This window comes from Enterobacter sp. AG326 (assembly GCF_004362415.1).
Taxonomy (GTDB): domain Bacteria; phylum Pseudomonadota; class Gammaproteobacteria; order Enterobacterales; family Enterobacteriaceae; genus Enterobacter; species Enterobacter asburiae.
In genome coordinates, this window is sequence record NZ_SNXG01000005.1 from 169,753 (window position 1) to 227,423 (window position 57,671).

Below are 57,671 nucleotides of genomic sequence, written 5' to 3' on the forward strand. Positions count from 1 at the left end.
CCTGGCCAATCGTCTCACCTTCAGCACGACTATAATCACTGTAAAAACAACAGGTAATATCGAATTTATCGCGATTGATTCGCTTCAGGAGCTCAAGCATACTGTTGGTGCCTCCCCCCCATTCTTTACCCGTATCCAGGAGGAGAATTTTACTTTTGTGCGGCATGTCTGAATCCGTGTGCTACCCTTCATCTGACTGCATTATAAAGAATCTGTTGAAATAAAATAGATTTTTCTATTTTATTGCGCTTCAGGATTAGACAACATTTCAAGCGTGCTTATTTGAAAAGTGTGATTCAGGACTTTAATCGTCTCTACTCATTTATATAGTATTAATAATATTAATTTAGGCTGCTATTGAGAGTGGGTAAATGTTTAAAATAACGGTCTGCTTATTAACGTTTAATTCTGAAAGATTATTGCACGATGTTATCCCGCCTCTTTTGAAAATAGCGGATGAAATTGTCGTGGTCGATTCTGGCAGTACGGACAAAACACGATATATTTGTGAAAGCTTTGGACTGCAACCCGTCTATAAAAAATTTGGCTGGCATGGCGAGCAGATGAACTATGCCATATCCTTAGCCAGCCATGACTGGGTCCTGTGCATCGACAGCGACGAAATTCTTGACCAGGAAACGGTTAATGCCGTTTTAACGTTAAAAGCAGGCGATGAGCCAGACCCGGGAATGGCATGGCAAATATGCCGCCACTGGTTTGTTCTGGGTGAGGAAGTCCGGACGATTTATCCTGTTTCATCCCCTGATTATCCTGTGCGTCTTTTTAACCGTAACCAGTCTCGGTTTAATAACCGACCGGTAGACGATCAGGTCGAAGGCTTTCTCCGTTGTGAACGTATTCCGGGTTATGTAAAACATGATACGTTTCCCACGCTGCATGAGCTTTTTAACAAATTAAATTGTTATACAACCCGCCTGGTTCAATACCAAAAAATACGGCCCTCAATTGGGCGCGGCGTAATCAGCGCCATTGGGGCTTTTTTCAAATGGTATCTGTTTAGCGGCGCCTGGCGTAAGGGCAAAGTGGGGGTGGCGACGGGACTGTACGCCACAGCCTATAGCTTTTTGAAGTATTTCAAATCCTGGTATCAGTATCAGGAAAAAAAAGAGCCCGTTGCTAACGAGCAGACGGACTCTCAGATTGCGAAATAAGCGTCAGGCTTTCTTACCCCATCCCTGCCACTGCTGCTGGACGTAATTCACCAGCGTACTGTTACTGATGCTGTCTCCGATGACGGAGAAGAAGCGGGTTGCATAGACCGGTTCAAGCGGTTGCTTAGGTACACAGCGTTTCACGCCGCGGAACGGATTACGCGGCGCTGTCGGGGCAGGCGCCGCAGAATTTGGTGTAGAGGTATCCACCTGCGGCTCGTTCAGCAGATCGCTCGGACGCACCAGCGTGATATCGGCAGGCAAGGTCGGCAGCATCTGCTGCAGAACGCGAACGGTAGACGGGTGCGGATGACCGATGGCAATGGCTGAGCCGTTGCGGCGGGCGAGCTGTACCGCGCGATTAAACTGCATGCGGATATCGGCGTCGTTCTGGGTATCATCCAGGAACACCTTACGCTTAATCACCTTTACGCCCGTTCCCTGAGCGGCACGCATTGCCTGGCTGTTGCCGATGGTCATGCTGTCGAGGAAGTAGAGGTTGTAGCGTTCCAGCGCCTGCATCACTTTGAGCATCCCGTACAGGCTTGATGTCATCGCGCTGCCCATATGGTTGTTCAGCCCTACGGCATGCGGCACTTTGTTGTAGGCGTCGCGGATGATGCGCTCGATCTCCTCGCTGCTCATGTCCGGGCGCAGAGTGTCTTTTTCCAGCGGCTGCTTGCTGAGCGGGGCCATGGGCAGATGGATCAGCACCTGATGACCGCTGTTATGGGCTTTGGTCGCCATCTCACGCGCGTGGGGCGCATTTGGAAGAACGGCGACAGAAATGGCCGACGGCATCGCCAGCACCTGATTTTCATAGTGTGGACGATAACCGAAGTCATCAATCACGATAGCGAGTTTACCTGCATATACCGGTGCAGCCAGCGCCAGCGCGCTGACGACGGAGAAAACCATTCGACGAAATTGAAGCAAAACTTATCTTCCCAACCACGGCTGTGGATTGACCGCCTGACCCTGGCGACGAATTTCGAAATAGAGTGACGGGCGGCCCTGACCGCCACTGCTGCCCACAAGGGCGATGGGTTGGCCTGCGCGCACCTGCGTGCCGACGCTGACCAGCGCGCTCTGGTTGTAGCCGTAAAGGCTCATGTCACCTTTACCGTGTTCGACCACCACCACCAGTCCGTAACCCTGCAGCCAGTCGGCCAGAATTACGCGGCCATCGGCGATGGCTTTCACTTCGCTACCTTCAGACGCACCGATAACGATCCCTTTCCAACGTAGCTCACCCTGCAGCTGTTCGCCATAGCGATGCAGAATTGAACCGCGAACGGGCCAGAAAGCCTGACCGCGAGGAGAGCCCAAACCGCCGGTACGCGACATCAGGGAACGTTCGCTCTCGCTTGGCTTGTAGGTAGTCCCTTTACGGGAGGCTTCCTGCTGTTTGTCGCGAACGGCCTGCGCCTCGCGAGCCTCTTTTTCGGCGCGCGCTTTCGCCGCCGCTTCCGCACGGGCGATGCTGTTACGCAGTTTTGATTCGTTGGCGCGCATTTCGCTGAGCTGGCTCTGACCTTCCTGAATGGAGGATTCAAGGCCGGAAAGGGTTTTCTTACGCTCGTTGCGAGCCTGCTCAAGCTTCGCCTGCTGGGCTTGCTGATCGTAGAGCAATGTCTGCTGTTGGCTCTGCTTCTCTTCCAGCTCGGCTTTTTGCGTGGAGACCTCTTCGCGCGTCTGCTTCAGCTGCGCGATCGTCTCCTGACGCGCCTGGTTGAGATAGCCAAAGTAGGCCTGCAGGCGCTGACCGCGCTGGCTTTCTTCGCCGCTGAGGATCAGCTGGAGTCCGGTATGTTCACCCTGACGGAATGCGGCATCAAGCTGTGCGGCAAGATTGCGCTCCTGCGCGTCACGCTGGCGCTCGAGTTTGGCAATCGACGCGTTCATCTCGTCGATCTGTTTATTCAACTGGGCGAGGGTGTTTTGAGTTTCACGGAGTTTACGCGTGGCGGCGGAGATCGCCTCTTCCTGCTGCTTAAGCTGGGCGAGCAGGGCGGAGCGCTGCTGCTGCTGCTGGCGTACCGTACGCTCTTTGGCGGCGATATCGGCCTGAATGGATTTCAGCTGGTCGCGGTCATCCGCGTGGGCGGATGCGGCGCACAGCAATACGCCAGCGCTGAGTGCGCTGGCGTAAAACAGAGGTCTGACTGATAACCTAAGCGGCTTCACGACCCATGTGATTGAAAAAATCGCCTTTCCCCTCATGGGGAGCGATTATTCCACGATGAACAGCGGCTTACCAGTCATCTCTTCAGGGATCGGCATACCCATCAGCGACAGCATGGTTGGCGCGATGTCAGAAAGCTTGCCGCCTTCCACTGCTTTCAGTGATTTATCACCCACATAAATCAGCGGAACAGGCAGGTTGGTATGGGCCGTGTGCGCCTGGCCGGTCGCCGGGTCGCGCATCTGTTCAGCGTTACCGTGGTCAGCGGTGATCAGCAGCTGGCCGCCAACGGATTCAACCGCTTTCGCTACCTGCTCAACGCAGTGGTCCAGCGCTTCAACCGCTTTCACTGCCGCTTCCATCACCCCGGTATGCCCAACCATGTCGCCGTTCGGGTAGTTACAGATGATGGTGTCGTACTTACCGCTCTCGATGGCCGCAACCAGTTTTTCCGTCAATTCTGCAGAGCTCATTTCTGGCTGCAGATCGTAGGTAGCGACTTTCGGGGAGTTGATCAGAATGCGGTCTTCGCCTTTGAATGGCTCTTCAACGCCGCCGTTAAAGAAGAAGGTGACGTGCGCGTATTTTTCAGTTTCGGAAATACGCAGCTGCGTTTTGTCGTTCTTCGCCATCCACTCGCCAAAGGTATTTGCCAGAGATGCTGGCGGATACGCGCAAGGCGCTTTGATGTCTGCGGCGTATTCGGTCAGCTGGATGAAATCGAGGTTTACCACTTTTTTGCGGGCAAAACCGTCGAAGTCGCTGTTAACGAACGCACGGGTGATTTCACGCGCGCGGTCAGCGCGGAAGTTCATGAAGATCAGCGCGTCACCATCTTCCATGGCGGCGTCGGCCTGGCCTTCTGCGCGGATCACGGACGCTTTCACGAATTCGTCGTTTTCATCACGTGCATAGGCCGCTTCCAGGGCTTCAACGGCGGTCGCGAACTGGAACTCACCTTTGGCCAGAGTCATCAGGTCATAGGCCTGTTCAACGCGATCCCAGCGGTTGTCGCGGTCCATAGCGTAGTAACGGCCAATGATGGACGCTACGCGGCCTTTGCCCAGCGCGGCGAATTTCTCTTCGAAGGCTTGCAGAGAGCCTTTTGCACTGCGTGGTGGCGTATCGCGACCGTCCAGGAAGGCGTGCAGATAGATTTTTTCCGCACCGCGCTCGGCGGCCAGTTCAACCATCGCCATGATGTGATCTTCGTGGCTGTGCACGCCGCCCGCAGAGAGCAGGCCCATGATGTGTACGGCCTTGCCAGCGGCAACGGCTTTATCGACCGCGCCAGACAGCGTTGGGTTGGAGAAGAAGGTGCGTTCTTTGATTTCAACGTCCAGACGCGTCAGATCCTGATACACAATACGCCCGGCGCCCAGGTTTACGTGACCGACTTCGGAGTTGCCCATCTGGCGGTCCGGCAGGCCCACTTCCAGGCCAGACGCGTCAATCAGCGTATGCGGACGTTTCGCCCACAGGGCATCCATGACCGGGGTTTTGGCGTTGAAAATAGCGTTATCCTGGCTATCTTCACGGTAGCCATAGCCATCCAGAATCACCAGTACCATAGGTTTTTTAGAAACCGACATTGCGACAACCTCATGCTCAAGAGTCAAAATTTGCGTAATTTTACTACAGCTGAATCGATCAAATAGCCGCAGAAGATCAAAGAAAGCGCAGGGGCAAGATGTTCACCAGACCATTTTGAGGCATTTTTTTAGGTGGCATGCCGCAGAAAATGGATTAGGTTATGGTCGCTGGCTGTATTTGCCAGAACGCACAGGTATACTCCTGTCCTGGTTTTTTTTATCACTTAGTCGGGAGTAGTTACCCTCCATGCAAGAAATTATGCAATTCGTTAGCCGCCATCCGGTTCTGAGCATCGCGTGGATTGGCCTGCTGGCTGCTGTGCTGTTCACCACATTTAAGAGCCTGACGTCTAAAATTAAGGTTATCACCCGTGGTGAAGCGACGCGTCTGATCAACAAAGAAGATGCCGTCGTGGTCGATCTGCGTCAGCGTGACGATTTCCGTAAAGGTCACATTGCGGGCGCAATCAACCTGCTGCCAGCTGAAATCAAAGCGAACAACGTCGGTGAGCTTGAGAAACACAAAGCCCAGCCGATTATCGTTGTCGATGCGACCGGCATGCAGGCACAGGAATCTGCCAGCGCGCTTCATAAAGCAGGCTTCGAAAACGTAACGGTACTGAAAGAAGGTATTTCCGGCTGGAGCGGGGAAAATCTTCCTTTGGTTCGCGGTAAATAAGGAGTTCAGTCATGGCCAATATTGAGATCTATACCAAAGCGACGTGCCCGTTCTGTCATCGTGCGAAAGCGCTGCTGAACAGCAAAGGCGTCACGTTCCAGGAACTGCCGATCGACGGTGACGCGATTAAACGCGAAGAGATGATCAAACGTAGTGGTCGCACGACGGTTCCGCAGATTTTTATTGATGCGCAGCACATTGGCGGCTGTGATGACTTGTATGCGCTCGACGCCCGTGGTGGACTCGATCCGCTGCTGAGCTAAGAGACTTTAGGACAATTAAAAAGGGTATTTCCATGTCAGAACAAAACAACACCGAAATGACTTTCCAGATCCAGCGTATCTACACCAAGGACGTCTCTTTCGAAGCGCCAAATGCGCCACATGTTTTCCAGAAAGATTGGCAGCCAGAGGTTAAACTTGATCTGGATACCGCATCTACCCAACTGGCAGATGACGTGTATGAAGTCGTGCTGCGTGTTACCGTTACCGCGTCTCTGGGCGAAGAAACTGCATTCCTGTGTGAAGTACAGCAGGGCGGCATCTTCTCTATCGGCGGTATCGAAGGCAACCAGATGGCGCATTGCCTGGGTGCGTACTGCCCGAACATTCTGTTCCCGTATGCGCGTGAATGCATCACCAGCCTGGTTTCTCGCGGTACATTCCCGCAACTGAACCTTGCGCCAGTTAACTTTGATGCGCTGTTCATGAACTATCTGCAGCAGCAAGCTGGCGAAGGTGCTGAACAACATCAGGATGCCTGATGAGCACTGTTAATGCGTCAATGACTGTGATCGGTGCCGGCTCATACGGCACCGCTCTTGCCATCACGCTGGCAAGAAATGGTCACGAAGTGGTTCTCTGGGGCCATGACCCAAAACATATCGCCACGCTGCAGCGCGACCGTTGCAACGTCGCGTTTCTCCCGGACGTTCCGTTCCCTGACTCCCTGCACCTTGAAAGCGACCTTGCGACCGCGCTGGCGGCCAGCCGCAACATTCTGATTGTGGTTCCGAGCCATGTATTTGGCGACGTGCTCCGTCAGATTAAGCCGCTGATGCGCCCGGATGCGCGCATTGTCTGGGCGACAAAAGGACTGGAAGCCGAAACCGGACGCCTGCTGCAGGACGTTGCCCGCGAAGCGCTGGGTGATGAGATCCCGCTGGCGGTCATCTCCGGCCCGACCTTTGCCAAAGAGCTGGCCGCTGGCCTGCCGACGGCGATTTCGCTGGCCTCCACCGATCAGGCCTTCTCCGACGATCTTCAACAGCTGCTGCACTGCGGCAAGAGCTTCCGCGTCTACAGCAACCCCGATTTTATCGGCGTGCAGCTGGGCGGTGCGGTGAAGAACGTGATTGCGATTGGCGCCGGGATGTCAGACGGCATTGGCTTTGGTGCCAATGCGCGTACGGCGCTGATCACCCGAGGGCTAACCGAAATGTCCCGCCTTGGCGAAGCGCTGGGTGCCGATCCGGCCACCTTTATGGGGATGGCTGGCCTGGGCGACCTGGTGCTGACCTGTACCGACAACCAGTCTCGTAACCGCCGCTTTGGCATGATGCTCGGACAGGGCAGCGATGTTAAAGGCGCGCAGGAGAAGATTGGTCAGGTGGTTGAAGGCTACCGCAATACCAAAGAAGTCCGCGAGTTGGCGCACCGTTTCGGTGTCGAAATGCCAATAACCGAGGAAATTTATCAGGTATTGTATTGCGGAAAAAATGCGCGCGAGGCAGCATTGACCTTATTAGGTCGTGCGCGCAAGGACGAGCGCAGCAGTAACTAGTCGGAACCGTTGTCACCTGAATGACCCAGCCAGCGCAGAACTGGCTGGTCATTAACTATCGTCTGGAGTAAGCAATGCCGTGTGAAGAACTGGATATCGTCTGGAACAATATTAAAGCCGAAGCCTGGGCGCTGGCCGACTGCGAGCCTATGCTGGCCAGTTTCTACCACGCGACGCTACTCAAGCACGAAAATCTTGGCAGCGCGCTGAGCTATATGCTCGCCAACAAGCTGGCTTCCTCGATCATGCCAGCTATCGCCATTCGTGAAGTGGTGGAAGAGGCTTACGCTGCAGACCCGGAAATGATCGCCTCTGCCGCCTGCGATATTCAGGCTGTGCGCACGCGTGACCCGGCGGTCGATAAATATTCTACGCCGCTGCTGTACCTGAAAGGCTTCCACGCCCTGCAGGCTTACCGCATCGGCCACTGGCTGTGGAATGAAGGCCGCCGCGCGCTGGCGATCTTCCTGCAAAACCAGGTTTCCGTGACGTTTCAGGTCGATATTCACCCGGCGGCAAAGATTGGCCGCGGGATCATGCTCGACCACGCCACCGGGATTGTCGTCGGGGAAACGGCGGTGATTGAAGATGACGTCTCGATCCTGCAGTCGGTTACCCTGGGCGGTACCGGTAAAACCAGCGGCGATCGCCATCCGAAAATCCGTGAAGGGGTGATGATTGGCGCGGGTGCTAAAATCCTCGGCAATATTGAAGTCGGGCGCGGCGCGAAGATCGGCGCAGGCTCCGTAGTGCTCCAGCCCGTGCCACCGCATACCACCGCCGCTGGCGTACCAGCGCGCATCGTCGGTAAACCAGACAGCGATAAGCCGTCTATGGACATGGATCAGCACTTCAACGGCATTCACCATACCTTCGAGTATGGTGACGGCATTTAACTTCTGAGAATGGCGCCCGGGTAACCCAGCTGGCGCCAGGCTTCATACACCACCACCGACACCGCGTTCGACAGGTTCATGCTGCGGCTGTCCGGCATCATTGGAATACGGATTTTCTGCTCGGCGGGCAGGGCATCCAGGATCGTGGCCGGCAGGCCGCGGGTTTCCGGGCCAAACATCAGATAGTCACCTGCCTGATAGCTCACGGCGCTATGCGCTGGCGTGCCTTTGGTAGTCAGGGCGAACATGCGCTGCGGTTTCTCTGCTTCCAGAAACGCTGCGTAATCGTGGTGACGAACGACGGCGGTAAATTCATGATAATCCAGCCCTGCGCGACGCAGACGTTTGTCGTCCCACGTAAAGCCCATCGGCTCAATGATATGCAGACGAAAACCGGTGTTTGCACACAGGCGGATGATATTGCCGGTATTCGGCGGAATTTCTGGTTCGAATAAAACGATGTTAAGCATGCTGCCCCCTTAATTGCGGGGGCAGAATAGCAGAAAAGAGAGGAACTACGCGACGCCGGGTTCCTGCGAGCGGCTGTACAGCATTTTGTAGACGGTTGCCGCAGCGGCCACCAGAGCGGGCACGCTGAGGATCATTAAAATACTGTCTGCCTGCCACTGCATAGAGAGAAGCTGGGCGCTGGTCATGGTTCCCGCCACGCCGCCAAAGCGTCCGATCCCCTGCATCCAGGCGATGCCCGTCGCGCGGCACTCGGTAGGGTAAAAGGTGGCGGCCAGGGTTTGCATGCCCGACTGCGCGCCGTTCATCGCGATCCCCATCAGGAAAATCAACCCGCCAAACAGGGCGATATGGTTATGCTCAATGCCAAGCAAAAGGATGAGGCCCATTGTCAGCACGAAACCACACGCGACCACCCTGTGCGCTTCCCAGCGGTCCATCATCCAGCCCGCGAGCAGAATGCCTGCGGTGCCGCCGAAGGTGAACAGCGAGGTGAGCCAGGCGGATTCCGCCAGAGCATAGCCCATCCCCTGCATCAGCGTTGGCATCCAGCTTAGCAGAACGTAGTAAATGACCAGCCCCATAAAGTAGGTCACCCACAGCATCAGGGTGCCGGGCAGCCAGGGCATGGAAAACAGCTGCGACACGCTCCCTTTTTTAGAGGCGACTTTCTCCTCCGCCAGGAAAAAGCCCGTGACGCTATCCAGCGTGCTGCGGGCAAACCGGCTGGCGATGCGGCGGACCTGCATGACGTCTTTCCCGCGCTGCACCAGAAACTTCACGGACTCCGGTAAAAACAGCGCCAGCAGCAGCGTTAAAATCAGCGGCGCAATCGCGCCGGTCAGCAGCACGCTTCGCCAGCCGTGGTGGGGGATAAGCCAGGAAGAGATCGCGCCGCCGCCCGCCGCACCCAAAGGGAAGCCGCAGTACATGGTATTAATCGCCATGGCGCGACAGCGCTGGGGGGCAAACTCGGAGATCAGCGTGATGGCGTTAGGCATTGCGGCGCCCAGCCCCAGGCCCGTCAGAAAGCGCCACAGCGTCAGGGTATTCAGGCTTTGCGCCCAGGCCGTCCCCAGGCTCGCAAGGCCGAAGAACAGGCACGAAAAGACCAGCACCCGCTTGCGCCCCATCCGGTCCGAGACCGGACCGGCAATCAGCGCGCCCAGCGACAGCCCCAGCAGCGCTGCGCTCAGCACCGGCCCCAGATCCTGTTTGTGTATCCCCCATTCTGCCGACAGCGTAGGCGCGATGTAACCCATCGCTGCCGTATCAAAACCATCGATCGCCAGAACCAGAAAGCCCAGCACAATGAGCAGCCAGTGAAACCCTGAAAAGGGACTCTCATCGATCACCTGCTGAATATCCACCTTACCTGAATACGCCATACGCTCCACTCCGATCTGATGTTGTTTTTGTGTTCTTGTATTTGCTTGTCTATACAATTGCGGACGGCGGGTGGATGTCAAATTTTCTTATCCAATATGTTATCTGGATGTTATTTTTGGCATAAAAAAGCGCCCGAGGGGGAAATCGGGCGCGTGAGAAAGGGGGATTAACTGGAGAAGGTCAGGCCGCGTTTCCCTGAGCCAGGGGAGCCAGCGCCGCCGGTAATTTGCTTAACTCCTGCACCAGAGAATCCTTACTGATTTCGCTAATCGTTCTTGCACCGGTCAGCGTCATCGCCACCTTCATCTCTTTTTCGATCAGGTTAAGCAGATTCGCCACGCCCGCCTGGCCCGCCGTCGCCAGCGCATACAGATACGCACGCCCCAGCAGTACGCTGTCGGCGCCCAGCGCAATCATGCGCACCACGTCAAGCCCGTTGCGGATGCCGCTGTCGGCCAGGATGGCAATATCGCCTTTCACCGCATCGGCGATGGCCGGCAGGGCGCGTGCGGAGGAGAGCACCCCGTCGAGCTGGCGTCCGCCGTGGTTAGAGACCACAATCCCGTCTGCGCCAAAGCGTACCGCGTCGCGGGCATCCTCCGGATCGAGGATCCCTTTGATCACCATCGGGCCGTCCCAGAACTCCCGGATCCACTCCAGGTCCTTCCACGAGATCGACGGATCGAAATTGTTCGCCAGCCAGCCGATGTAATCCTCCAGCCCGGTCGGTTTACCGAGGTAAGCCGAAATATTGCCCAGGTCGTGCGGACGACCGTTCAGGCCGACATCCCACGCCCACTGCGGGTGAGTAACCGCCTGCCAGTAGCGGCGTAACGCAGCATTCGGGCCGCTCATGCCGGAGTGGGCATCACGATAGCGCGCCCCGGGGGTCGGCATATCGACGGTAAAGACCAGCGTCGAGCAGCCCGCCGCTTTGGCGCGCTCCAGCGCGTTGCGCATAAAACCGCGATCGCGCAGGACGTACAGCTGGAACCACATCGGGCGCTTGATGGTCGGGGCGACCTCTTCGATCGGGCAGACGGACACGGTGGAAAGCGTAAACGGAATGCCTTTGGCATCCGCCGCCGCGGCGGCCTGCACTTCGCCACGGCGGGCATACATGCCGCATAAGCCTACAGGCGCGAGCGCCACGGGCATGGAGAGCGTTTCGTCGAACAGCTTTGTCTCAAGGCTCAGGTCAGACATATTCTTCAGCACGCGCTGGCGCAGAGCCACTTCCGACAGATCTTCCGCGTTGCGGCGCAGGGTGTATTCGGCATACGCCCCGCCGTCGATGTAGTGGAACAGGAACGGGGGCAAAATGCGCTGCGCCGCGGCGCGATAGTCACTGGCTGCTGAAATAATCATGCTTTGTTCTCCCTGGAAATATCACTGTCGCCAGGCAGACGGGTAATACGCGCCTGTCGGGCCTGGTCTTCATCGAATCGTTTAATGGTGGTGTGCACGAAGCCGAGATGCGCCATCATCGCTTTGCGCGCGGCCTCGGCATCACCGGCCAGAATGGCGTTGAGCACCGCCTCGTGCTGTTCGGTAAGCTGGGCAAACACCGGCGGAACCAGATACATGCGCTGGCGGCTCTGTTTAACGGAGGATTGCAGCAGGTCGAAGAACCCGCGCATGGTCTGGAGCAGCACCACGTTGTGCGACGCCTCGGCAATCGCCAGGTGAAAACGGACGTCCGCCTGGGAGGCGATATCCGGGTCGCTGCTTTGCGTGGCCTCAAAGCAGGCGATGAGTTTCTCTTTGTCAGCGTCGGTTGCCCGCATGGCCGCGTGCCAGGCGGTACTGGTTTCGATGGCGTGACGCGCTTCAAGGATGTCGAAGCTGTAGTCCGGGTCGTTCTCCATCAGCGTCTTCAGCGGCTGCACGATGTTTTGCTCGGACCAGTCGTCATGCTGCCAGCGCACAAAGGTGCCGCCGCCGCGACGGCTCAGCAGCACCCCTTCGCTGACCAGCGTCGCCAGCGCCTCGCGCAGTGAGTTGCGCGACACGCCAAGCTGGGCGGCAAGCTGGCGTTCGGCGGGCAGCTTCATGCCCGCTTCCAGCTGTTGTTCTTCAATCAGCGCCCGCACGCGAGAGGCAATCTCGTCGGACAGGCGTCTGGGCATCACTATCATGGGATCATCCAGGTTAAGACATAGGCCTGCAGGGTGGTGATCACCCCCACCATGCAGGTGAATATCAGGCTGTGTTTCACGGTAAAGCGGAACAGATCCGACTCTTTACCGACCAGTCCCACCGCCGCACAGGCAATGGCGATGGATTGTGGAGAGATCATTTTCCCGGTCACGCCGCCGGTGGTATTCGCGGCCACCAGCAGGACGTCAGATACGCCAATCTGCTGGGCCGCCGTTGCCTGCAGCGCGGCGAACAGGGCGTTAGACGAGGTATCGGAACCGGTCAGGAACACCCCCAGCCAGCCGAGGAACGGCGAGAAGAAGGTGAAGGCATGGCTGGTATGTGCCAGGGCCAGTGCCAGCGTTGATGACAGGCCGGAGTAGTTCGAGATAAACGCGAACGCCAGCACCATGCCGATGGAGTAAATCGGCAGCATCAGCTCTTTAATGGTCGCCGCAAAGGTCTGCACCGCGGCCGCAGGCTTCATGCGCAGCCACACCACGGAAAGGAGTGCGGCAAACAGGATGGCGGTACCGGTGGCGGAGAACCAGTCGAATTTATAGACCGCGGCATACGGCGTGGCGGCGTGCACCACCGGCGGCATACGGGCGACCATTTTGTCGAGGAACGGTACGGAAATATTAATCACCATGTCGTACAGCGCCCCGCCCGGCGCGAACAGGGCTTTAAACGGCGGAATGCTCCACAGGGTCACCGTTGCGGTCAGGAACAGGAACGGCGACCAGGCGCGGATCACCTGTCCTGCCGTATAGCCCGTGCGGGCCAGGGTTTGATCAACCTGCGAGGCGCCCATGTCGGCGAAGCGGAAAATACGTACCGGCTGCCAGCGTTTCAGGAACAGCGTCAGACAGACCAGCGATACCAGCGAAGAGATGATGTCCGGCAGCTCCGGGCCGAGGAAGTTCGAGCTGAGGTACTGGGCAATCGCGAACGAACCACCCGCCACCATCACCGCAGGCCAGGTCTCCTTCACGCCGCGCCAGCCGTCCATAATCGCCATGATCCAGAACAGGACGATAATGGTCAGGAAGGGCAGCTGGCGGCCAACCATCTGGCCGATCTCGAAGCTGTCCAGCCCGGTGACCTGTCCGGCCACCAGAATCGGAATACCCATCGCGCCAAACGCAACCGGCGCGGTGTTCACAATCAGGCACAGGCCCGCGGCATAGAGCGGGTTAAAGCCCAGACCGACCAGCAGCGCGGCGGTGATCGCCACCGGTGCGCCAAAGCCTGCCGCACCTTCCAGAAACGCCCCGAAGGAGAAGCCGACAATCAGCATCTGCAGGCGCTGGTCCGGCGTGATGGAGAGAATCGACGAGCGGATAATGTCGAACTGCCCGGTTTTCACCGAGATTTTATAGACAAACACCGCCGCGATGATGATCCACGCAATCGGCCACAGGCCGTAGAAGAAACCGTAGACGACGGAGGCCAGCGCGCGATCGACCGGCATTTTATAGAAGAACAGCGCCACCATCAGGGCGATAGCAACGGTATACGTCGCGGCGAGGTAGCCCTTCAGCTTGAGCTTAATCAGCGCAAAGAAGAAGAACAGGATCGGAAGCGATGCGATCAGGCTCGACAGCCAGATATTACCGGCCGGGTCGTAGTTTTGTTGCCAGAGGCTCATGCAGGTCTCCTGGGGACCAGACAGCCTGCGCTGCGGGTGAGTCTCCGCTCAACTCTGCGTCACAGGTTGTGTAAAAGTGGTCCTTCCAATGTTGTGTTGTAGGGTTAATGACAATGAATAGTTAACCAAATGTTATGGTCAGGCAATGAGTTTGTGAGCAGAATTAATGGAATTGTGAACCGGGGAAGAAAGAAAACGGGGATTGGTTGGGCCAATTTGAAGCGGGGGCTCCACAGTATGATGGTGGGCCCCGCAGAAGAGTTAATCGAATTTCATGAATTAGACAGCATTTTGAATAGAAGCGGTATCTCCGATGACTATCAAACCATCTTGTTGCTTAAGACGGTTATCTTTAATCTCCCGCTCAATAACATCGGAGATCACTTTTCGAAGAACACTACTGGTTGATTTAAAACCAAGCATCCTTGAGACAGATGTAATGATTTCATCTTCCGTTGCTCCCAGGCTTGCGTTAACGATGTCAAATATACCCGAAGCGATTTCTATAGGTGCGATCAGTTCTGGTTTACGCAAGCCTGCAGACAAGACGTTCTGTCTGTTGCGAAGTCGAATAGTTACTTCCTTGTGTATGAAAAATTCATGTTCCTTATAAATATTACCTTTCCTGCAGGCAATTTGAGCAGCATGACTAACAACGCTTTCTATCCGTGCACCAGCTCGTTGTAATCCCCATGCGGAGCGAAGACGAGTTATTACTTCGTTAATATGGATAGGAGATTCTGTGAAGACTATTTTTTCAACCATGTCAGCAAGTATGCCGGTTGGTGTTTCATGTAAAGCATATGAAAGATTGGCTTCGGGCTGTGCTTCTTCATAACTCACATTCTGGTCATTAGCGGAATCAGTTCTATCAAAACCAACCTCAATAACGTCTTCTCGTTCCACTGCCACGATATCAACAGGAACAGCTCGGGAACGCCCGTATGTATGTTCTGCTCTGCTATTCAGTTCTGCTTTTGCATTATCAATAGCATCAATAACTTTTTGCAATTGTTCCTCTGGTCTTTGGAACCAATCCGTACTCCAGATTCGGTGTATTATCCAACCATGATCTTCAAGAACGGCTTGACGTAAACGATCACGCTCTCGGGCAGACCGAGAGGAATGATAAGTACTGCCATCACATTCGATCCCGAGAAGATAACGTCCCGGTAATTCAGGATCGGCAATTGCTAGATCGATAAAGAAGCCAGCAATTCCTACTTGCGGGTGTACTTGATAGCCTCGGTTCTGAAGTGCTGAGGCGACTTGTTCTTCAAATACGCTATCCATCGGACGCCCGGAAACTTTGGACATTGATAAGCGTCCTGTACGGGCATATTGAAGGAATAGTTTGAACGCTATTACGCCAACACCTTTCGCTCGCTCAAGATCAATATCTTCATCGGTGATCGATGCAAAAACCTCACATCGACGTTTTGCACGGCTAATCAGCACATTCAGCCGTCGCTCACCACCTTGCGAACCCAAAGGGCCAAATCGCATTGCCAGATAGCCTTGTTTATTACGCGCATACCCTACAGAGATCATGATGACATCACGTTCATCACCTTGGATATTTTCCAGGTTTTTAATGAAGAATGGCTCTCCTGGATGGGAATTAAAGAAATCCTCATATTGAGGATTTAAACGGCGAAGAACCTCTAATTCATCCTGAATAGCCTTACGCTGTGAAACCGAGAATGTTGCGACTCCCAGTGACAATTCGGGATTCTGCTGTACATGCTCAAGAATTGCGGTAGCAATTCTTTTTGCCTCAATAGGGTTGGCATTACCTGCACCTGATTCGAAAACACCGTTTTCAACATAATGGAATCGCAAGCCCATACCCGCCTCTTCAGTGTATGGGCTTGGTACTATAAACAATTTGTTTTCGTAGAACTGACTATTAGAAACCGCAATAAGCGACTGGTGTCGACTACGGTAATGCCAGCGGAGCATTCGCTGTGGCAAGCCTCTGGCAACAAACAATCCAAGTATGCTTTCGATATCTGCTACTTGCGTCGAATCTTCATCCCCATCATCGTTACTGGCCTCAGTCATACGAGAGAAGAAACTGGTTGGCGGCAATTGCCTTTCGTCCCCGACAACAACAACTTGCTGACAGCGCGCAATTGCACCTATGGCATCGACAGGCTGAATCTGGCTGGCTTCGTCCATAACGAGCAAATCAAATTTTTGCTTACCTGGGATCAAGAATTGTGCGACAGAGAGTGGGCTCATCATCATGACCGGTTTGATTGCCTGAATTGCCGGGCCCGCTTTAAGCATCAATTGGCGAATAGGCATATGGCCTCTTTTCCTCGCCATTTCGGCACGCAGGACTCCAACCGGACCTGCAGCTCCGATTTTTGAAGGAATACGACGATGGTGTGCCCGAGCGACCTCAATACTTGAGCTCTTTATACGGCGTAAATCCATTTCGGCAAAGTACTGCACTTTTCGGTTATGAAGTTCACCGTCGAAGCGGGAAAGAGACGGTATCTCTTTAGCCATTAAACTGAACAGCGATTCATAATAGGTATATTCGACCGAGCTATAACAAGTCGATAATGGTAAGCGCCCATCCTCAAGCCGTTCTACAACTTCTGAGAGTCCCAAATTATTTGCTTGGTTGCGCCGGTGTTGCCAGGCAACCCATTTAGACAGTTGTTCGGCATTTTCAGTCCAGGAGGTTAGTTTTTGCAGGACACTATCGATACGTAAATGCTGATTATCCAAATGGAAGAATTCGTCGGTGGACGATTCGAGTTCGTTGGCCAGATTTTCAAGTTCGTTAATGATAGAGACACGTGTCGCTGAAAGTTGATTAGCGGAGTTCAGTAACTCACCATGATCGTTTACGGTCGCGCATATGAAGCGTAAGTCACCGTGTTTTTCAATCCATGTACAATCGCTAACGATATTTTGCCAGTTGGACAGTGTACCTCGCCATGCACTACCCAATGCTGCGCTTCCCAATTCGTATTGGGATTCGATGGCCTTCTTTTGATATTGCAATGCAATAATCTTCTTGACCAGCGCCAGACGTTCACCAGGGCGATCTGCCGGATCTTTAAACACCTGTTGTGATGTTGAATCTATACGACTAAGTTTTTGAGCCATAGCTTCAACATAGCTTAATGGAACACGCTTAATAGAATAATGATTATCAAACCAGGATTCTGCAGTTGCGCCAAAAGCCTTCCAAAGTTGTTTCAGTTCAATATCGGCTTGATTAAGAAGCTGCTCCAGTTTCTGGCTAAAGTGCCTCAACGTTTCACGATCAGACAGTTGGCTCGCCAGTAAACGTGCTTCTGAACCAACATCTTTAAGCGTTGCCATCCATTCTACTAATGCCTTCAGAGCACTGCTGTCACTGTTTTCACCACGCCAATGTGAGCCAAACGCACTGTTCCCAAACTCGCTAGCGTTGGCGATGTTTTTTCGTAGCGCTTGCGCCTGAATAACCTTATCCAAAAGCTCAATTTGCTGCTGAATAGGTTGATTTGTATTTCGAATGAGGGAGTGAGCAAGTGCACGTGAACGACGCCATTCGCTGTTCAGTATTTTGAACATCCCAGTATGTATCGCAAGGTTATGACGAATTTGTGTGAGTTCGGTATCCCATATGGTCTCCGAAACATGGGGATCGATTTTCTGACGCAAAGAATGTAAATCAGCGATTGAATTGACCAACTCTCTGGCTTGTTCGACACCATGCTCCCATACGGAAGCGACAAAAGCTTGCGGGCTCGCATCGGGGGCATCAGCTACGCGTATGCTGAGTTCAATCAGATTATTGATTTCCTGAGATGAACGATACAGAGATTCAGTACCTAGCTCTTTCGTCAGATGGGCCACTGTTAATTGAATTTGCGGTAATAGTGGTAGTAATGCTCTGGCAGCTGAAAAGGCATCTGGCAAAAGATCCTCTGGGACTGTTTGCAGTTCATCACGGAATTCAAGTAGAGGGGTATCAAACTGTTCATCATGAAGCAGATCTTTGATTTCCTCGAAATTATTTTGATACGTTATACCCTGCTCAATTAGACTTTTTATTTCGTAAAGAGAGTTAGACCAGACAGGATTAACAAGTGCAGCTTCCTCTAACTCAGGTGCCTGATTTATGAGGTTAGCAATCTGAAAAATTTTGTCCGCCTCGTTGAAAAGTACTGGTTCAGGTGTTATTCCAACTCGTACAGCTAAAGTCGCTATAGTGTTTTGAAAGTCATGTACTTTGTGTAACAACGTAGTAATTTTTGGCATCAGGCGATCGAGTTCACTCGGTAAAACGGATTCTCGTTTGACACCATTCCAGGGATGATTATGGGGTAGCCCAATATTCTCAATTCGTTCAATAAGCTCTTTAACGAGATCCAGTCGTTTTATCAGATCGTTATTACTCCATTCATCGAAGCCATGAAGAATGAAGTCCGTAGGTGTTTGTTCATTTTGACGCAATCTTACCAATTGCCCAATCACCTGATAAGGGCTCAAACCCGAAGGTGTATAGACTTTGTGGAGGCGCGCTGGGTGGGCATTCAGGGAGTCACGAGCTTCGGTTAAGTTCTCAATTAATTCATCAGGAAATTCACCGCGGGGCGAACCTAAATCCCATACTCGCTTCAACTCCTCGAGTAAAAGTCGTTTATTGGCCTTGTTGCTATGAAGTTCTAAACAGGCATCACCGACTCCTGTTTGGTCGAGACGGCGTTTGACGACTTCAAGAGCTGCCATTTTTTCTGCAACAAAAAGTACTGTTTTTCCATCCGCGATAGCCGACGCAATAATATTGGCTATTGTCTGTGACTTACCAGTGCCAGGAGGTCCTTGTATGACAAGGTTTTTACCTTTCCTTACTTCATGGATCGCCAGCGTTTGAGAGCTATCGCTATCCATAATATGAAGCATATCTTTAGGCGTGATAAGGTGGTCTATAGAGCTGTCTTCTGAAAGTAGTCCGTCGCTTTCATCAAACCCTTCTTCCATGAGGGCGCGAATAAGATATTTTGATGTAATAGCTTCATCATCGGGCCAGTTTGCAGGATCGAGATCTCGATACATCAAAAATTTAGAAAATGAGAACAAACCAAGGATGATATCATTTGTTATAACTTCCCAGTCTGTTTTCAATGCTATTGATTGCTGTACAGCTTCAAAGTAACTACTTATGTTAATTTCATCATCATCAGATTGCATCACAGGTAATGTGATCTGATGTACGCGTTCAAGGAATGCTTCCAAAGAGAGGTTAGGAATGATGTCTTCTGAACGTGCTTTTAGTTTAAATCTTTCTCCAGCACTACCGCGTTCCAGACTTACTGGCACTAGTATCAGAGGAGCATAACGGACACTCTCTTTATTGGCGGGATCTACCCACTTCAATGTGCCCAGTGCCAGGAAAAGAATGTTTGCGCCTTGCTCCTCTTCAAGCGTTTTGGAGTCGTGGTACAAATCAAGTAATCGAGTTTGCAACCCTTTAGGGGTTAAACGAGTTTGCAGTTTAGTATCAAGATGCTGCGATTTGATTTCGGTGTCTTTTTCATCAAATTGATAAATAAAAGCTTTTTCGTCTGAAAGACCATCTTCAGTCTCCTGGTCGTCTTCTTTACCTGATTTACCATGCAAAAATGTGAACGTTTTTTTTTCATTAAGCAGAAGGTTGTAGACCAGTTCAGAACGCTCATCAATCACTTCCAGGAAACGTGTATTCTTCGATCGCGGAATGTTTAGTAAGCGGTTTCTTGCCCCCAAATCCAGAAGTTCAGCCCTGGCTTTTTCAAGTTTTTGTTCTAAAGAAAGGGCGCTGTTTTGAAAGGTAGAGCTCTCAGTAGAATTCATAAAATTTATAACCTAATGCAATGACATACCATCATGCCAAAGAAATATATTATATTTCAATGACGTGCCGTGTGTATTAGTTAGATCGAAAGAAATGAATGTCCACTTTACTCTCAAGAATGAGAATTGTGAACCTGCAGATTTTACTATTGCTTGTTTACATTTACGGGAAGTAATCCTGTAATTTTGGACAATAAAAAACCCAATACATTCTTCTGATGAATATATTGGGCTGGCTTGTATTAAATTTTACTTAGATTAAGTATCAGAACGCGGTCTTACAAAAGCCCGTCATCTCTTTCAGGCCCATTTCGCGGCCAAGCTCGGTCATCGGGTGCACCACCACCAGACCACGGACGCTTTTCTTCAGCTTGCCCATGTCGGCCTGCTCTTTTTTGGTGATCGCGCGACGGTGCGGCATGTCCATCAGCTTCTGCGCTTCTTTGCTCAACTTCTGGCCTTTCACTTCGCGCAGGCGCTCGATTTCTGTTTCCAGCGTGGCGGCTTCTTTTTCCAGCTCGGCGTACTTCTCGGCGGACTCGACCAGTGACAGGCCAGCCATCTGGTGGCGGATCAGATCCAGGCGGTCGCTCAGGCGTTTAATTTCGTTCTTTTCGACTTCTTTCATGACAAATAACTCTGAAAACGGGGAATTTACAGGGAAGGATACACCAATGTGAGCAGGCTTACTTCTGAAACGCTTTTTTTAAGCTGATTCGGGAAATCAGCTCAGTCAGGGAGAGAACCATCGTGGAACGGACAACCTGTTGATAACGCAGCTTTTGCATCGCGTAGAGCTCAGGGTCGCTGTTATCAAAATGGGGAGCAGGGGGCAGCGCGGTGACGCAGTGCAGCTCGCCGAAGGGCCCCAGGATCTCATCATCGGTAAAGGTGTACTCATTACCGTCATGATTGAGTTCTTCGCGCAGCGCCATTAACAGCTCCGCATCTTCATACTCTTGCCGGTTCAGCACGCCAAGACCATAAATCAGCTTCAGACGCACGGATAAATCGCCCAGCGGTCCGTCTCCGTCCAGTAACGGTTCTACAGCATATTTTACCGCGTAGTCGTCTTTGCGAAACACCTGAAGCACCAGGATATTCACCGCCTCGGTTAACAGCTCGACGGCGGCAATCAGGAAGCTTCGTACGGTTTTGCCAGCATTCAGACGCTCAAGCACACGATTTTCAAAGGCCTGGGTTTGTTCCATTATTGCCTGCATATCTGACAATCTATTATCTGGGCGCAGGTTAACCTGCGCCGCACTGTGCATCATTTGGTTGCGTTGTATGCGTTAACCGCCTCCACAACCACGTCGCTGTTGGCGTCCAGACCGGAAATCTGCGCCAGCGCAGCCTGTGCGCCTTTGTCATCAATCAGCTGAGCCAGTTCCTGCGCCTGTGGGTCCTGCTCGCTGCGGTAGTGCATCGCGGCGGCAATCCCTTTCACCAGGTTGGCGTGCGGCAGGCCGTATTCCAGCGTGCCCAGCAGCGGCTTAATCAGGCGGTCGCCCGCGCTCAGTTTACGCAGAGGCTGACGGCCCACGCGCTCAACGTCATCTTTCAGATACGGGTTTTCAAAGCGACCGAGGATTTTCTGGATGTATGCTGCGTGTTTATCAGCATCAAAACCGTAGCGTTTGATCAGCACCGCGCCGCTCTCTTCCATTGCCCCTTTTACCACCGCGCGGATCTTCTCATCGAGGATCGCATCACGAATGGTCTGATGACCGGCCAATTTTCCGAGGTACGCGGTTATAGCATGCCCGGTGTTCAGCGTGAAGAGTTTGCGTTCGACAAATGCCATCAGGTTATCGGTTAATTCCATTCCCGGAATGGTCGGCAGGGCGCCTTTAAACTGGGTTTTATCAACGATCCACTCGCTGAAGGTTTCCACGGTCACTTCCAGCGGGTCGTTGGTGGCGGATTCAGACGGCGGAACGATGCGGTCCACGGCGGAATCCACAAACCCGACGTGCGCTTCAACCCAGGCTTTGTCTTCGTCCGCAACAGCGTTGAGCACGTGACCTTTCAGCTGCGTGGTGCCGCGCACCATGTTTTCACAGGCGATGATGTTCAGCGGGGCGTCGATGCCCTGCGCTTTACGTTTTGCCAGGCCTTTCGCGACCGCAGGAGCGATGCGCTCAAGGACAACCGGACCGACGGCCGTCGTGACCAGATCAACGCTGGCGATCAGGTCGATAACGTCTTCACCGATGCTGCTGACCGCGTTGACGCCGGATACCGTCTCAACCTGCTCGTTTTCACCGACCACATGGACCTGATAGCTATGACGCGCATTCAGGGCATCCAGGACCACCTGATTCACATCGGCGAATGTCAGCGTAATGCCCGCGTCTGCCAGCAGTTTACCGATAAAACCACGACCGATATTACCTGCGCCAAAATGTAATGCTTTCATAGTGTTAACCTTCATCAATGTTTTTACCCGAGAGGGCTGGGGTGAGGAACGTTTCCCCTCACCCTAGCCCTCTCCCCATGGGGGAGAGGGAGGAGTACCGTTATTTGTTGAGCAGTGCCAGGACTTCTTCCACGCTGGTGGTGCTCGCCAGACGCGCAATGACAGACTCATCGTCCAGCGCGTTGGTCAGGCTGGTAATTACCTGAATGTGCTCGTTGTTGCGAGCGGCGATACCAATCACCAGACGGGCGATGTCGTCTTCTTCTTCACCGAAGCGCACGCCCTGCGGATACTGACAGAATACGACGCCGGTTTTCAGGACGCGATCTTTCGCTTCAACCGTACCGTGCGGCACCGCGATGGATTCGCCCAGGTAGGTTGGCGTCAGTTTTTCGCGTTCCAGCATCGCGTCAACATATTCAGGCTGAACGTAGCCGCCTTTCACCAGCTGCTCGCCGGCAAAGCGAATCGCTTCTTCTTTAGTAGCCGCTGTGCGACCGAGGAAGATGTTTTCCGCACCCAGTTTGAACAGGTGGGCGTTGCTCTCGTCAAAGCTGTCCTGCAGGCTTGAGCGCACTTTCACTTCGTTGTCTTCGTGACGCTGCGCCGCAACCAGACGTTCGGTCAGGCTGGTGTACAGGCCGCTGTCGAGGAAGTTAGTCAGCGAGATGTGCTGTGCCTGCGGTACCTGGCGCATGGCGCGTTCGGTCAGGTCGCGGTGCGTGATGACCAGGTCAACGTCCGGCGGCAGGCTGTTAATAGCGCTGTTGGTGACGGAGATGTTGGTCAGGCCCGCATCCTGCACTTTCTTACGTAGCACGCCTGCACCCATTGCGCTGGAACCCATACCGGCATCACAGGCAACGATGATTTTACGCACGTGGCTCAGGTCGTTAGACACATCGCCAGCCGCCAGCGGGGTTGCGCCTTTGGATTCGGCTTTCATGTCGTGCATACGACGGGTCGCCGCTTCAATATCGTCGTCTTCTTTCACTTTGCTGGTTTTCAGCAGGATAGAAGAGACCACGAAGGAGACCGCCATGGCCGCACAGATGGCTGCGATGTTCGCGAAGTACGCCCCTTTTGGCGTCATCGCCAGTACCGCCAGGATAGAGCCCGGAGAAGCCGGAGACACCAGACCGCCGCCCAGCACGCTCAGGGTGAACACGCCGGTCATACCGCCAAGGATAACGGCCAGGATCAGACGTGGGTTCATCAGCACGTACGGGAAGTAAATTTCGTGAATACCGCCCAGGAAGTGAATGATTGCTGCACCGCCAGCAGACTGCTTCGCGCTGCCGCGACCAAAGAACATGTACGCCAGCAGAACGCCCATACCCGGACCCGGGTTGGCTTCAATCAGGAAGAAGATAGACTTGCCGAGATCGTGAGACTGCTGAATACCCAGCGGCGAGAAGATGCCGTGGTTGATGGCGTTGTTCAGGAACAGGATTTTCGCCGGTTCTACGAAGATAGACGCCAGCGGCAGCATATCGTGCGCAACCATGAAGTTAACGCCTGCCGCCAGAATTTTGGACAGCACTTCAACCGCAGGGCCAATGCCGAGGAACGCCAGAATCGCGAGGATCATCCCGATGATGCCCGCAGAGAAGTTGTTCACCAGCATTTCGAAGCCGGATTTGATCTTACCATCAACCCAGACGTCGAATTTCTTAATCGCCCAGCCGCCCAGAGGACCGGCAATCATTGCACCGAGGAACATCGGCATATCCGCACCGACGATAACACCCATGGTCGTGATGGCACCCACTACGCCACCACGGTCACCGCCCACCAGACGACCACCGGTGAAACCGATGAGCAGCGGCAGGAGATAGGTAATCATTGGGCCAACAAGTTTCGCCAGCGTTTCGTTAGGCAACCACCCTGTCGGAATGAACAATGCAGTGATGATACCCCACGCGATAAACGCGCCGATATTTGGCATCACCATGTTGCTGAGGAAACGACCAAAGCTTTGAACTTTGATCTTGAAATCGGATGACATAAAACACCCCTTCTTCTGTTTACGCTTAGGCTTGCGGCCCGAGGTTTATTGTTAATGAGGCGGCAGAGGTAGCCGGACCCTGTTCTGATGCTGTGAAATCTGGCACTGAATCGTTCAACTGTCCAGACAGCGAAAATTTGTGTGACGCATATCACGTAAAGGTAGGGGGTGTGGATGCTAATGAGGTGATCCTGGTCACAAAAAAGGTGGGCAAAAAAAATACGATGGCGAGAAATGCGGCAAAAATCACCCTTTTCTGTGATGGTTATCACGATTTGATTTTGTGTGTTTGTTTCTGGATTGTGACTGATTTCACAAAATATTTTTATGCAGATTTCTCCGGCTGTGATCGGCGGCAAACTCTGTTTAGCGATTCGGCGTCAGGATGGCATAGCGCGACACGTTAAGTTAAAAAACCACTTTTGATGTGTGGTATGGCGAAAAGTTAAAACGTGGATTACGCTCATATTGTAAGGTTAAGTATATTATTATTCAGGATATATTTTGACACGCTTATAAACTTGCATGGAGATATTATAAAATCCGATACTCCCCGGCTCGGAAATAACCAGCATACCTTGTGTATTTCAAAATAAATTAATTAGGTTGCGTACTGTTTTATTAATTCAATGAGTTGACGTTGTTTAAGTGAGGAGAATATGTTTCTCAACTATTTTGCGCTGGGCGTATTGATTTTTGTATTTCTGGTTCTCTTTTATGGAATCATCGCCATCCATGACATTCCTTATAATATGGCCAAAAAGCGTAACCATCCGCATGCCGATGCGATTCACACGGCAGGCTGGATTAGCCTGTTTACTCTCCATGCCATCTGGCCGTTCCTGTGGATATGGGCCACGTTGTACCGTGAAGATCGCGGCTGGGGGATGCAAAACCACATCACCAAGCCTGATGAGGTTCCGGGAATGGATGCGCTGGCCAAACGCGTGGCCGAATTAGAACAAAAGCTGGCCGCGGTACAGCCCGCTGCTGATAAAAACACGCTGGAGCGCTAATCATGGATCTGTTGATTATTTTGACCTATGTGGCATTTGCCTGGGTGATTTTTAAAATATTCCGTATTCCGGTAAACCAGTGGACGCTTGCCACCGCGACATTAGGCGGGGTGTTTATTGTTGCCGGACTTATTCTGTTAATGAACTATAACCATCCGTACACCTTTACGGCGCAAAAGGCGGTTATTTCTATTCCGATTACGCCGCAGGTTACCGGGGTGGTCAGTGAAGTGACCGATAAAAATAACCAGCTTATTAAAAAAGGCGAAGTGTTATTTAAACTGGATCCGGGCCGCTATCAGGCGCGCGTCGACAGACTCCAGGCCGACCTGGTGACCGCGACGCACAATATCGACAATCTGAAAGCGCAGCTGGTGGAGGCCGTCGCCAATACGACGCGCGTCTCCGCAGAGCGTGACCGCCTGTATAAAGATTATCAGCGCTACCTGAAAGGCAGCCAGGCGAAGGTAAATCCGTTCTCTGAAAGCGATATCGACAACGCGCGGCAGAACTATCTCGCGCAGGATGCGCTGGTAAAAGGCTCCGTTGCTGAACAGACGCAAATTCAAAGCCAGTTGGACAGCATGGTGAACGGCGAACAGTCGCAGATTGCCTCCTTACGCGCGCAGCTTGCTGAAGCGAAATACAATCTGGATCAGACCGTGGTCCGTGCGCCAAGCGATGGCTACATCACCCAGGTGCTGATTCGTCCCGGGACGTACGCCGCCGCGCTGCCACTGCGTCCGGTGATGGTCTTTATTCCTGAACAGAAGCGTCAGATCGTGGCCCAGTTCCGTCAGAACTCACTGCTGCGTCTGAAGCCGGGCGATGAAGCGGAAGTGGTGTTTAACGCCCTGCCGGGCCAGGTGTTCTCCGGGAAGCTCACCGCGATTCTGCCGGTGGTGCCGGGAGGCTCCTATCAGGCGCAGGGCGCGCTGCAGTCGCTGACGGTGGTGCCGGGAACGGACGGCGTGTTGGGTACGATTGAGCTGGATCCGAATGCGGAAGTCGATGCGCTGCCAGACGGTATCTATGCCCAGGTGGCGGTCTACTCGGACCATTTCGCCCACGTCTCGGTGATGCGTAAAGTATTGCTGCGCATGACCAGCTGGATGCACTACCTCTATCTCGATCACTAATCCTTCCAGGGCAGGAATGCGACACGCATACCTGCCCTTTTTTCATCGCTTGATCCATACTGACTTTTTTCCGGCATCAAGGATCAGGCAATGAAACTCATCGGTAGCTACACCAGTCCCTTCGTGCGAAAGATCTCGATTCTCCTGCTGGAGAAAGGGATTGAATTTGAATTCATCAATGAACAGCCCTACAACGCTGAAAACGGCGTCGCGCAGTACAACCCGCTGGGGAAAGTCCCGGCGCTGGTGACGGACGAGGGCGAATACTGGTTCGATTCCCCGATTATTGCGGAATATATCGAACTGCTGGGCGTTGCCCCGGCAATGCTTCCGGCTGATCCAAAAGCGGCATTGGCAATGAAGCAAATCGAAGCCCTGGCCGATGGCATTATGGATGCGGCGTTAACCTCCGTGCGTGAACAGGCAAGGCCCGCCGCCCAGCAGTCGGAAACGGAACTGTTACGCCAGCGGGAAAAAATCAGCCGTAGCCTGGACAGGTGCGAACAGCTTATCCGGGAGGGAAAGATTCAAACCGACAGCCTGAACCTGGCAACCATCGCTATCGCCTGCGCCATCGGCTATCTCAACTTCCGCCGGGTTTCCCCCGGCTGGTGCGTCGACCGTCCGCTGCTGGTGAAACTGGCCGACACCCTTTTTAGCCGCGAGAGCTTTGCCCGCACAGAACCGCCAAAGGCTTGACGCGGGTTATAACACTTCGGCGTCGGAGGCGGTACAATCCCTCCACATGTTAACTCCCTCTCCCGTCGGGAGGGGGGAAGATATTTACTCGCCAGGCGCTTTCATGACTACTCATCATTCGCTGTACAGCCAGATCCCCGCTACCGACCGTCTCCTTCGCGAGCCCCGCATTCATGCTGCCGTTGAGCGTTTTGGCCATACCGCGACGGTGGAGATGCTTCGCCTGCTTCAGGACGAAGCCCGATGCGCTATTCAGTCAGAAAACGCCTTGCCCGACTGGTGCGCGGCGTGGGAGCAGGAAGTTGAGCACCGGCTGGATGAGAAAGCGCAAAGCGCGTTACGCCCGGTGATTAACCTGACCGGTACCGTACTGCATACCAACCTGGGCCGCGCGCAGCAGGCGGAAGAGGCGGTTGCTGCGGTTGTGCAAGCCATGCGAACGCCCGTGACGCTGGAGTACGATCTGGACGGCGCCGGACGCGGGCATCGTGACCGGGCGCTGGCGGAGCTGCTGTGCCAGCTGACCGGCGCGGAAGATGCCTGCATTGTGAATAACAACGCCGCAGCGGTGCTGCTGATGCTGGCGGCCACCGCCAGCGGCAAAGAGGCGGTGGTTTCCCGCGGCGAGCTGGTGGAGATTGGCGGGGCGTTTCGCATTCCGGACGTGATGCGCCAGGCGGGCTGCACGCTGCATGAAGTGGGCACTACCAACCGTACCCATGCGAAAGATTATCGCGCGGCGGTGAATGAAAATACCGCCCTGCTGATGAAGGTTCACACCAGCAATTATCATATTAAAGGCTTCACCAAAACGGTTGAAGAGAGCGAGCTGGCAGCGATTGGCCGCGAACTGAATATTCCGGTGATTGCCGATCTCGGCAGCGGCTCGCTGGTGGATCTGAGCCTTTACGGGCTGCCTAAAGAGCCGATGCCGCAAGAGATGATTGCGGCGGGCGTCAGCCTGGTCAGCTTTTCCGGCGACAAGCTGCTGGGCGGGCCGCAGGCCGGGATTATCGTCGGCAAGCTCGAGCTGATTGCGAAGCTGCAGCAGCATCCGCTCAAGCGCGCCCTGCGAGCCGATAAAATGACGCTTGCCGCGCTGGAGGCAACGCTGCGGCTCTATCTCCATCCGGAGAAACTGGCCGACCGCCTTCCTACGCTGCGTCTGTTAACCCGCGATGCCGCCTCGATTCGCGCCCAGGCCGAGTTACTGCTGCCGCGCGTAGCTCCGCACTACCCCAATTTTGACGTTCGCATTGAACCCTGCCAGTCGCAGATTGGCAGCGGTTCGCTGCCGGTGGACAGGCTGCCGAGTGAAGCGCTCACGTTCACCCCGCGTGACGGGCGCGGCAGCCACCTTGAAGCCCTGTCGGCGCGCTGGCGTGGCCTGCCTGCGCCGGTTATCGGGCGGATTTACGATGGCCGAATGTGGCTGGATCTGCGCTGCCTTGAAGATGAAGAGCGATTTCTGGAGATGTTGTTGAAATGATTATTGCCACCGCCGGTCACGTCGACCACGGAAAAACCACGTTGCTGCAGGCGATTACCGGCATAAACGCCGACCGCCTGCCGGAAGAGAAAAAGCGCGGCATGACCATCGATCTGGGCTATGCCTACTGGCCCCAGCCTGATGGCCGCGTACTGGGTTTTATTGATGTTCCGGGGCATGAAAAGTTTCTGTCCAACATGCTGGCGGGCGTGGGGGGTATCGATCATGCCCTGCTGGTGGTGGCCTGCGATGATGGCGTCATGGCGCAAACTCGTGAGCATCTGGCGATCCTGCAGCTGACCGGCAACCCGCAGCTGACCGTGGCGCTGACCAAAGCCGATCGCGTGGATGACGCACGCGTCAGCGAAGTGCGCGAAACGGTACAGGCGACCTTGCAAGAGTATGGTTTTGCCGATGCACCGCTTTTTGTCACTATGGCGACAGAAGGGCGCGGTATCGATGAACTTCGCCACCACTTACAGCAGCTTTCGTCGCGTGACCACGCCAGCCACCACCGCTTCCGTCTGGCGATTGACCGGGCGTTTACCGTCAAAGGCGCGGGGCTGGTGGTGACCGGTACGGCGCTGAGCGGTGAAGTGAACGTAGGTGATACGCTCTGGCTGACGGGCGTTAACAAGCCGATGCGCGTGCGCGGCTTACATGCGCAAAACCAGCCCGCAGAGCATGCACATGCCGGGCAGCGGATCGCGCTGAACATTGCCGGGGATGCGGAAAAAGAGCAGCTTAACCGTGGGGACTGGCTGCTGGCCGATGCCCCACCTGAACCGTCTGAACGCGTCATTGTTTCCCTGCAGTCAAACGTGCCCCTGACCCAATGGCAGCCGCTGCATATTCACCACGCGGCCAGCCATATCACCGGGCGCGTGTCGCTGCTGGAAAACGACCTTGCCGAACTGGTATTCGATTCACCGCTCTGGCTTGCAGACAACGATCGTCTGGTTCTGCGTGATATTTCCGCGCGGGAAACGCTGGCCGGGGCACGGGTGGTCGCGCTGAATCCACCGCGACGCGGCAAGCGTAAACCTGAATATCTCCAGTGGCTGGCTGCTCTGGCGCAGGCCAGCGATGATAACGCCGCGCTGCGGGTGCATCTTGAGCGCGGTGCGGTGAGCCTGCGTGATTTTGCATGGGCACGCCAGCTGAGCGAGGAAGGGTTACGCCTGCTGGCCCAGCAGCCGGGTTTTATTCAGGCTGGAAACAGTCTGCTAAACGCCCCGGTTGCTGCACGCTGGCAGCGTAAGATACTGAGCACGCTCGCAACGTACCATGAACAGCATCAGGATGAGCCTGGCCCGGGCCGTGAGCGTCTGCGGCGCATGGCGCTGCCGATGGAAGACGATGCGCTGGTGCTGCTGCTGATTGAAAACATGCGCGAAAGCGGGGCGATCAAAAGCCACCACGGCTGGCTCCATCTGCCGGATCACAAGGCCGGGTTCACCGCAGAGCAAGAAGCGGTATGGCAAAAAGTGGCCTTGCTGTTTGGCGATGAGCCGTGGTGGGTTCGCGATCTGGCCCGCGAAACGAATACCGACGAGCAGGTGATGCGTCAGGTATTGCGCCATGCGGCGCAGCAGGGGCTGATAGTCGCGATCGTGAAAGATCGTTACTATCGTAACGATCGCATTGTGGCGTTTGCGAACCTGATCCGCGAGCTGGACCAGGAGCGGGGCTCTACCTGCGCGGCCGATTTCCGCGACCGGCTGAACGTGGGCCGCAAGCTGGCGATTCAGATCCTGGAGTATTTCAACCGCATCGGCTTTACCCGCCGTCGCGGTAACGATCATTTATTGCGAGATTCGTTATTATTTCCTGAAACTCCGTGACCCCCGTCGTAAAGCCGTTACCGGTTGGCGAGAAAATCGCCAGCCGGAACTACCCTTGATGTACACCAACAGCAAGGAGACGGTCATGACAAACAATCCTCCCTCATCGCGTATCCAGCCCGGCGAGTATGGTTTTCCCCTCAAGCTGAAGCCTCGTTATGACAACTTTATTGGCGGCGACTGGGTAGCTCCCGTCGACGGCGAATACTATTCCAACCTGACCCCCGTAACCGGCCAGCCGCTGTGCGAAATAGCCAGCTCCGGCAGGCGCGATATCGATCTGGCGCTGGATGCGGCGCACAAAGCGAAAGATAAATGGGGCCATACCTCGGTTCAGGACCGCGCGGCTATTTTGTTCAAAATCGCCGACCGGATGGAGCAGAATCTGGAGCTGTTGGCGACGGCGGAAACCTGGGATAACGGCAAGCCGATCCGGGAAACGATGGCGGCAGACGTGCCGCTTGCCATCGACCACTTCCGCTATTTTGCCTCCTGCATTCGCGCTCAGGAGGGCGGAATAAGCGAGGTAGACAGCGACACCGTGGCGTATCATTTCCACGAACCGCTGGGCGTCGTCGGGCAAATCATTCCGTGGAACTTCCCGCTGCTGATGGCGAGCTGGAAAATGGCGCCCGCGCTGGCGGCTGGCAACTGCATTGTTCTTAAACCGGCGCGTCTGACTCCGCTCTCGGTGCTGCTGCTGATGGAAATCGTTGGCGATCTGCTGCCGCCGGGCGTGATTAACGTGGTCAACGGTGCGGGCGGTGAGATAGGGGAATATCTGGCTACCTCGAAACGGATCGCTAAAGTGGCGTTTACCGGGTCGACGGAAGTGGGCCAGCAGATCATGCAGTACGCCACGCAGAACATCATTCCGGTAACCCTGGAGCTGGGCGGGAAATCCCCGAACATCTTCTTCGCGGACGTGATGGAGGAAGAGGATGCCTTCTTCGATAAAGCCCTGGAAGGGTTTGCGCTGTTTGCGTTTAACCAGGGCGAAGTCTGCACCTGCCCAAGCCGCGCGCTGGTGCAGGAGTCCATCTATGAGCGCTTTATGGAGCGGGCCATTCGCCGCGTCGAGTCTATCCGCAGCGGTAACCCGCTCGATAACGTCACGCAGATGGGGGCGCAGGTCTCGCACGGACAGCTGGAAACCATCCTCAACTACATCGATATCGGCAAGAAAGAGGGGGCGGATATTCTGACCGGCGGTCGCCGTAAGGTGCTCGGCGGGGATCTGCAGGAAGGGTATTACCTTGAGCCAACGATCCTGTTCGGTCAGAACAACATGCGCGTCTTCCAGGAGGAAATCTTCGGGCCGGTACTGGCCGTGACCACCTTCAAAACGATGGAGGAGGCGCTGGAGATTGCCAACGACACCCCGTATGGCCTGGGAGCCGGCGTCTGGAGCCGCAACGGTAATCTGGCCTATAAAATGGGCAGAGGCATTCAGGCCGGGCGCGTCTGGACCAACTGCTACCACGCCTATCCTGCGCACGCGGCATTTGGCGGTTATAAGCAATCGGGCATCGGGCGTGAAACCCATAAGATGATGCTGGAGCATTATCAGCAGACGAAATGTTTGCTGGTCAGCTACTCCGATAAACCGCTGGGGCTGTTCTAATCGCCCAGCTCAGGCCGTCCATGGGCGGCCTGAGCTATTTGCTGGCGCAGGCAGTTCAGAACGCCATCCAGAACGTATTGCACGCGCCAGGGCTGGTATTCGCGTTTGCGGAAGATGGCCGTCAGATCGAGCCACCACTCTTCCTGATGCGGGAAGCAGGGAACCAGCATCCCTTGCATTAATTCTTTTTTCAGACTCTCTTTTGGCGCAAAAACAATCCCAAGATTATTTCTTGCCAGCTCCAGGGCCGTCTGCGTATTGTCGCAAATATAATTACCGGTCACCCGGTAGTCATGCACGCAATCACTGCCGTGCACGCGAAAACGCCAGATATTTGCATCATCGACCAGCATGGAGTCAATGAGAATACAGGAATGATTAATTAAATCTTCAGGTCCCTTTAAGGGATGCTTATTTAAATACTCAACGGTTGCGAATGCCGTAACGGAATATTTTGTTAACACGCTGGCAACCAGACTTTCGTCTTTCGGTTGCGCATAGGTAATTAAAATGTCGCAGTCATCCGGAAAGGAAACGCCTTCTGAAAATTCATTCCGGTCAAGGTTGTAGGTTTTTAGGGAGATGCGGATGTCACCGATATCTTCTATCTGATGGATCACGTGGCGCGCGAGATAGGTTACGATACCTGTAGGGGCATATATCGTGACCTTTCCGCGCTTCTCATGCTTATAATCAGCAATAAAATTAACGAGTTGACTGTTCCTGTCCAGCGTGGCATTAACGTAAGGGAGTAACGCTTCACCAAACTGGGTCAGGGCCAGCTGGCGCGTGGTGCGCTCAAAAACCTTGAGTCCAACCCGCGTTTCAAAATCAGACAGATATTTACTGACGTTGGCCTGCGCCATGCCCAGCAGGGCGGCGGCATCGCCGATGCTGTGGGTTGCTGCGATGACGGATATGATTTTTAATTCGCGTGGTTTTAGCTGTAATTTATTCATCATGCGCACCCATCTATATGATTTTATATATAATATTATATAAACCGCAGCGTTGCATTGGCAAATTTGTAACCATTATTATGCGCCTCGCTTGTTTGGCATTTTAATGGATTACACGTAATGACTATTAAATACAATTTACTCATCGCTGCCACGTTATTTGCAACATCCTCAGCAATGGCCGGTGACTTTTCACTAGGAGCGGGGGCTGTATTTAATGAGTCTCCTTACAAAGGCTATAACGAAAATACTACTGCAGTACCGTTAATTAGCTACGAAGGCGATCGTTTTTATGTTCGTCAGACCACGGGCGGATGGATCCTGTGGAAAGACGCAAAAAATGAACTCAGCCTGACCGCATCGTGGATGCCGCTGCATTTCGATCCAGATGAAAACGACGACCATCAGATGAAACAGCTTGATGAGCGTAAAGCCTCTGCCTTCCTCGGCGGCGCGTACTACCGCCACGAAAGCTGGGGTTCTCTGAAAGTGGCGGTCTCTGGTGATGCCACGGATGAAAGCGGCGGTATGATCGGCGAGGTTTCTTACTTCCGTCCAATCAGGATGGAACGCCTGACCCTGACGCCCTCTGTCGGTATTTTCTATAGCGACGAAAGCTATAACGACTACTACTACGGCGTATCCGGCAGCGAGTCTCGCCGCTCAGGTCTGGATGAATACACCGCCGGTGACAGCTGGACGCCATACATTGGCCTGGCGGCCAAATATCAGTTAACACAGAAGCTGTATCTCAACGCCAGCGCGGTCTACACCGTATTGCCTGACGACGTGAAGAACAGCCCGATGATCGACCGCGACGACAGCTTTGCGCTGATGACCGGCCTGACCTGGCGTTTCTGATGCGGTAAAGCCGGGTGGCGGCTTCGCCTTATCCGGCCTACATGGACTGTCATCGCAGTTTTACGTAGGCCCGAGCAAGCGAAGCGCCGCCGGGCATATTTGAGAGTACCAGTCTCCCGTTTCCCTTCCCGTCATGACTTCCTCATTAATATTCCTGATACGCTAATGCGATCTGCGCCATCAATAAAGGTGCGCATCATGTGTATCATTCTTAAAGAAAATCAAACCGGGCACTCTCGCCCGTATTTGGCGACGGGCGGGAATTAAGCACGGATATCAGGAGTCGTTATGTTTTATCCGGCTTACATTCATTCTGATTCCGACGGTAGCGCCAGCGGCTTTTTTCCTGACGTTCCAGGCTGAGGCAGCACGTCGCGTGCTGCCTGGGTAAAAAATTAATTATATAGAGCTGCTGTCGCTTTCAGGATATCAGCAAAGGAATAGATATCATCGACTGTCGTTATAGGATGACGTGTTTCGTTTTTTTCTATGTCGAAAAGTCCGATGTATTTTTGCGTACGATTAAAATGCAATCGGCAAAGGGGTTTGCGGTTGTTGTCATCTACAAGAATACCAAAGTAACTTTTGGTATCTCTGTGAGTTATACGGGGTGCCTCCAGTACTGCTCTGGTGATTGCTTTAACAATATGATATCCCTCGAGCTCCTCTAGCGTTGTAACCACGTCGCTTTCATCTTTATGTTCGTCTTCCTCAATATGTGATGACTCATTTGGAGTATCGATGATCGCTGGGGTTATGCCCGTAATAGCCGACTTAAGTCGCTCATTAACCTGATCATTTATGTACTGGCTTGCAGCTTTTTTGGTCAAGTTTAAAAAAGACTCTCTGACTTTTTGAGTCAGAATCCCATCATAAACTCGGGATGCAAAAAATTTCACAAAGTCATCTTCAGGATTATTTAGCTGAGAATGCAGGATTTTTTTGATTTGGCTGACATATTTTAATTCACCAGCAGCATTGATAATTGATTCTAAATCAAACGAAGACTTAGTTAATTTTTTTAGTTCAGGTATTATATTTTCGTCAATATCAAGAAGATCTACTTCCAAAAATGGTTTTTCATCCATTTTATTGGGAGCATCCAGATCTGTAAAAAATTTATAATTTTGTCCATTGGTGAGGATTGAAATTCTGGCGTTTGTTACATGAAAATACCTGAATAACTGCGAAGCATGATTTATATTTAATGGTTCGCCAATTTTCTTACATTCAATAAGTATCTGAACGTCATTATTTTTCATTATAGCATAATCGATTTTCTCACCTTTTTTTGTGCCAACATCACAGACAAACTCAGGTGTTACCTCTGAAGGATCAAAAACATCATAACCCAGAACGTTATGAATGAATGGCATTACAAATGCAGTTTTTGTTGCTTCTTCAGTATTAATTACATCAAGTTGTTGTTTTATTTTATTTGATAAGGCATTTAATCTTTCTGTGAATTCCATGGGATGTCCTTATTTTTAGCTGTGTGTCTTTATGGAATAACACTAAAATGCATGTCAGACAATGGTATGTCTGAGCTGAACTGCTGCAAAAAAACAATACCGAGGGTTAGATCACATTGTCTTTCAATCCATGATAATCAGTTAGCTCGGTATCACCGAGCTCGATAAAAATATTATATATTCATAAAGGTGGCATTATTCTTGTTTATGTTTCATCCACCCAAATCCGAATTTCCCCTTCTCCCCGGTTTGCCCAGCTAAACCAGGGAATAAAGGTTAGCGTGCAGTACTGGCGCTGGAGATGATTTTACAGCAGGTGTCGCTCTCTTCAGGGCATGAAGACAGCGCGTAGCAGGCCGGAGCGGCGATGGCGTCGAAGGTGAAGCAGCTCATTCGGACGCAGTTTCATTTACCGCTTTCTACGTCGCAGCTGGCAAAAGCATTGCTCTGCAATGCCAATTACCTGGGGCGCGTATTTCGCCGGGCTTTCCAATTAACCCTGACGGAGGCGATACATCGCCAGCGCGTCAGGGCAGCGGAAAAGCTGTTGCTGGATGGCTCTGCCTCACTCACCGAAGTGTCAACCCGCTTCGGTTTTAATGGCGTGGGCTTATTTTCGGCAGATCTTTCCGAAGCATACCGAGCTAACACCCACCGTCTGGAAACGGCGGTACTTTAAAGAGCATATTAATTCTGGCTGAGCGCATCCTATTTGACCCATAACACCTTTGCTGAATCGGGCGGTATGTAAGATGTGTGCAGTACCGGCTTTTAATGCACGCGAGGCGTAACAGATGAACCGATTTATCGTGGCGGATGCGGAAAAATGCATTGGGTGCCGCACCTGCGAAGTGGCCTGCGCGGTGTCGCATCAGGACGCCGTCTCCGCTCATGCCTTTTCGCCCCGCCTTCGGGTGGTTAAGGGGGACGACTACACAACGGCAGTGGGTTGCCATCAGTGCGAGGATGCGCCCTGTGCTAACGTCTGTCCAACCCATGCCATCAGCCGTACGGCGGGAGCCTGGCTCGTTGAGCAGACGCGCTGCATTGGGTGCAAAAGCTGTATGGTGGCGTGTCCGTTTGGGGCGATGCAGGTGCGCCTGGAGGGAAATAAGCCGCAGGCGCTGAAATGTGATTTATGCCTGCATCGCGAAGGCGGACCGGCCTGCGTGGAGGCCTGTCCAACCTGCGCGTTGCGCTGCGTTGAGCCTGCCAGACTACGCGCCGAACGGCTGCATAATCTGGCGTAAGAACTTACTGACCGTCTTCGCGCCAGGCTTTTTCAATTTCTTCTGCGAGAATTTTAACACCCGCTTCGATTTTTTCCGGATCGGGCACATAGTTCATGCGCATGCACTGGTGAGTATGCGGCCACGGCTTATCAAGGCCCGGGAAGAAATAATCGCCTGGTACCATCAGCACGCCGCGCTTTTTCAGGCGCTGGTAGAGCAGTTCGGTGGTGATAGGCAAATCCTTAAACCACAGCCACAGGAAAATCGCCCCTTCAGGTTTATGGATCAGGCAGCGTTCTTCCGGCAAGTAGCGGCGAAGTATCGCAATCGTCTCCTGTACGCGCTGGTAATAGAATGGCTTGATCACGTCATTCGACAGACGCAGCAGGTCGTTGCGCTTAATCATTTCGCACATCATCGCCGGGCCAATGCCGCCCGGTGAAAGGCTGATAATGCCGTTCATATTGGTAATGGCGGTGATGATTTTCTCGTTAGCGATGATGATGCCGCAGCGGCTGCCCGGCAGACCCAGCTTAGAGAGGCTCATGCACAGGACAATGTTCGGGTTCCACAGCGGACGTGCTTCGCTGAAGATAATGCCCGGGAACGGCACGCCGTAGGCGTTATCGATCACCAGCGGAATGCCGTGCTGATTCGCCAGCGCATCCAGCTTCATCAGTTCGTCGTCGGTGATCACGTTGCCCGTTGGGTTAGTCGGACGCGATACGCAGATCATGCCCGTCTCTTCACCAATATGCAGGTGTTCAAAATCGACGTGATATTTGAACTGGCCTTCCGGCAGCAGCTCGATGTTCGGGCGCGCGGAGACGAACAGATCCTCTTCCAGGCCGGAATCGGCGTAGCCGATATACTCCGGTGCCAGCGGGAACAGCACTTTTTTGGTGGTGCCGTCGGCGCGACGCCCTGCGAACAGGTTAAACAAGTAGAAAAACGCGCTCTGGCTGCCGTTTGTCAGTGCAATATTCTGTGGTTCGATATCCCAACCCAGCTCGTCACGCAGCATTTCGGCGAGGAGTGCCAGCAGTTCGGTTTTACCCTGCGGGCCGTCGTAATTGCAAAGCGCATCGGTTGCTTTGCCGCTTTCCAGCATCTGAGCGAGCAGCGTCTGGAAATAGGTATTCATCTCCGGGATTTGAGCCGGGTTTCCGCCGCCGAGCATGATTGCGCCCGGTGTGCGCAGCCCGTCGTTGAGGTCCTCCATCAGGCGAGTAATGCCTGAATGGCGGGTAAATTTGTCGCCGAAAAGTGAAAACGTCATAGCAGGTGATCTGTCGAGCTTATTTTGAAAGTGGGTAACCATAACGCTAGCACCGTGCTGGTGCAAATCGGGTGATGTGGTCGGATTTGTTGTTTTGTATGGCGGAGTTGGATTTATACAGTGAATAGTTCTGGTGGATTTCCCCTCACCCCGACCCTCTCCCAAAAGGGGGAGGGGGAAAATACGGCGCCGTGCGGTTCCCTCTCCCCTGCGGGGAGAGGGTTAGGGTGAGGGGGTGAATTATTGATTACCTGCCCATACCACCATCACCTTATCGCCCTTGTGCTCGCGCACGAAGCCATATCCCTCTTTCAGCGACAATGTGGTTTGCTTGCCTTCACCGATCGCCGGATGGCGGGCGCGGAACTGGCCCAGCGTTTGCCAGTGGGCGACGGTTAGGGCCTGCTTGCCCGTGACGTCCTGCCAGTTCATATCTGACCGGGTGCCTTGCAGCGGGTCAGAACCTGTCGGCCCGAACGGACGCTCGGATTCATCCCCGTAATAGATTTGTACGCTGCCCGGAGCTAACAGAAGCAGCTCCGCAGCTCGCTGGCCCCCTTCGCGGAACAGACGCGTATCGTGTGATGAGAGATAGCTCAGCACGTTGAAGCTCTGCAGCTTTTCCGCCATCTGCTGCCAGGTGAGATCCATATCGGCCAGGCAATCCACCGCTTTTGCCGCCTGTTCCTGATAATCAAAGTTGATCATCGCATCAAAACCGTGGCGGTAATAATCGCTTTGCATCACCCCGTGGCCCCAGGATTCCCCGGTCATCCAGAACGGTGCGTTGTCGAGCTTTTTATCCGGATTTGCCCCTTTCCAGGCGGCCAGCGCCTGGCTTGCCTGGTCTTTCAGCTGTTGCCAAGCCGCAAGCTCAACGTGCTTCGCCGTATCCACCCGGAAACCGTCGATGCCGTAGTCACGTACCCACTGGCTCAGCCAGTGGGTCAGATAATCGCGCGGGGTATATCCTGGGATGGCCTTCGCGTCGGTGTCGGGCTTGTGTTGGTAAAAATTAGGCAACCCGGAAGGCGTCGTGGATTCCGTTTTCAGATCCGGCAGAAATGCCAGCGACATGGTCAAATCGTCGAAGCCAGGGTTGTCGTAATCGCCGATGTCCGTGCGGATCCACTTTTTGCCCCACCATTTCTCCCATGCGACTTTGTCGCTAAAGTTGATGTAGTCGTTAAAGCTGTGCCAGCTTTGGCCCGCGCCCGGCTTCCAGTCCGTCCAGCGTTCTCCCAGCGTCTTTTTCAGCTCATCACCCTGAAGGTACAGGGCACCAAACTGAAATTCCTGCATGTCTGCCAGCGTGGCATAGCCAACGTGGTTCATAACGATATCAAACAGAACGCGGATCCCGCGCTTGTGCGCTTCGTCGACAAGATGGCGTAAATCATCTTCGGTGCCCATGTTGGCGTCGAGCTTGGTCCAGTCCTGGGTGTAGTAGCCGTGATAGGCGTAGTGAGGGAAATCTCCTTTGGTGCCACCGCCTACCCAGCCGTGGATCTGCTCAAGCGGGGAGCTTATCCAGAGCGCGTTCACTCCCAACTGCTGTAAATAATCGAGCTTGCCGGCGAGTCCTTTGAAATCCCCGCCGTGGAAGGTGCCAATCTCCTGCATACCGTCTTTATGGCGACCGTAGCTGTTGTCGTTGCCAGGGTCACCATTCACATAACGGTCGGTCAGCACAAAATAGACGGTGGCGTTTTGCCAGCTAAACGGAGCAGGCTTGTCGGTTTCGGCGCGCTCAAGCAGCAGCAGGCCGTTACTGTTGGCGGCTGGCTGCAGGGTGATTTTTCCATTCTGCACCGTCGCCGTCTGTTTACTGTAGTAGTCGCGCACCACGGAGCCTTCCGGGAAGGTGCTGCTGACGTCCAGCGTCAGCGGTTTGCCGTCCCACTTCGGACACTGGCGGATGACGTTTGCAACCGGCTGTTCTGCGGCACTCTGAATCGTCAGCAGCAGGGTGGGCGTGCCGGAGCGGGTATCAATCCGCATCTGGTAGTCACCGTCGCGGAAAAGGCGCCACTGCGGCGGCGTGCCGTCACAGGGCTTGAGCGACAGCATCTCATTGAGTTTTATCGCATCCGCAGGCTGCCAGCACGTCTTGTCAAAACTCAGCGTCAGAGGACGCGTACCCTTCGCAAGCTTTGCCTGGCTGGTGAAGACACCGGTGCCTTCGGCGCTAAATGCGTTAAACCCCGGCGATGACCAGTCGGCATGTGCCAGTGCGGGTAACATCAGAAAGGCTAATGCGGTACGTTTCATTCCTTTTTCCTGTCGCGGCATTTTTGACCAGTGTGCCATCAGGCGGGGTGCTGAAACTCATCCCCTGTCGCTTTCTGCCAGGAGGATGCGTGAGGATGAGTGATCTCGCGCAAAATTAGGCAGTTATCTGCGATAGCGCACACAGTTTTTGTGGAATGATGTTTTTATGAGCAAGTTTCAGGTGACATAGTTTCGGAATTGGACTATTTCTATACGTGCTCTTGAAGTCTATTTTTGATATGATTTGAGATTCCGCTCTCAAATTTGTGAAAAAAATAAGGTGTTGGGATGATTACATCCGACCAGGAGACCTAATGATATCGACTCCCATTCGACGATATGGGGCTGCGATACTCATGTTACTCACCACGGCATTTTCGGGTGAGGTGCTTGCGAAGACGCACACGGATACAACGAGTAAGAAAGCCCACGTAATACAGACGACAAGTAGTAAGGTTAGCAGTAAACAAGAGTATTCTCGCAATAGTGCAAAGAGTAGTTCACTTCCTGATTTGCGAAAATACCCTTCCGGAACACCAAGGAAAAAAGCGTTTCTCCGGACGGTAATGCCTTACATCACGAGTCAAAATGCCGCGATTACTGCGGATCGTAACTGGCTGATTTCCAAACAGTACGATAGCCGCTGGTCGCCGTCAGAGCGCTCGCGTCTGAAAGATATCACGAAGCGCTACAAGCTGAGCTGGAACGGTAACACCCGTCGTGTGCCGTGGAATGCTCTCCTTGAGCGTGTAGATATCATCCCGGGCAGCATGGTTGCTACCATGGCTGCTGCCGAAAGCGGCTGGGGTACTTCTAAGCTTGCGCGTAGCAACAACAACCTTTTCGGCATGAAATGTGTGAAAGGTCGTTGTAATAATGCCCCTGGCAAGGTGAAAGGCTATTCGCAGTTTGAATCTGTGAAAGATTCCGTCAGCGCTTACGTAGTGAATCTGAACACGCATCCGGCCTACTCATCGTTCCGTAAATCACGCGCTCAGCTGCGTAAAGCGGACCAGGAAGTGACGGCCAGTACGATGATCCACAAGCTGAAAGGTTATTCGACAAAGGGACAGAGCTATAACAACTATCTGTTCGCCATGTACCAGGATAACCAGCGCTTAATCGCCGCCCATATGTAATCTCAAAAAAAACGCCTTCCACTGGAAGGCGTTTTCTTTTCTATATCAGCACCTCGCTGTGGCGATCCCGATACTCCTTCGGCGTGGTGTCATACTCTTTGCGGAACACCGAATAGAAGTATTGCAGAGAGGGGTAACCGCACATCTGCGAGATTTCGTTGATCGATAGCGACGTGGAAACGAGCAGGCTGCGTGCTTTCTCCAGCTTTTCAGCATGGATGACGGCATGAATGGTTTCGCCCACCTCTTCTTTAAAGCGCTTCTCCAGATTCGAACGCGAAATGCCCACCGAATCCAGCACCTGATCGACCTTAATCCCTTTGCAGGCGTGGTTGCGAATATAGTGCATGGCCTGAATGACGGCCGGGTCGCTTAAGGAGCGATAATCGGTTGAGCGACGTTCCACCACGCGGACAGGAGGCACGAGCAAACGCTGAAGCGGCAGAGATTCTTTATCGAGCAGACGATGCAGCAGCTTCGCCGCCTGATAACCCATCTGACGGGTACCCTGAGCAACGGAGGAGAGCGCCACGCGAGACAGATAGCGGGTCAGTTCTTCGTTATCAATGCCAATCACGCACAGCTTTTCGGGCACCGGAATGTGTAAATGTTCGCAGACCTGCAGCACGTGCCGCGCGCGGGCGTCCGTCACGGCGATAATACCGGTTTGCGGCGGCAGCGTTTGCAGCCAGTCCGCCAGGCGGTTTTGCGCGTGCTGCCAGTTTTCCGGCGCGGTTTCCAGCCCCTGATAGACCACGCCGCGATACTTCTCCTGCGCGACCAGCTGGCAAAACGCGTGTTCTCGCTCAACGGCCCAGCGCTTGCCGCTGGTGGCCGGTAACCCATAAAACGCGAAGCGATGGACGCCTTTCTCTTTTAAATGAAGAAAGGCGGCCTCGACCAGGGCATGGTTATCGGTGGCAATGTAGTGGACCGGCGGATAGTGTTCGGGCGAATGGTAAGAGCCGCCGACGCCCACAATCGGGACGTCGACGTCGGTCAGCAGCTGTTCGATGACGGGATCGTCATAGTCGGCGATGACGCCATCGCCCAGCCAGTCTTTGATGTTCTCCAGACGGGTGCGAAAATCTTCTTCAATAAAAATATCCCATTCGGATTGCGACGCCTGCAAATATTCACCAACACCTTCCACCACCTGACGGTCGTAGGCTTTATTGGCATTGAATAACAACGTAATGCGGTGACGCTTTTCAAACATGGCTCACTTCCCAATTAAGTCACAATACGGTTATCAGGCCCGTCGCTTGGTGGCCGAGTCCATCCAGACTGCCAGTAAAAGAATGGCCCCCTTGACGATATACTGCCAAAACGTCGGGACGTCCATCATACTCATCCCGTTATCCAACGACGCCATGATAAATGCCCCCATGACCGCGCCTGCCACGCTACCGATACCCCCTGCGAGGCTGGTGCCGCCAATGACGCAGGCGGCGATAGCATCCAGTTCGGCAATGTTACCGGCGGAGGGCGATCCAGCTCCGAGACGCGAGCTGAGGATCAGCCCGGCGATAGCGACCATCAGGCCGTTAATGGCGAAGACCGCCAGCTTGGTGCGCTCGACATTGATACCTGAGAGGCGAGCAGCTTCAAGGTTGCCGCCAATGGCATAAATACGGCGGCCAAACGCGGTGCGCGTCGCCATAAACATACCGGCCAGCAGTAAAAGCGCCAGCAGCAGGACGGGTGTCGGGACACCGCGATAGTCGTTTAAAAGCCAGATGGCGCCCAGCACAATGACCGCCGTGAGCGCCTGACGCCCCACCACCGAGGTTGACGCCGGAGAACCCAGCCCCAGCGCCTGACGACGCATGCGTCCACGCCACTGCCACGCGACAAACCCCAGCAACCCCACCACACCGATGGTAAAGCCCACGCTATCTGAGAGGTAACTCTGGCCAATCTGCGACATAGCTGCACTGGTCGGGGAGACGGTGGTGCCGTTAGTGATGCCAATTAAGATCCCGCGAAAGGCCAGCATCCCCGCCAGGGTGACAATGAACGATGGCACCTTACGGTAGGCAACCCACCAGCCGTTCCAGGCACCCAGAACCAGACCCAGCATCAGCGTGACCGCCACGGTCAGCGGCAGCGGCCAGCCGAGCCAGACGTCGAAAATCGCCGCCACGCCGCCGAGGAGCCCCATCATCGAACCGACTGACAGGTCGATCTCCGCGGAGATAATCACGAACACCATGCCCACGGCCAGAATGCCGGTGATGGCGGTCTGGCGGAGCAGGTTGGAGACGTTACGCGCGCTTAAGTACGAGCCATCGGTCATCCAGGTAAAGAACAGCATGATGACGATAATGGCCGCGATCATCACGAAAACCTGCAGGTTAAGCGCTTTTAGCCCCGCGAACGCACCGGGCGTCGGAACAGCGACTTTGATATCAGACGGATTGCTTTTCGACATGACGTTCGCTCCTTAAAGCGGCTTCCATCACCTGCTCCTGCGTCAGGTTCTGGTTAATCAGGTTGGCTTTCAGTTTTCCCTCGTGCATGACCAGCACGCGGTCGCTCAGGCCGAGCACTTCGGGTAACTCAGACGAAATGACAATGACGGCAATCCCTTGCTGTACAAGCTGATTAATCAGTTTGTAGATTTCATATTTGGCACCGATATCAATCCCGCGCGTCGGCTCATCAAGGATTAATATGCGTGGATTGAGAAGCAGGCAGCGCGCCAGAATCGCCTTCTGCTGGTTTCCTCCGCTCAGACGGCCAATCGCCAGTTCCGGCGAGGAGGTTTTGACCTTCAGCCGGGCAAGCGACTGGAGGATGCACTGCTGCTCGGCGGCGTCGTCCAGGCTGCTCAGCGCGCCGGAGAACCGATCGAGTGCCGCAAGCGTAATGTTTTTACCCACTGCCATCACCGGTACGATGCCGTCTTTTTTGCGATCTTCCGGCACCATGGCAATGCCGCGGGCAATCGCCTGCTGGCAGTTATCGATTTTCACCGGCTGGCCGTCGATATAAATCGTGCCCTCCCAGCGCCCAGGCCACACGCCAAACAGACACTGTACGGCTTCGGTACGCCCGGCACCCACGAGGCCCGCAATCCCAAGAATTTCGCCACGGCGAAGGGAAAACGAGACGTTATTGACGCGCTTGATGTGGCGGTTAACGGGGTGCCACGCGGTCAGGTTTTCCACGCGCAGCACTTCATCGCCCGCTGCGTGGGGTTCATTCGGGTAAAGTGCCGTTAGCTCGCGGCCCACCATCATGGTGATGATGTCATCTTCGCTCATCCCGGCGGCTTCACGCGTGCCGATGTGCTGCCCGTCGCGGATCACGCAGATGGTGTCCGAAATGGCTTTGACCTCGTTCAGCTTGTGCGAGATGTAGATACAGGCGATACCATGGTTTTGCAGATCGCGGATAATATTGAGCAGAACCGCGGTTTCCTGTTCGGTGAGCGAGGCCGTTGGCTCATCGAGGATCAGCAGCCTGACCTGTTTATTTAGCGCTTTCGCTATTTCGACCAGCTGCTGTTGCCCGAGGCCCAGATCCCCCACGCGGGTATCCGGTGAAATGTTGAGGCTCACCTGCGCCAGCAGCTTTTCGCAGCGGAGCGTCATGGTGTCGTAATCCAGCACGCCGCGGTGGGAAATTTCGGCCCCGAGGAAGATGTTCTCCAGCACGGTGAGATGCTTCACCAGCGCCAGCTCCTGGTGAATGATGGCGATGCCTTTGCGCTCGGTATCGCGGATGTGTGTCGCCTGAATCACTTCGCCGGCAAAGACGATTTCACCTTCGTAGCTGCCGTGTGGGTAGATCCCGCACAGCACTTTCATCAGCGTCGACTTGCCCGAACCGTTCTCACCGCACAGCGAAACCACTTCGCCGGGGTTCAACCGGAGGCTGACGTTGTCGACGGCTTTCACCGTGCCGAAGCGTTTGGTGATGCTTTTCATTTCAAGTAAATAAGGCATAACCGCTCCACATAGCCCGAGGGAAGAACAGTACAACGTGATGCGCCCCCGCAGAGCAGGGGCCGCGCCGGATTACAGTTCGCTCTTCTTGTGGAAACCGTCTTTAACCACGGTGGCGTCAATGTTCTCTTTGTTGACTTCAATCGGCGTGAGCAGGCGCGCCGGAACGTCTTTCAGCCCGTTATTCAGGGTCGCGTCTGCTTTAGGTTGTTTGCCATTGCCCAGCTCCACGGCGATTTCCGCCGCCGTATTGGCCAGCTGAGTAATCGGTTTGTAGACCGTCATGGTTTGGGTGCCTGCGATAATGCGTTTTACGCCAGCCAGATCGGCATCCTGTCCTGAAATAGCGACTTTACCGGCCAGCCCCTGGGCGCTCAGGGCCTGGATAGCGCCGCCTGCGGTGGCATCGTTGGAGGCCACAACCGCGTCAATTTTGTTGTTGTTGGCCGTCAGCGCGTTTTCCATAATCTTCAGCGCGTTTTCTGGCAGCCAGCCGTCGGCCCACTGATCGCCAACCACTTTAATTTTCCCGTTGTCGATGTACGGCTTAAGGATTTTCATTTGCCCTTCGCGGAACAGTTTGGCGTTGTTATCTACCGGAGAGCCGCCCATCAGGAAATAATTGCCCTGAGGCACTTTGTCGATCAGGCTTTGCGCCTGTAATTCCCCGACTTTTTCATTGTCGAATGAAATATAATAATCAATATCCGCATTATTAATCATGCGGTCATAGGCCAGGACTTTTATGCCTTCCTGTTTGGCTTCTTTCACCACGTTACTTAATACCTGGCCGTTATAGGGGATAATGACCAGAACATCGACGCCACGGTTGATCATATTCTCGATCTGCGACATTTGTGTTTCTTCATTGCCGTTGGCCGACTGAACAAACACGCTGGCGCCGAGGGATTCTGCTTTCTTCACAAAAATATCGCGATCTTTTTGCCAGCGCTCCAGGCGCAGGTCGTCAATCGCCATGCCAATTTTGACCTCTTTGGCATGTCCTGCAAAGCTTGCAAGGAGAAGCGTAGTGCAGAGCGTTAGAGTCAGGTTCTTTATCTTCATAATTATTAGGCCTTTTTGTAGGGGTATGTGTTGCTGAGATAAAAGAAACATTCACTGCTGAGACGTAGCAAATTTTTAACGCGGAAAGGCGGGCTGGCAATTACAGATTTTTATCTTCTCATTATGATATTTGGTTTATTTCTGAATTTATGACCGCGATCGGATTTTAAAATACGTAACGTCTTAATTACATTTGATTCTGGAATACGCGCCGAAAAATAGTTTGTCTGCACATTATTTTGCGAGCCAGCGCACAGTTGTGCATTCTCTCAATAGCAGTGTGAAATAACGTAATTGAGCAACCCAAAATGTCTATTCACTATTACTCCTGTATCAACGACTCGCCGCATACCCTGATTATGGAGCTCAATATGCAAGCTTATTTCGACCAACTCGATCGTGTTCGTTACGAAGGCCCAAAAACGACCAATCCTTTAGCATTTCGTCACTACAACCCGGATGAGCTGGTGCTGGGTAAGCGCATGGAAGATCATCTGCGCTTTGCCGCCTGTTACTGGCATACCTTCTGCTGGAACGGCGCCGATATGTTCGGCGTGGGTTCCTTTGACCGCCCGTGGCAGCAGCCGGGTGAGGCCATCGAGCTGGCAAAGCGCAAAGCCGATGTGGCGTTTGAGTTCTTCCACAAGCTAAACGTGCCGTACTACTGCTTCCATGACGTGGACGTGTCGCCGGAAGGCGCGTCGCTGAAAGAGTATCTGAACAATTTTGCGCAGATGGTGGATGTACTGGCGGCGAAACAGCAGCAAAGCGGCGTGAAGCTGCTCTGGGGTACGGCAAACTGCTTCACCAACCCACGCTACGGCGCGGGCGCGGCAACCAATCCGGATCCGGAAGTGTTTAGCTGGGCAGCCACGCAGGTGGTGACGGCAATGAACGCTACGCATCAGCTGGGTGGCGAGAACTATGTCCTGTGGGGTGGCCGTGAAGGTTATGAAACGCTGCTGAACACCGACCTGCGTCAGGAGCGCGAGCAGATTGGCCGCTTTATGCAGATGGTTGTCGACCATAAGCACAAAATCGGCTTCCGCGGCACGCTGCTGATCGAGCCGAAACCGCAGGAACCGACCAAGCACCAGTATGACTACGACGTGGCGACGGTGTATGGCTTCCTGAAGCAGTTCGGGCTGGAAAAAGAGATTAAAGTGAACATTGAAGCCAACCACGCCACGCTGGCGGGCCACTCTTTCCATCACGAGATCGCGTCTGCCATTGCGCTGGGCATTTTCGGCTCTGTCGATGCGAACCGTGGCGATGCACAGCTGGGCTGGGACACCGATCAGTTCCCGAACAGCGTGGAAGAGAATGCCCTGGTGATGTACGAGATCGTCAAAGCGGGCGGTTTCACCACAGGCGGCCTGAACTTTGACGCCAAGGTACGTCGTCAGAGCACCGACAAATACGATCTGTTCTACGGCCACATTGGCGCGATGGACACCATGGCGCTGGCGCTGAAAGTGGCGGCGCGCATGATTGAAGACGGCGAGCTGGATAAACGCGTAGCGAAGCGTTACAGCGGCTGGAACAGTGAGCTGGGCCAGCAAATCTTGAAAGGTCAGTTATCGCTGGCGGAAATTGCGAAGTACGCTGAACAGCAGCAGCTGGCGCCGCAGCACCAGAGCGGGCACCAGGAACTGCTGGAAAATCTCGTAAACCACTATCTGTTTGATAAGTGATTGAGCTGAAGATGCACGTAGGCCCGGTAAGTGTTAGCGCCACCGGGCATTTCTGTAAAAGGAGTCACCGTAATGTATATCGGGATCGATCTTGGCACATCGGGTGTGAAAGCCATCCTGTTGAGCGAGCAGGGCGACGTGTTAGCCACGCAGACGGAAACGCTGCAGGTTTCACGTCCGCATCCGCTGTGGTCGGAACAGGATCCGGAGCAGTGGTGGCAGGCGACGGACCGCGCAATCAAAGCCTTAGGTGAGCAGCACAGCCTTCGTGACGTGAAAGCGCTGGGAATTGCCGGACAAATGCACGGCGCTACGCTGCTCGATAGCCAGCATCGCGTGCTGCGTCCTGCGATCCTCTGGAACGATGGCCGCTGTGCGGAAGAGTGCGCGCTTCTTGAGGCGCGCGTGCCTGCCTCCCGCGAGATTACCGGCAACCTGATGATGCCCGGCTTTACTGCGCCCAAATTACTGTGGGTGCAGCGCCACGAACCGGAGGTTTTCCGTCAGGTGGCGAAAGTCCTGTTGCCGAAAGACTATCTGCGTTTTCGCATGACGGGCGATTTCGCCAGTGACATGTCCGATGCCGCGGGCACCATGTGGCTCGACGTGGCGAAGCGCGACTGGAGCGAGGCGATGCTGGATGCCTGCCATCTGACCCGGGAACAGATGCCCGCGCTCTACGAAGGCTGTGAGGTAACAGGCGAACTGCTGCCAGCCGTTGCTGAGCGCTGGAATATGCCTGCCGTACCGGTGGTGGCCGGAGGCGGCGATAACGCGGCGGGCGCTGTCGGTGTCGGCATGGTTGAGGCGGGTCAGGCGATGCTGTCGCTGGGAACGTCCGGCGTCTATTTTGCCGTCAGCGACGGGTATCGCAGTAATCCAGAAAGCGCTGTGCACAGTTTCTGTCATGCCCTTCCCGGGAAATGGCATTTGATGTCGGTAATGCTCAGCGCGGCGTCCTGCCTGGACTGGGCGGCAAAACTCACCGGCATGGCCGACGTTCCGGCGCTCATTTCCGCAGCCCAGCAGGCGGATGACGCTGCGGGTACCGTCTGGTTTTTACCGTATCTTTCCGGCGAGCGTACGCCGCACAACAACCCGGAAGCGAAAGGGGTGTTCTTTGGCTTAACCCATCAACATGGCCCGGCAGAGCTGGCGCGCGCGGTTCTGGAAGGCGTGGGGTATGCCCTGGCCGACGGGATGGACGTGGTGCACGACTGCGGTCTGAAGCCGACGAGCGTCACCCTGATTGGCGGCGGTGCGCGAAGCCCTTACTGGCGACAGATGCTGGCGGATATCAGCGGGTTGCAGCTGGATTTCCGCACCGGCGGGGACGTCGGGCCCGCGCTCGGCGCCGCGCGTCTGGCGCAGATAGCCATTTATCCGGAACAACCGCTTTCGCAACTGTTGCCGCAGCTTACGCTTGAACAGGCGCATGTACCTGACGCGGCGCGCCATGCGCGGTACGCGGAAAGGCGCGACGTGTTCCGCAAAATCTACCAGCAGCTGCTGCCGCTGATGTCGTAAATAGGCTTGTCCGGGAGAGGCACGAGGATGTCCTTTTTTGGTCTGTGCGTGCCTTCCTTTCCTTGCCAGTATGGTGTCACACCCACTGGCGAGGAGATCCATCATGTCACGCACTGCATTAATCAACATCGATACTCAGCAGTCATTTCACCACCGAAATTACTGGCAGGAAGGCGAGATCCCTGCCTTTCAGCAGGCGATGCTGGGGCTGATTGAAGGCTGCCAGGCGCGCAATATTCCGGTCGCTGATATTTTTCATGTGGATGAAGACGAACCTTTCACCCTGGAAAGCGGCTATGTCAAACCGATGGCCTTTTTGCGTCATCAGCCGGATGTGGTTTTCCAGAAACACGTCCATAATGCGTTTACGGATACCGGGCTTGACCGCTGGCTGCGCGAGCGCGATATCAACAGTGTGATTATCTGCGGCATTCGCACTGAACAATGCTGCGAAACCACCGCCCGGGTGGCATCCGATCTGGGTTATGCTGTGACCTTTGTCAGTGAGGCAACGCTGACGTTTCCCATGACGTACAAGGGCATTACCCTTAGCGCAGCGGAAATTCGCCATCGTACCGAGACGGTACTGTCCGGGCGTTTTGCCGAGATTAAAACGGTAGCGGAGACGCTGGAGTCCCTGTAATGAGCATCGACGTCTGGTTCGTGATGTTGCCCGGGGTGCTGTCATTAGACATGACCGGCCCGGCAGAGACCTTTGTGCTGGCTGGCGATGCGTTTCGCCTGCATTACATTGGCCCGCAGCCGGAGGTTCCGACGTCGATAGGCCTGACGATGAGCGGTATCCAGCCGTTGCCGGAGCGTCTCCCGGAAGGCAGCCTGCTGGTGCTGCCGGGGGTGAGCGACTCCCGCTTTCAGTTCTCAACGCCACAGGCGCAGCAGATCCAGCACTGGCTGATGCGCCTGCAGCCGCAGATCCAGAGCCAGGAAATCACCATGATGTGCGTCTGTTCAGGGGCCTTACTGGCGGCGAAATCGGGCCTGTTGAACAACCGACAGTGCACGACCCATCATGATGTTATTAGTCGTTTACGCACCGCTGCCCCCACGGCGACGATTAAAGAAAACCGCATCTTTGTGCAGGATGAGAATATCTGGACCAGCGCGGGGATCACGTCTGGCATCGATCTGGCGCTGCACATGATTAACCGCCTGTGTGGCCCCGAAAAGGCGCTGGCCGTGGCGCGCGAAATGGTGGTCTGGTTCCGCCGTTCCGGTGACGATCCCCAGCTATCCCCGTGGCTACGCTACCGCAATCATCTTCATCCGGCGATTCATCGGGCGCAGGATGCGCTCACCGCCGAGCCGCAAAAAACGTGGAGCTTGCCTGACATTGCCGCACTGGCGCACGTCAGCCCGCGTCATCTCACCCGGCTTTTCCAGTCACATTTAGGGATTAGCGTTCGCGATTATCTGGAACAGCTGCGTCTGGCGGTGGCGGAGCAGTGGCTGATACAGGGGCGCGGGGTTGAGCAGGCTTCACTGGCGGCAGGGTTTTCCTCCCCGCGCCAGTATCATCGCGCCCGGCAGCGGAGTATTAACTGACGAAGCGGCGAGCGTCTATTTTTTGCAGCAGCATCGACAGCAGCAGGCTGATCGCCAGCGTGGCGGCAAAAATCCAGACGATATCCAGCACTGGCCAGCTTTTTAGCTCAACGCCTCTCGTGCGCAGCGCGTGGATCACCAGCGCGTGAAAACCGTAAATCCCGAGAGAGTGCCGCGAGATAAGACTCAGCACGGGCAGGGCGCGCGCGTTCAGAGTATTTTTGGCGAGCGTGAGCAGCGAAACGGCACAGATAAAGACCATCGGCCCGCAATACAGATACCAGGTATCGGCAAAATTGCCGCGCCACTGCAGCTCGTGCAGCGTTCCGCGTGAAATCACCGCCACGCCAGCGATAAACAGCGCCCCGCAGAGCCAGTTCAGACCGCGTTTTTGCGTGTCCATCATCCCGATGGCGCGCCCCAGCATGCCGTAAAGCACGTAGTAAAAAGTATCGCCGTTGATATAGAGATTGATCGGCAACCACTCAAATCCGTCGATTTTCTGTGAGAGCGTATTCGGGTTGGCGACAATGCCGATAACCACCATCAGGGCCAGAAGCATTTTACCGCTGACGCTTTTTACCTGGATGAGCGGGGAGACCAGATAGATAACGATAATGGCGAAGAAGAACCACAGGTGGTAAAACACCGGTTTTTGCAGCACGTATTTCAGCGATAGCCCGGCGTTAATGGAGGTGAACAGCGTGATATAGAGCAGAGCAACGGCGCTGTAGAACCCCAGGCAGGCCGCGATGCGGATGAAGTGCCGCGGCTGCGCGCTACGTTCGCCAAAAAAGAGAAAGCCGGAAATCATAAAGAACAGCGGCACGCTGACGCGTGACGCAGAGTTGAGAATATTGGCGATATCCCAGTTAACGGGGCTGATGCTGTGGGCATTCGTGACGTACCAGGTCGTCGTGTGGATCATGACCACCATCAGACACGCTATTCCACGCAGGTTATCAATCCAGTTAATTTTTGACTGCATCAGTTCCTCGTATTCCCTGTAAATTGAGTGTGACTGCCATTGTCCAAAAGTCTTCGCTTGGAAAATTCTGAGTTTTATTCAGCAGGCTTGTAGGGAGGCCGCGAGATTCGCAGAATGCCGGACCGTAATCTATAAAAGCTTTGATACTAAAAATAACAGCCACTGACCAGGGCGGTAATAAAAATGATGATGAAGCGTGTGGCGTCACTCTTTCTGCTGGCGAGCCTGGCGGGATGCAGCGCGCCGCAAGAAGCACCTGTGCAAAAAGCGCAGCAGGGTAAAATGAGCCCGGAACGTTCACTGGATATGGAAGCGCTCTGTAAGGATCGGGCCGCTCGCCGCTATAACTCGGACGTGCAGAAAATTGATGTCACCGGGTTCGAGCGTTTTCAGGGAAGCTACGAGCTGCGGGGCCATACGTCGCGCAAAGAGGGCTTTGTCTGCTCGTTTGATGCGGACGGTCAGTTTTTACACCTCTCTATGCGCTAGCCTGCTCGCATAATCAGCAGCCAGACGCCGTCAGCGTTCTGGCTGCAAGGCTTATTTCCCAATTTTCCCTAAACAACCCCGTTTCGTACTGTATATCTTGCAGCCAGCGGGTATACTGGTCCCTTCCATTTAAAACCACACGTATCCAGCACGAAATACTATGCAAAAGTTTGATACCAAGACCTTCCAGGGCCTGATCCTGACCTTACAGGATTACTGGGCTCGTCAGGGCTGTACCATTGTTCAACCTTTGGACATGGAAGTCGGCGCCGGCACTTCACACCCGATGACCAGCCTGCGCGCGTTGGGGCCAGAGCCAATGGCGACCGCGTATGTGCAGCCTTCCCGTCGTCCGACCGATGGTCGTTACGGTGAGAACCCGAACCGACTGCAGCATTACTATCAGTTCCAGGTGGTGATTAAGCCATCACCAGACAACATTCAGGAACTGTACCTCGGGTCGCTGAAAGAGCTGGGTATGGATCCAACCATCCACGACATCCGTTTCGTGGAAGATAACTGGGAAAACCCAACGCTGGGTGCCTGGGGGCTGGGTTGGGAAGTGTGGCTGAACGGCATGGAAGTGACCCAGTTCACCTACTTCCAGCAGGTGGGTGGTCTGGAATGTAAGCCAATCACCGGTGAAATCACCTACGGTCTGGAACGTCTGGCGATGTACATTCAGGGCGTAGACAGCGTTTACGACCTGGTCTGGAGCGACGGCCCGCTGGGTAAAACCACCTACGGCGACGTGTTCCATCAGAACGAAGTAGAGCAATCCACCTATAACTTCGAATATGCGGACGTGGACTTCCTGTTCACCTGCTTCGAGCAGTATGAGAAAGAAGCGCAGCAGCTGCTGGCGCTGGAGACTCCGCTGCCGCTGCCTGCTTACGAGCGTATTCTGAAGGCCGCCCACAGCTTCAACCTGCTGGACGCCCGCAAAGCCATCTCCGTGACTGAACGTCAGCGCTACATTCTGCGTATTCGTACCCTGACCAAAGCCGTTGCAGAAGCTTACTACGCGTCCCGTGAAGCCCTTGGCTTCCCGATGTGCAACCGAAACAAATAAGAGGCGGCCATGTCTGAGAAAACTTTCCTGGTGGAAATCGGCACCGAAGAGCTGCCACCAAAAGCCCTGCGCAGCCTGGCTGAATCTTTCGCTGCGAACGTGACCGCCGAGCTGGATAACGCTGGCCTGGCACACGGTAAAATTGAGTGGTTTGCTGCACCGCGCCGTCTGGCGCTGAAAGTAGCAAATCTGGCGGCGTCTCAGCCGGATCGTGAAGTCGAAAAACGTGGACCGGCGATTGCCCAGGCGTTTGACGCGGAAGGCAAGCCGAGCAAAGCGGCTGAAGGCTGGGCGCGCGGCTGCGGCATCACCGTCGATCAGGCCGAGCGTCTGACCACGGATAAAGGCGAGTGGCTGCTGTATCGTGCGCATGTGAAAGGAGAAAGCGCGGAAGCGCTGCTGCCGGACATGATTGCCACGTCTCTGGCGAAGCTGCCGATTCCTAAGCTGATGCGCTGGGGCGCGTCCGACGTGCACTTCGTGCGTCCGGTTCACACCGTGACCCTGTTGCTGGGCGATACCGTTATCCCGGCGACCATTCTGGGCGTGGCGTCCGATCGCGTGATCCGCGGGCACCGCTTCATGGGCGAGCCTGAGTTCACCATCGACAATGCCGACCAGTACCCGCAGATCCTGCTGGAGCGCGGTAAAGTTATTGCCGACTACGAACAGCGTAAAGCCAAAATCAAAGCGGACGCTGAAGAAGCGGCGCGCCAGATTGGCGGTAACGCTGACCTGAGCGAAAGCCTGCTGGAAGAAGTGACCTCTCTGGTTGAATGGCCAGTTGTGCTGACCGCGAAGTTCGAAGAGAAATTCCTGGCTGTTCCGGCTGAAGCGCTGGTGTACACCATGAAAGGTGACCAGAAATACTTCCCGGTTTACGCCAACGACGGCAAGCTGCTGCCAAACTTCATCTTCGTAGCAAACATCGAATCGAAAGATCCGATCCAGATTATCTCCGGTAACGAGAAAGTTGTTCGTCCGCGTCTGGCGGATGCGGAGTTCTTCTTCAACACCGACCGTAAAAAGCGTCTGGAAGATAACCTGCCGCGCCTGCAGACCGTGCTGTTCCAGCAGCAGCTGGGCACGCTGCGCGACAAGACCGACCGCATTGCGGAGCTGTCCGGCTGGATCGCCCGTGAAATCGGTGCCGACGTCAACCACGCGACGCGTGCAGGCCTGCTGTCCAAGTGCGACCTGATGACCAACATGGTGTTCGAATTTACCGACACCCAGGGCGTGATGGGCATGCACTACGCGCGTCACGATGGCGAAGCGGAAGACGTGGCCGTGGCCCTGAACGAGCAGTATCAGCCGCGCTTCGCGGGTGACGACCTGCCGTCCAACCCGGTTGCGTGCGCCGTGGCGATTGCCGATAAGATGGACACCCTGGCGGGTATCTTCGGTATCGGCCAGCATCCGAAAGGCGATAAAGACCCGTTTGCGCTGCGTCGTGCTGCGCTGGGCGTGCTGCGTATCATCGTTGAGAAGAACCTGAACCTCGATCTGCAGACCTTGACCGAAGAAGCGGTGCGTCTGTACGGCGACAAGCTGACCAACGCGAAGGTTGTGGATGACGTGATCGACTTTATGCTCGGTCGTTTCCGCGCGTGGTATCAGGACGAAGGTTACACCGTTGACACCATTCAGGCGGTGCTGGCGCGTCGTCCAACCCGTCCGGCTGATTTTGATGCGCGTATGAAGGCGGTTTCCCACTTCCGTACGCTGGAAGCGGCATCTGCCCTGGCTGCGGCTAACAAGCGTGTATCCAACATTCTGGCGAAATCCGACGAGACGCTGAACGAGCGCGTGAACGCCGCAACCCTGAAAGAGCCGGAAGAGATCGCGCTGGCGATGCAGGTTGTTGTGCTGCGCGACAAGCTCGAGCCGTACTTCGCGGAAGGTCGCTACCAGGAAGCGCTGGTGGAGCTGGCCGAGCTGCGTGACGTGATCGACGCCTTCTTCGAGAAAGTGATGGTGAACGTAGAAGATAAAGAGCTGCGTATTAACCGTCTCTCCATGCTCGAGAAACTGCGCGAGCTGTTCCTGCGCGTAGCGGATATTTCGCTGCTGCAGTAACGTGCCCGTTGTTACACATGCTAAAAACCCGCTTCGGCGGGTTTTTTTATGGGGCTTTTGTAGGCCGGATAAGCGCAGCGTCATCCGGCAGGTTTAGCCGATCGCGATTGTGCCTTCGTCTGTCTGCAGCCAGCGCGGTGCCTTCAGCGTATCGGCAAAGTAGCTGACCAGCTCGCACAGCAAATCTTCCATAACGATTTCAGATTGTCGCGGCAGTGTGCCGTTCATCAGCAACTGCGTAATCTCCTGACAGTAGCGCCCCAGCCGATCGCATTCGGGTTCGAAAGCCGGAACGCGTGACGGGAGTTCCTTCACGGTCAGGCTGGCTTTTAAAGCGTCCGGAACAGGATCCAGAAGCGTGGGTTGCAGAAGATTCAGGCAGGCAGAGAGTCTGCCGTAAAGCGCCATTTTTGGGGCGGGTTCTTCGCAATCGACCAGTGCGTCGGTAAAACGTTCGCAGTTATCCGCCAGTTCGGTGAAGTCGGTGGCATGGTTGAAGGGCCGAGTGATTAAAGAATGAACTTGGGTTGGGGTAGTAGCCATATTGGCAGCCTCCGATAAGTGATAAAGCTTCCACCATCGGAAATGCTAATTTCGCTGGTGGTGGACTGAACAGAGTTAGCATTACCGGCCTTATCGGATACCGGCGCATCTTTCGATGCCCCTGCTCAGCCCACCATTGAGATGTAGCAAAGCATGCTGCACAAAATGTGCCGCCGATAAGATAAGCCAGGATGCTAAACCCGGCACCTGATTTTGCAGGTGCGAAGAGAACTTACTGCTCATCAAAACAGGCGGCAACAGATTTGAGCTATGCCACTGAGGATATTACCATTTCTGGAAAGAGACTCGCAAAATTACCGCAATGAAAAGCATACTGCGGGCAGAGGTCTTACAGCGACGCTATGGTCCGGCTGTAAATCGCTGAGGCGTTTCCTGTAGGCCGGGGCGAGGCGCATGGATGCGCCGAGAGGGCGGGCTTTACAGGGATGTTACCTCCGCCCGTCCCCGATAAGCCGGAAGGAATAAGCCGAAGGTACCGCGTAGCGGCGATTTACCGCCGGGAGCCCGGGTAGCCAGGGTGGTGGCGACTGAGCCACCCTGGCACGTTCACGGGTATTGTCGTTACAGAGTAGCAAGGAACATAAAGTGAACGGAATGACCACCAGAGCCGTATGCTCCCCTCACCCTAACCCTCTCCCCAAAGGGGCGAGGGGATTGTTCACTGCTCGCATTAATTTGTGGGGATCCCTCAGCCCAAAGGGAGAGGGAGTATAAGCCGCCCAAAATTTAACCTTGAAATGGTCAACACATTACCGCTATCCTTATCGCGTTAACTTTCTCGCGCCGGAGCGCCCCCCAAAAATGAACAAACACGACTGATGAATTTCAATCCTTGCTAAACGCCACCGCGTCGGCAGGGGATGTTTTGATTTCATTCAGGAGTGCTTATGGCTCATTTTGCGCAGTCCCCTTCTTTTATTTTGCATCAGGTCACCTGTCAGTTTCCGACGGGCGATACCCTTTTTGGTCCGCTGAATCTCACGCTGGAACCCTCCCTGTGCGCGCTGGTTGGCCGTAATGGCAGCGGGAAAACGCGTCTGCTGCGTCTGCTGGCGGGGCTGGACGAACCGGCTACCGGTCATATTGAACGCTTTGGCTCGCATGCCTGGGTGGCGCAGCAGCACGTCATTTCTCCGCAGACGACGCTAGCTGAACTGCTCGGGTATGACGCGATTTTTACGGCGCGTAAGCGCATCGACAGCGGCGATTACCAGCCTGACGATCTGGAGCTGCTTGACGGCCACTGGGATGTTGCCGAGCGCCTGAGCGAGGCGTTTATCAATGCGGAGCTACCACCGTTTGACCCGGATAAACCCGCCGGCGAACTCAGCGGCGGCGAGCGCATCCGCGCCCTGCTGTGCGGGGCGTTTACGGCTGAAGCCGATTTCATGCTGCTGGACGAGCCCACTAACCATCTGGACCGACA

At 54.5% G+C, this 57,671-nt stretch carries 48 protein-coding genes and 3 pseudogenes (2 of these 51 only partly in view); 26 read left to right on the top strand and 25 right to left on the bottom strand.

From position 1 onward, the window contains the following. Window positions 1-166, bottom strand: partial view of a glycosyltransferase gene (locus DFO52_RS16785; RefSeq protein ID WP_133550809.1) — the 5' end (the start) only. It extends 1,040 nt beyond the left edge of the window; the window shows 166 of its 1,206 coding nt (coding positions 1-166); the start codon lies at window positions 164-166; its stop codon lies beyond the left edge, outside the window. A gap of 205 nt (window positions 167-371) precedes the next feature. Between DFO52_RS16785 and DFO52_RS16790 the strand changes: the two genes are divergently transcribed. Then, a complete protein-coding gene (locus DFO52_RS16790; protein WP_133550810.1) occupies window positions 372-1,172 on the top strand; it encodes a glycosyltransferase family 2 protein in 801 nt (266 codons plus the stop codon). Window positions 1,173-1,175: 3 nt separating this feature from the next. Here the strand turns inward: DFO52_RS16790 and DFO52_RS16795 are convergent, their stop codons facing one another. The 3 genes from DFO52_RS16795 to gpmM are packed head-to-tail and all read right to left on the bottom strand — an operon-like array spanning window position 1,176 to window position 4,949. Further along, window positions 1,176-2,108: a divergent polysaccharide deacetylase family protein gene (locus tag DFO52_RS16795; RefSeq protein WP_133550811.1), complete on the bottom strand. Its 933-nt coding sequence runs from the start codon at window positions 2,106-2,108 to the stop codon at window positions 1,176-1,178. Between the two features lie 3 nt (window positions 2,109-2,111). Continuing rightward, a complete protein-coding gene (gene envC / locus DFO52_RS16800) occupies window positions 2,112-3,371 on the bottom strand; it encodes a murein hydrolase activator EnvC (protein ID WP_243737946.1) in 1,260 nt (419 codons plus the stop codon). A gap of 33 nt (window positions 3,372-3,404) precedes the next feature. After that, window positions 3,405-4,949 carry a 2,3-bisphosphoglycerate-independent phosphoglycerate mutase gene (gene gpmM, locus DFO52_RS16805; protein ID WP_059347340.1) on the bottom strand — a complete coding sequence of 515 codons (1,545 nt, stop codon included), beginning with the start codon at window positions 4,947-4,949 and terminating at the stop codon, window positions 3,405-3,407. 247 nt (window positions 4,950-5,196) lie between these two features. Here gpmM and DFO52_RS16810 point away from each other — a divergent pair, with 247 nt between their 5' ends. The 5 genes from DFO52_RS16810 to cysE all read left to right on the top strand — a co-directional run bounded on the left by DFO52_RS16810 (window position 5,197) and on the right by cysE (window position 8,306). Then, window positions 5,197-5,628 (top strand): rhodanese-like domain-containing protein, encoded by a 432-nt coding sequence (locus DFO52_RS16810; RefSeq protein ID WP_023309913.1) that lies wholly within the window; start codon window positions 5,197-5,199, stop codon window positions 5,626-5,628. 11 nt (window positions 5,629-5,639) lie between these two features. After that, window positions 5,640-5,891 (top strand): glutaredoxin 3, encoded by a 252-nt coding sequence (gene grxC / locus DFO52_RS16815; RefSeq protein WP_023309914.1) that lies wholly within the window; start codon window positions 5,640-5,642, stop codon window positions 5,889-5,891. A 32-nt stretch (window positions 5,892-5,923) separates the two neighbouring features. After that, the gene (gene secB, locus DFO52_RS16820) at window positions 5,924-6,391 is read left to right on the top strand and encodes a protein-export chaperone SecB (RefSeq protein WP_003860835.1); all 468 of its coding nucleotides are present in this window, start codon (window positions 5,924-5,926) and stop codon (window positions 6,389-6,391) included. After that, window positions 6,391-7,410: an NAD(P)H-dependent glycerol-3-phosphate dehydrogenase gene (gene gpsA / locus DFO52_RS16825; RefSeq protein WP_023309915.1), complete on the top strand. Its 1,020-nt coding sequence runs from the start codon at window positions 6,391-6,393 to the stop codon at window positions 7,408-7,410. Before secB ends, gpsA begins: the two co-directional genes overlap by 1 nt. 74 nt (window positions 7,411-7,484) lie before the next feature. Then, window positions 7,485-8,306 carry a serine O-acetyltransferase gene (gene cysE, locus DFO52_RS16830; RefSeq protein ID WP_133550813.1) on the top strand — a complete coding sequence of 274 codons (822 nt, stop codon included), beginning with the start codon at window positions 7,485-7,487 and terminating at the stop codon, window positions 8,304-8,306. On the opposite strand, the gene trmL is transcribed toward cysE, so the two are convergent. From trmL to DFO52_RS16880, 10 genes are all read right to left on the bottom strand, one after another. Further along, window positions 8,303-8,776: a tRNA (uridine(34)/cytosine(34)/5-carboxymethylaminomethyluridine(34)-2'-O)-methyltransferase TrmL gene (trmL, locus tag DFO52_RS16835; RefSeq protein WP_033147028.1), complete on the bottom strand. Its 474-nt coding sequence runs from the start codon at window positions 8,774-8,776 to the stop codon at window positions 8,303-8,305. The genes cysE and trmL overlap by 4 nt on opposite strands. A 45-nt stretch (window positions 8,777-8,821) precedes the next feature. Beyond that, entirely contained in the window at window positions 8,822-10,162 is a 1,341-nt protein-coding gene (locus DFO52_RS16840; protein ID WP_133550814.1) for an aromatic acid/H+ symport family MFS transporter, read from the bottom strand. A gap of 181 nt (window positions 10,163-10,343) precedes the next feature. Further along, entirely contained in the window at window positions 10,344-11,531 is a 1,188-nt protein-coding gene (lldD, locus tag DFO52_RS16845) for an FMN-dependent L-lactate dehydrogenase LldD (protein WP_133550815.1), read from the bottom strand. Further along, window positions 11,528-12,301 (bottom strand): transcriptional regulator LldR, encoded by a 774-nt coding sequence (gene lldR, locus DFO52_RS16850; RefSeq protein WP_063145474.1) that lies wholly within the window; start codon window positions 12,299-12,301, stop codon window positions 11,528-11,530. The genes lldD and lldR overlap by 4 nt, the downstream gene beginning before the upstream one ends. After that, window positions 12,298-13,953, bottom strand: coding sequence for an L-lactate permease (lldP, locus tag DFO52_RS16855; protein ID WP_038417734.1), 1,656 nt, complete (start codon window positions 13,951-13,953; stop codon window positions 12,298-12,300). The genes lldR and lldP overlap by 4 nt, the downstream gene beginning before the upstream one ends. Window positions 13,954-14,232: 279 nt before the next feature. Continuing rightward, window positions 14,233-19,797 carry a DUF3320 domain-containing protein gene (locus DFO52_RS16860; RefSeq protein ID WP_133550816.1) on the bottom strand — a complete coding sequence of 1,855 codons (5,565 nt, stop codon included), beginning with the start codon at window positions 19,795-19,797 and terminating at the stop codon, window positions 14,233-14,235. 265 nt (window positions 19,798-20,062) lie between these two features. Then, window positions 20,063-20,425, bottom strand: a complete 363-nt coding sequence (locus tag DFO52_RS16865; RefSeq protein WP_029742228.1) for a YibL family ribosome-associated protein — start codon at window positions 20,423-20,425, stop codon at window positions 20,063-20,065. A 58-nt stretch (window positions 20,426-20,483) separates the two neighbouring features. Then, window positions 20,484-21,074 (bottom strand): mannitol operon repressor MtlR, encoded by a 591-nt coding sequence (gene mtlR, locus DFO52_RS16870; protein ID WP_032661869.1) that lies wholly within the window; start codon window positions 21,072-21,074, stop codon window positions 20,484-20,486. After that, the gene (gene mtlD, locus DFO52_RS16875; RefSeq protein WP_032665121.1) at window positions 21,071-22,219 is read right to left on the bottom strand and encodes a mannitol-1-phosphate 5-dehydrogenase; all 1,149 of its coding nucleotides are present in this window, start codon (window positions 22,217-22,219) and stop codon (window positions 21,071-21,073) included. Before mtlD ends, mtlR begins: the two co-directional genes overlap by 4 nt. A gap of 100 nt (window positions 22,220-22,319) precedes the next feature. Beyond that, the gene (locus DFO52_RS16880) at window positions 22,320-24,227 is read right to left on the bottom strand and encodes a PTS mannitol transporter subunit IICBA (RefSeq protein WP_023309922.1); all 1,908 of its coding nucleotides are present in this window, start codon (window positions 24,225-24,227) and stop codon (window positions 22,320-22,322) included. Between the two features lie 170 nt (window positions 24,228-24,397). On the opposite strand from DFO52_RS16880, the gene DFO52_RS16885 reads away from it, so the two are divergent. The 7 genes from DFO52_RS16885 to aldB all read left to right on the top strand — a co-directional run bounded on the left by DFO52_RS16885 (window position 24,398) and on the right by aldB (window position 32,038). Next, window positions 24,398-24,634 carry a hypothetical protein gene (locus tag DFO52_RS16885; protein ID WP_133550817.1) on the top strand — a complete coding sequence of 79 codons (237 nt, stop codon included), beginning with the start codon at window positions 24,398-24,400 and terminating at the stop codon, window positions 24,632-24,634. 252 nt (window positions 24,635-24,886) lie between these two features. After that, complete coding sequence (locus tag DFO52_RS16890; protein ID WP_023334046.1) at window positions 24,887-25,243, top strand: DUF3302 domain-containing protein; 357 nt, start codon at window positions 24,887-24,889, stop codon at window positions 25,241-25,243. A gap of 2 nt (window positions 25,244-25,245) precedes the next feature. Continuing rightward, window positions 25,246-26,382: an HlyD family secretion protein gene (locus tag DFO52_RS16895; RefSeq protein WP_029740996.1), complete on the top strand. Its 1,137-nt coding sequence runs from the start codon at window positions 25,246-25,248 to the stop codon at window positions 26,380-26,382. 90 nt (window positions 26,383-26,472) lie between these two features. Further along, window positions 26,473-27,081: a glutathione S-transferase gene (locus tag DFO52_RS16900; RefSeq protein WP_133550818.1), complete on the top strand. Its 609-nt coding sequence runs from the start codon at window positions 26,473-26,475 to the stop codon at window positions 27,079-27,081. 103 nt (window positions 27,082-27,184) lie between these two features. Further along, window positions 27,185-28,570 (top strand): L-seryl-tRNA(Sec) selenium transferase, encoded by a 1,386-nt coding sequence (selA, locus tag DFO52_RS16905; RefSeq protein ID WP_133550819.1) that lies wholly within the window; start codon window positions 27,185-27,187, stop codon window positions 28,568-28,570. Beyond that, complete coding sequence (gene selB, locus DFO52_RS16910; protein ID WP_133550820.1) at window positions 28,567-30,414, top strand: selenocysteine-specific translation elongation factor; 1,848 nt, start codon at window positions 28,567-28,569, stop codon at window positions 30,412-30,414. Before selA ends, selB begins: the two co-directional genes overlap by 4 nt. 85 nt (window positions 30,415-30,499) lie before the next feature. Continuing rightward, window positions 30,500-32,038, top strand: a complete 1,539-nt coding sequence (gene aldB / locus DFO52_RS16915) for an aldehyde dehydrogenase AldB (protein ID WP_029740992.1) — start codon at window positions 30,500-30,502, stop codon at window positions 32,036-32,038. On the opposite strand, the gene DFO52_RS16920 is transcribed toward aldB, so the two are convergent. Then, window positions 32,035-33,000: a LysR family transcriptional regulator gene (locus DFO52_RS16920; RefSeq protein ID WP_133550821.1), complete on the bottom strand. Its 966-nt coding sequence runs from the start codon at window positions 32,998-33,000 to the stop codon at window positions 32,035-32,037. The two genes, aldB and DFO52_RS16920, sit on opposite strands and share 4 nt — an antisense overlap. A 117-nt stretch (window positions 33,001-33,117) precedes the next feature. Here DFO52_RS16920 and DFO52_RS16925 point away from each other — a divergent pair, with 117 nt between their 5' ends. Then, window positions 33,118-33,858, top strand: a complete 741-nt coding sequence (locus DFO52_RS16925; RefSeq protein WP_133550822.1) for a MipA/OmpV family protein — start codon at window positions 33,118-33,120, stop codon at window positions 33,856-33,858. A gap of 288 nt (window positions 33,859-34,146) precedes the next feature. Next, window positions 34,147-34,218 (top strand): annotated as a pseudogene (locus DFO52_RS23320) (type II toxin-antitoxin system HicB family antitoxin); the annotation flags it as partial. A gap of 35 nt (window positions 34,219-34,253) precedes the next feature. On the opposite strand, the gene DFO52_RS16935 reads toward DFO52_RS23320, so the two are convergent. Further along, a complete protein-coding gene (locus tag DFO52_RS16935) occupies window positions 34,254-35,330 on the bottom strand; it encodes a type I restriction endonuclease (protein WP_121932613.1) in 1,077 nt (358 codons plus the stop codon). A gap of 295 nt (window positions 35,331-35,625) precedes the next feature. On the opposite strand from DFO52_RS16935, the pseudogene DFO52_RS16940 reads away from it, so the two are divergent. Both DFO52_RS16940 and DFO52_RS16945 read left to right on the top strand, forming a co-directional pair. Further along, window positions 35,626-36,031: pseudogene (locus DFO52_RS16940) on the top strand (helix-turn-helix domain-containing protein); the annotation flags it as partial. A 93-nt stretch (window positions 36,032-36,124) separates the two neighbouring features. After that, complete coding sequence (locus tag DFO52_RS16945; protein WP_047646692.1) at window positions 36,125-36,580, top strand: 4Fe-4S dicluster domain-containing protein; 456 nt, start codon at window positions 36,125-36,127, stop codon at window positions 36,578-36,580. A gap of 4 nt (window positions 36,581-36,584) precedes the next feature. Here DFO52_RS16945 and avtA read toward each other — a convergent pair whose 3' ends face one another. Further along, complete coding sequence (avtA, locus tag DFO52_RS16950) at window positions 36,585-37,841, bottom strand: valine--pyruvate transaminase (RefSeq protein ID WP_023309932.1); 1,257 nt, start codon at window positions 37,839-37,841, stop codon at window positions 36,585-36,587. 240 nt (window positions 37,842-38,081) lie between these two features. Continuing rightward, complete coding sequence (locus DFO52_RS16955) at window positions 38,082-40,112, bottom strand: alpha-amylase (protein ID WP_133550823.1); 2,031 nt, start codon at window positions 40,110-40,112, stop codon at window positions 38,082-38,084. A 314-nt stretch (window positions 40,113-40,426) separates the two neighbouring features. Here DFO52_RS16955 and DFO52_RS16960 point away from each other — a divergent pair, with 314 nt between their 5' ends. Next, on the top strand, window positions 40,427-41,251 hold the full coding sequence (locus tag DFO52_RS16960; RefSeq protein ID WP_133550824.1) for a protein bax: 825 nt from the start codon (window positions 40,427-40,429) through the stop codon (window positions 41,249-41,251). 40 nt (window positions 41,252-41,291) lie between these two features. Here the strand turns inward: DFO52_RS16960 and xylR are convergent, their stop codons facing one another. The 4 genes from xylR to xylF form a co-directional block, all read right to left on the bottom strand. Then, window positions 41,292-42,470, bottom strand: a complete 1,179-nt coding sequence (xylR, locus tag DFO52_RS16965) for a D-xylose utilization transcriptional activator XylR (protein WP_023345227.1) — start codon at window positions 42,468-42,470, stop codon at window positions 41,292-41,294. A gap of 33 nt (window positions 42,471-42,503) precedes the next feature. After that, complete coding sequence (gene xylH, locus DFO52_RS16970) at window positions 42,504-43,685, bottom strand: xylose ABC transporter permease XylH (RefSeq protein ID WP_133550825.1); 1,182 nt, start codon at window positions 43,683-43,685, stop codon at window positions 42,504-42,506. After that, complete coding sequence (locus DFO52_RS16975; RefSeq protein ID WP_029740985.1) at window positions 43,663-45,204, bottom strand: xylose ABC transporter ATP-binding protein; 1,542 nt, start codon at window positions 45,202-45,204, stop codon at window positions 43,663-43,665. Before DFO52_RS16975 ends, xylH begins: the two co-directional genes overlap by 23 nt. 72 nt (window positions 45,205-45,276) lie before the next feature. Next, on the bottom strand, window positions 45,277-46,269 hold the full coding sequence (gene xylF, locus DFO52_RS16980; protein ID WP_029740984.1) for a D-xylose ABC transporter substrate-binding protein: 993 nt from the start codon (window positions 46,267-46,269) through the stop codon (window positions 45,277-45,279). 371 nt (window positions 46,270-46,640) lie between these two features. Between xylF and xylA the strand changes: the two genes are divergently transcribed. The 4 genes from xylA (at window position 46,641) to DFO52_RS17005 (ending at window position 51,053) form a co-directional block, all read left to right on the top strand. Next, window positions 46,641-47,963, top strand: coding sequence for a xylose isomerase (gene xylA, locus DFO52_RS16990; protein WP_087823749.1), 1,323 nt, complete (start codon window positions 46,641-46,643; stop codon window positions 47,961-47,963). Window positions 47,964-48,035: 72 nt separating this feature from the next. After that, window positions 48,036-49,490 (top strand): xylulokinase, encoded by a 1,455-nt coding sequence (gene xylB, locus DFO52_RS16995; RefSeq protein WP_133550826.1) that lies wholly within the window; start codon window positions 48,036-48,038, stop codon window positions 49,488-49,490. Between the two features lie 103 nt (window positions 49,491-49,593). Continuing rightward, window positions 49,594-50,133, top strand: a complete 540-nt coding sequence (locus DFO52_RS17000; RefSeq protein WP_029740981.1) for an isochorismatase family protein — start codon at window positions 49,594-49,596, stop codon at window positions 50,131-50,133. After that, a complete protein-coding gene (locus DFO52_RS17005) occupies window positions 50,133-51,053 on the top strand; it encodes a helix-turn-helix domain-containing protein (protein WP_133550827.1) in 921 nt (306 codons plus the stop codon). The genes DFO52_RS17000 and DFO52_RS17005 overlap by 1 nt, the downstream gene beginning before the upstream one ends. Here DFO52_RS17005 and DFO52_RS17010 read toward each other — a convergent pair. Further along, on the bottom strand, window positions 51,046-52,041 hold the full coding sequence (locus tag DFO52_RS17010) for an acyltransferase (protein WP_133550828.1): 996 nt from the start codon (window positions 52,039-52,041) through the stop codon (window positions 51,046-51,048). The genes DFO52_RS17005 and DFO52_RS17010 overlap by 8 nt on opposite strands. Before the next feature lie 183 nt (window positions 52,042-52,224). On the opposite strand from DFO52_RS17010, the gene DFO52_RS17015 reads away from it, so the two are divergent. The 3 genes from DFO52_RS17015 to glyS all read left to right on the top strand — a co-directional run bounded on the left by DFO52_RS17015 (window position 52,225) and on the right by glyS (window position 55,681). Next, on the top strand, window positions 52,225-52,530 hold the full coding sequence (locus DFO52_RS17015; RefSeq protein WP_047646683.1) for a YsaB family lipoprotein: 306 nt from the start codon (window positions 52,225-52,227) through the stop codon (window positions 52,528-52,530). A gap of 160 nt (window positions 52,531-52,690) precedes the next feature. Further along, entirely contained in the window at window positions 52,691-53,602 is a 912-nt protein-coding gene (gene glyQ, locus DFO52_RS17020) for a glycine--tRNA ligase subunit alpha (protein ID WP_003860141.1), read from the top strand. Window positions 53,603-53,611: 9 nt separating this feature from the next. Continuing rightward, window positions 53,612-55,681: a glycine--tRNA ligase subunit beta gene (gene glyS, locus DFO52_RS17025; RefSeq protein ID WP_029740977.1), complete on the top strand. Its 2,070-nt coding sequence runs from the start codon at window positions 53,612-53,614 to the stop codon at window positions 55,679-55,681. Between the two features lie 93 nt (window positions 55,682-55,774). Here the strand turns inward: glyS and DFO52_RS17030 are convergent, their stop codons facing one another. Both DFO52_RS17030 and DFO52_RS23440 read right to left on the bottom strand, forming a co-directional pair. Beyond that, a complete protein-coding gene (locus DFO52_RS17030) occupies window positions 55,775-56,224 on the bottom strand; it encodes a hypothetical protein (protein ID WP_133550829.1) in 450 nt (149 codons plus the stop codon). Continuing rightward, window positions 56,191-56,337: pseudogene (locus DFO52_RS23440) on the bottom strand (HAD family hydrolase); the annotation flags it as partial. The pseudogene DFO52_RS23440 and the gene DFO52_RS17030, both read right to left, overlap by 34 nt. Window positions 56,338-57,132: 795 nt before the next feature. On the opposite strand from DFO52_RS23440, the gene DFO52_RS17035 reads away from it, so the two are divergent. Next, window positions 57,133-57,671, top strand: partial view of an ABC-F family ATP-binding cassette domain-containing protein gene (locus DFO52_RS17035; protein ID WP_133550830.1) — the beginning only. Its footprint extends 1,081 nt past the window's final position; only the first 539 of its 1,620 coding nucleotides appear in the window; the start codon lies at window positions 57,133-57,135; the stop codon falls past the right edge of the window.

Bases quoted from the DNA above. Each gene is read 5' to 3' on its own strand.
- DFO52_RS17000 (WP_029740981.1), top strand. From the start codon at position 49,594: ATGTCACGCACTGCATTAATCAACATCGATACTCAGCAGTCATTTCAC.
- DFO52_RS16860 (WP_133550816.1), bottom strand. From the start codon at position 19,797: ATGAATTCTACTGAGAGCTCTACCTTTCAAAACAGCGCCCTTTCTTTA.
- DFO52_RS16920 (WP_133550821.1), bottom strand. From the start codon at position 33,000: ATGATGAATAAATTACAGCTAAAACCACGCGAATTAAAAATCATATCC.
- DFO52_RS16960 (WP_133550824.1), top strand. From the start codon at position 40,427: ATGATATCGACTCCCATTCGACGATATGGGGCTGCGATACTCATGTTA.
- selB (WP_133550820.1), top strand. From the start codon at position 28,567: ATGATTATTGCCACCGCCGGTCACGTCGACCACGGAAAAACCACGTTG.
- gpmM (WP_059347340.1), bottom strand. From the start codon at position 4,949: ATGTCGGTTTCTAAAAAACCTATGGTACTGGTGATTCTGGATGGCTAT.
- DFO52_RS16790 (WP_133550810.1), top strand. From the start codon at position 372: ATGTTTAAAATAACGGTCTGCTTATTAACGTTTAATTCTGAAAGATTA.
- xylF (WP_029740984.1), bottom strand. From the start codon at position 46,269: ATGAAGATAAAGAACCTGACTCTAACGCTCTGCACTACGCTTCTCCTT.
- lldP (WP_038417734.1), bottom strand. From the start codon at position 13,953: ATGAGCCTCTGGCAACAAAACTACGACCCGGCCGGTAATATCTGGCTG.
- gpsA (WP_023309915.1), top strand. From the start codon at position 6,391: ATGAGCACTGTTAATGCGTCAATGACTGTGATCGGTGCCGGCTCATAC.
- lldD (WP_133550815.1), bottom strand. From the start codon at position 11,531: ATGATTATTTCAGCAGCCAGTGACTATCGCGCCGCGGCGCAGCGCATT.
- xylB (WP_133550826.1), top strand. From the start codon at position 48,036: ATGTATATCGGGATCGATCTTGGCACATCGGGTGTGAAAGCCATCCTG.
- xylR (WP_023345227.1), bottom strand. From the start codon at position 42,470: ATGTTTGAAAAGCGTCACCGCATTACGTTGTTATTCAATGCCAATAAA.
- xylH (WP_133550825.1), bottom strand. From the start codon at position 43,685: ATGTCGAAAAGCAATCCGTCTGATATCAAAGTCGCTGTTCCGACGCCC.
- glyS (WP_029740977.1), top strand. From the start codon at position 53,612: ATGTCTGAGAAAACTTTCCTGGTGGAAATCGGCACCGAAGAGCTGCCA.
- xylA (WP_087823749.1), top strand. From the start codon at position 46,641: ATGCAAGCTTATTTCGACCAACTCGATCGTGTTCGTTACGAAGGCCCA.
- DFO52_RS16955 (WP_133550823.1), bottom strand. From the start codon at position 40,112: ATGAAACGTACCGCATTAGCCTTTCTGATGTTACCCGCACTGGCACAT.
- DFO52_RS16975 (WP_029740985.1), bottom strand. From the start codon at position 45,204: ATGCCTTATTTACTTGAAATGAAAAGCATCACCAAACGCTTCGGCACG.
- DFO52_RS16935 (WP_121932613.1), bottom strand. From the start codon at position 35,330: ATGGAATTCACAGAAAGATTAAATGCCTTATCAAATAAAATAAAACAA.
- DFO52_RS17005 (WP_133550827.1), top strand. From the start codon at position 50,133: ATGAGCATCGACGTCTGGTTCGTGATGTTGCCCGGGGTGCTGTCATTA.
- mtlR (WP_032661869.1), bottom strand. From the start codon at position 21,074: ATGATGCACAGTGCGGCGCAGGTTAACCTGCGCCCAGATAATAGATTG.
- trmL (WP_033147028.1), bottom strand. From the start codon at position 8,776: ATGCTTAACATCGTTTTATTCGAACCAGAAATTCCGCCGAATACCGGC.
- cysE (WP_133550813.1), top strand. From the start codon at position 7,485: ATGCCGTGTGAAGAACTGGATATCGTCTGGAACAATATTAAAGCCGAA.
- DFO52_RS16895 (WP_029740996.1), top strand. From the start codon at position 25,246: ATGGATCTGTTGATTATTTTGACCTATGTGGCATTTGCCTGGGTGATT.
- mtlD (WP_032665121.1), bottom strand. From the start codon at position 22,219: ATGAAAGCATTACATTTTGGCGCAGGTAATATCGGTCGTGGTTTTATC.
- DFO52_RS16880 (WP_023309922.1), bottom strand. From the start codon at position 24,227: ATGTCATCCGATTTCAAGATCAAAGTTCAAAGCTTTGGTCGTTTCCTC.
- aldB (WP_029740992.1), top strand. From the start codon at position 30,500: ATGACAAACAATCCTCCCTCATCGCGTATCCAGCCCGGCGAGTATGGT.
- lldR (WP_063145474.1), bottom strand. From the start codon at position 12,301: ATGATAGTGATGCCCAGACGCCTGTCCGACGAGATTGCCTCTCGCGTG.
- glyQ (WP_003860141.1), top strand. From the start codon at position 52,691: ATGCAAAAGTTTGATACCAAGACCTTCCAGGGCCTGATCCTGACCTTA.
- DFO52_RS16890 (WP_023334046.1), top strand. From the start codon at position 24,887: ATGTTTCTCAACTATTTTGCGCTGGGCGTATTGATTTTTGTATTTCTG.
- DFO52_RS16865 (WP_029742228.1), bottom strand. From the start codon at position 20,425: ATGAAAGAAGTCGAAAAGAACGAAATTAAACGCCTGAGCGACCGCCTG.
- secB (WP_003860835.1), top strand. From the start codon at position 5,924: ATGTCAGAACAAAACAACACCGAAATGACTTTCCAGATCCAGCGTATC.
- DFO52_RS17010 (WP_133550828.1), bottom strand. From the start codon at position 52,041: ATGCAGTCAAAAATTAACTGGATTGATAACCTGCGTGGAATAGCGTGT.
- DFO52_RS16925 (WP_133550822.1), top strand. From the start codon at position 33,118: ATGACTATTAAATACAATTTACTCATCGCTGCCACGTTATTTGCAACA.
- DFO52_RS17030 (WP_133550829.1), bottom strand. From the start codon at position 56,224: ATGGCTACTACCCCAACCCAAGTTCATTCTTTAATCACTCGGCCCTTC.
- avtA (WP_023309932.1), bottom strand. From the start codon at position 37,841: ATGACGTTTTCACTTTTCGGCGACAAATTTACCCGCCATTCAGGCATT.
- DFO52_RS17015 (WP_047646683.1), top strand. From the start codon at position 52,225: ATGATGATGAAGCGTGTGGCGTCACTCTTTCTGCTGGCGAGCCTGGCG.
- DFO52_RS16810 (WP_023309913.1), top strand. From the start codon at position 5,197: ATGCAAGAAATTATGCAATTCGTTAGCCGCCATCCGGTTCTGAGCATC.
- DFO52_RS16945 (WP_047646692.1), top strand. From the start codon at position 36,125: ATGAACCGATTTATCGTGGCGGATGCGGAAAAATGCATTGGGTGCCGC.
- grxC (WP_023309914.1), top strand. From the start codon at position 5,640: ATGGCCAATATTGAGATCTATACCAAAGCGACGTGCCCGTTCTGTCAT.
- selA (WP_133550819.1), top strand. From the start codon at position 27,185: ATGACTACTCATCATTCGCTGTACAGCCAGATCCCCGCTACCGACCGT.
- DFO52_RS16840 (WP_133550814.1), bottom strand. From the start codon at position 10,162: ATGGCGTATTCAGGTAAGGTGGATATTCAGCAGGTGATCGATGAGAGT.
- DFO52_RS16900 (WP_133550818.1), top strand. From the start codon at position 26,473: ATGAAACTCATCGGTAGCTACACCAGTCCCTTCGTGCGAAAGATCTCG.